The sequence below is a fragment of the Paenibacillus sp. MSJ-34 genome (genome assembly GCF_018918005.1).
Taxonomy (GTDB): Bacteria; Bacillota; Bacilli; order Paenibacillales; family Paenibacillaceae; genus MSJ-34.
This window is the reverse complement of the sequence record NZ_JAHLPR010000039.1, coordinates 1-56,484: the sequence shown is the minus strand read 5'-3', so window position 1 is coordinate 56,484 and position 56,484 is coordinate 1. Positions and strand designations below refer to the sequence as shown.

Annotated in this window: 62 protein-coding genes, 1 tRNA gene and 1 pseudogene (1 of these 64 only partly in view); 54 read left to right on the top strand and 10 right to left on the bottom strand. The window is 51.5% G+C overall.

Going from position 1 to position 56,484, the window contains the following annotated elements; translation table 11 throughout:
- The 9 genes from fmt to spoVM form a co-directional block, all read left to right on the top strand.
- Window positions 1–725, top strand: the 3' portion of a protein-coding gene (fmt, locus tag KQI79_RS19730) for a methionyl-tRNA formyltransferase (RefSeq protein WP_216540016.1). It extends 211 nt beyond the left edge of the window; 725 of the gene's 936 nt are visible here — the last part of the coding sequence; its start codon lies beyond the left edge, outside the window; it ends in the stop codon at window positions 723–725.
- On the top strand, window positions 722–2,104 hold the full coding sequence (gene rsmB, locus KQI79_RS19725) for a 16S rRNA (cytosine(967)-C(5))-methyltransferase RsmB (protein WP_216540015.1): 1,383 nt from the start codon (window positions 722–724) through the stop codon (window positions 2,102–2,104). The genes fmt and rsmB overlap by 4 nt, the downstream gene beginning before the upstream one ends.
- Before the next feature lie 221 nt (window positions 2,105–2,325).
- Window positions 2,326–3,372 (top strand): dual-specificity RNA methyltransferase RlmN, encoded by a 1,047-nt coding sequence (gene rlmN / locus KQI79_RS19720; RefSeq protein ID WP_216540014.1) that lies wholly within the window; start codon window positions 2,326–2,328, stop codon window positions 3,370–3,372.
- A gap of 5 nt (window positions 3,373–3,377) precedes the next feature.
- Window positions 3,378–4,145 carry a Stp1/IreP family PP2C-type Ser/Thr phosphatase gene (locus KQI79_RS19715; protein ID WP_216540013.1) on the top strand — a complete coding sequence of 256 codons (768 nt, stop codon included), beginning with the start codon at window positions 3,378–3,380 and terminating at the stop codon, window positions 4,143–4,145.
- Entirely contained in the window at window positions 4,146–6,245 is a 2,100-nt protein-coding gene (gene pknB / locus KQI79_RS19710; RefSeq protein WP_216540012.1) for a Stk1 family PASTA domain-containing Ser/Thr kinase, read from the top strand. It abuts the gene before it with no gap.
- A gap of 25 nt (window positions 6,246–6,270) precedes the next feature.
- On the top strand, window positions 6,271–7,179 hold the full coding sequence (gene rsgA, locus KQI79_RS19705) for a ribosome small subunit-dependent GTPase A (protein WP_216540031.1): 909 nt from the start codon (window positions 6,271–6,273) through the stop codon (window positions 7,177–7,179).
- A 2-nt stretch (window positions 7,180–7,181) separates the two neighbouring features.
- Entirely contained in the window at window positions 7,182–7,850 is a 669-nt protein-coding gene (gene rpe / locus KQI79_RS19700) for a ribulose-phosphate 3-epimerase (RefSeq protein WP_216540011.1), read from the top strand.
- Window positions 7,851–7,856: 6 nt separating this feature from the next.
- Complete coding sequence (locus KQI79_RS19695; RefSeq protein WP_216540010.1) at window positions 7,857–8,111, top strand: hypothetical protein; 255 nt, start codon at window positions 7,857–7,859, stop codon at window positions 8,109–8,111.
- A gap of 73 nt (window positions 8,112–8,184) precedes the next feature.
- A complete protein-coding gene (spoVM, locus tag KQI79_RS19690; protein ID WP_018751565.1) occupies window positions 8,185–8,265 on the top strand; it encodes a stage V sporulation protein SpoVM in 81 nt (26 codons plus the stop codon).
- Window positions 8,266–8,403: 138 nt separating this feature from the next.
- Here spoVM and rpmB read toward each other — a convergent pair whose 3' ends face one another.
- Window positions 8,404–8,592: a 50S ribosomal protein L28 gene (gene rpmB, locus KQI79_RS19685; RefSeq protein WP_216540009.1), complete on the bottom strand. Its 189-nt coding sequence runs from the start codon at window positions 8,590–8,592 to the stop codon at window positions 8,404–8,406.
- 164 nt (window positions 8,593–8,756) lie between these two features.
- Here rpmB and KQI79_RS19680 point away from each other — a divergent pair, with 164 nt between their 5' ends.
- The 7 genes from KQI79_RS19680 (at window position 8,757) to KQI79_RS19650 (ending at window position 15,365) form a co-directional block, all read left to right on the top strand.
- A complete protein-coding gene (locus KQI79_RS19680; RefSeq protein WP_216540008.1) occupies window positions 8,757–9,116 on the top strand; it encodes an Asp23/Gls24 family envelope stress response protein in 360 nt (119 codons plus the stop codon).
- A 55-nt stretch (window positions 9,117–9,171) separates the two neighbouring features.
- On the top strand, window positions 9,172–10,893 hold the full coding sequence (locus tag KQI79_RS19675; RefSeq protein WP_230191936.1) for a DAK2 domain-containing protein: 1,722 nt from the start codon (window positions 9,172–9,174) through the stop codon (window positions 10,891–10,893).
- Window positions 10,894–10,956: 63 nt separating this feature from the next.
- Window positions 10,957–11,808, top strand: a complete 852-nt coding sequence (locus tag KQI79_RS19670) for a DegV family protein (RefSeq protein ID WP_216540006.1) — start codon at window positions 10,957–10,959, stop codon at window positions 11,806–11,808.
- A gap of 22 nt (window positions 11,809–11,830) precedes the next feature.
- On the top strand, window positions 11,831–13,879 hold the full coding sequence (recG, locus tag KQI79_RS19665) for an ATP-dependent DNA helicase RecG (protein WP_216540005.1): 2,049 nt from the start codon (window positions 11,831–11,833) through the stop codon (window positions 13,877–13,879).
- Between the two features lie 62 nt (window positions 13,880–13,941).
- Entirely contained in the window at window positions 13,942–14,229 is a 288-nt protein-coding gene (locus KQI79_RS19660) for a stage VI sporulation protein F (protein WP_216540004.1), read from the top strand.
- Between the two features lie 170 nt (window positions 14,230–14,399).
- Window positions 14,400–14,981 carry a TetR/AcrR family transcriptional regulator gene (locus KQI79_RS19655; RefSeq protein ID WP_216540003.1) on the top strand — a complete coding sequence of 194 codons (582 nt, stop codon included), beginning with the start codon at window positions 14,400–14,402 and terminating at the stop codon, window positions 14,979–14,981.
- Window positions 14,982–14,993: 12 nt separating this feature from the next.
- Window positions 14,994–15,365: a DUF5367 family protein gene (locus tag KQI79_RS19650; protein ID WP_216540002.1), complete on the top strand. Its 372-nt coding sequence runs from the start codon at window positions 14,994–14,996 to the stop codon at window positions 15,363–15,365.
- A gap of 6 nt (window positions 15,366–15,371) precedes the next feature.
- Here the strand turns inward: KQI79_RS19650 and KQI79_RS19645 are convergent, their stop codons facing one another.
- Window positions 15,372–16,862 carry a UDP-N-acetylmuramoyl-L-alanyl-D-glutamate--2,6-diaminopimelate ligase gene (locus KQI79_RS19645; RefSeq protein ID WP_216540001.1) on the bottom strand — a complete coding sequence of 497 codons (1,491 nt, stop codon included), beginning with the start codon at window positions 16,860–16,862 and terminating at the stop codon, window positions 15,372–15,374.
- A 179-nt stretch (window positions 16,863–17,041) separates the two neighbouring features.
- Here KQI79_RS19645 and KQI79_RS19640 point away from each other — a divergent pair, with 179 nt between their 5' ends.
- Window positions 17,042–18,319 (top strand): Nramp family divalent metal transporter, encoded by a 1,278-nt coding sequence (locus KQI79_RS19640; RefSeq protein ID WP_216540000.1) that lies wholly within the window; start codon window positions 17,042–17,044, stop codon window positions 18,317–18,319.
- A gap of 12 nt (window positions 18,320–18,331) precedes the next feature.
- Here the strand turns inward: KQI79_RS19640 and KQI79_RS19635 are convergent, their stop codons facing one another.
- The 4 genes and pseudogenes from KQI79_RS19635 to KQI79_RS19620 all read right to left on the bottom strand — a co-directional run.
- Entirely contained in the window at window positions 18,332–18,805 is a 474-nt protein-coding gene (locus KQI79_RS19635; protein WP_216539999.1) for a YhjD family protein, read from the bottom strand.
- Entirely contained in the window at window positions 18,802–20,061 is a 1,260-nt protein-coding gene (locus KQI79_RS19630) for a DNA polymerase IV (RefSeq protein ID WP_216539998.1), read from the bottom strand. Before KQI79_RS19630 ends, KQI79_RS19635 begins: the two co-directional genes overlap by 4 nt.
- A 227-nt stretch (window positions 20,062–20,288) precedes the next feature.
- Entirely contained in the window at window positions 20,289–20,648 is a 360-nt protein-coding gene (locus tag KQI79_RS19625; protein ID WP_216539997.1) for a YhjD family protein, read from the bottom strand.
- Window positions 20,649–20,816: 168 nt separating this feature from the next.
- Window positions 20,817–21,083, bottom strand: a pseudogene (locus KQI79_RS19620) (globin domain-containing protein); the annotation flags it as partial.
- Between the two features lie 453 nt (window positions 21,084–21,536).
- Between KQI79_RS19620 and KQI79_RS19615 the strand changes: the two are divergent.
- From KQI79_RS19615 to KQI79_RS19595, 5 genes are all read left to right on the top strand, one after another.
- A complete protein-coding gene (locus tag KQI79_RS19615) occupies window positions 21,537–22,175 on the top strand; it encodes a YitT family protein (protein WP_216539995.1) in 639 nt (212 codons plus the stop codon).
- Window positions 22,176–22,360: 185 nt separating this feature from the next.
- Window positions 22,361–23,491: a PRK06851 family protein gene (locus KQI79_RS19610; RefSeq protein WP_216539994.1), complete on the top strand. Its 1,131-nt coding sequence runs from the start codon at window positions 22,361–22,363 to the stop codon at window positions 23,489–23,491.
- A 151-nt stretch (window positions 23,492–23,642) separates the two neighbouring features.
- Window positions 23,643–24,155 (top strand): acyl-CoA thioesterase, encoded by a 513-nt coding sequence (locus KQI79_RS19605; protein ID WP_216539993.1) that lies wholly within the window; start codon window positions 23,643–23,645, stop codon window positions 24,153–24,155.
- Between the two features lie 282 nt (window positions 24,156–24,437).
- A complete protein-coding gene (locus tag KQI79_RS19600; protein ID WP_216539992.1) occupies window positions 24,438–24,776 on the top strand; it encodes a hypothetical protein in 339 nt (112 codons plus the stop codon).
- Window positions 24,777–25,083: 307 nt separating this feature from the next.
- Window positions 25,084–25,245: a hypothetical protein gene (locus KQI79_RS19595; protein ID WP_216539991.1), complete on the top strand. Its 162-nt coding sequence runs from the start codon at window positions 25,084–25,086 to the stop codon at window positions 25,243–25,245.
- Window positions 25,246–25,381: 136 nt separating this feature from the next.
- Here the strand turns inward: KQI79_RS19595 and KQI79_RS19590 are convergent, their stop codons facing one another.
- A complete protein-coding gene (locus KQI79_RS19590) occupies window positions 25,382–25,543 on the bottom strand; it encodes a hypothetical protein (RefSeq protein ID WP_216539990.1) in 162 nt (53 codons plus the stop codon).
- 194 nt (window positions 25,544–25,737) lie between these two features.
- On the opposite strand from KQI79_RS19590, the gene KQI79_RS19585 reads away from it, so the two are divergent.
- The 4 genes from KQI79_RS19585 (at window position 25,738) to rsmD (ending at window position 29,277) form a co-directional block, all read left to right on the top strand.
- A complete protein-coding gene (locus KQI79_RS19585) occupies window positions 25,738–26,712 on the top strand; it encodes a 3'-5' exoribonuclease YhaM family protein (protein WP_216539989.1) in 975 nt (324 codons plus the stop codon).
- Window positions 26,713–26,909: 197 nt separating this feature from the next.
- A complete protein-coding gene (locus KQI79_RS19580) occupies window positions 26,910–27,803 on the top strand; it encodes a cation diffusion facilitator family transporter (protein ID WP_216539988.1) in 894 nt (297 codons plus the stop codon).
- Between the two features lie 121 nt (window positions 27,804–27,924).
- Complete coding sequence (locus KQI79_RS19575) at window positions 27,925–28,302, top strand: WGxxGxxG family protein (RefSeq protein WP_216539987.1); 378 nt, start codon at window positions 27,925–27,927, stop codon at window positions 28,300–28,302.
- A 411-nt stretch (window positions 28,303–28,713) separates the two neighbouring features.
- Window positions 28,714–29,277: a 16S rRNA (guanine(966)-N(2))-methyltransferase RsmD gene (gene rsmD / locus KQI79_RS19570; RefSeq protein ID WP_216539986.1), complete on the top strand. Its 564-nt coding sequence runs from the start codon at window positions 28,714–28,716 to the stop codon at window positions 29,275–29,277.
- A gap of 44 nt (window positions 29,278–29,321) precedes the next feature.
- Here the strand turns inward: rsmD and KQI79_RS19565 are convergent, their stop codons facing one another.
- Complete coding sequence (locus tag KQI79_RS19565) at window positions 29,322–29,618, bottom strand: hypothetical protein (protein WP_216539985.1); 297 nt, start codon at window positions 29,616–29,618, stop codon at window positions 29,322–29,324.
- Here KQI79_RS19565 and coaD point away from each other — a divergent pair.
- Window positions 29,607–30,119 carry a pantetheine-phosphate adenylyltransferase gene (coaD, locus tag KQI79_RS19560; protein WP_216539984.1) on the top strand — a complete coding sequence of 171 codons (513 nt, stop codon included), beginning with the start codon at window positions 29,607–29,609 and terminating at the stop codon, window positions 30,117–30,119. The genes KQI79_RS19565 and coaD overlap by 12 nt on opposite strands.
- Window positions 30,120–30,481: 362 nt before the next feature.
- Here the strand turns inward: coaD and KQI79_RS19555 are convergent, their stop codons facing one another.
- Window positions 30,482–31,735: a nucleoside recognition domain-containing protein gene (locus KQI79_RS19555; RefSeq protein WP_216539983.1), complete on the bottom strand. Its 1,254-nt coding sequence runs from the start codon at window positions 31,733–31,735 to the stop codon at window positions 30,482–30,484.
- A gap of 148 nt (window positions 31,736–31,883) precedes the next feature.
- Between KQI79_RS19555 and KQI79_RS19550 the strand changes: the two genes are divergently transcribed.
- Window positions 31,884–32,918, top strand: a complete 1,035-nt coding sequence (locus KQI79_RS19550; RefSeq protein ID WP_216539982.1) for a YlbL family protein — start codon at window positions 31,884–31,886, stop codon at window positions 32,916–32,918.
- On the opposite strand, the gene KQI79_RS19545 is transcribed toward KQI79_RS19550, so the two are convergent.
- Window positions 32,915–34,174 (bottom strand): nucleotidyltransferase, encoded by a 1,260-nt coding sequence (locus KQI79_RS19545; RefSeq protein WP_216539981.1) that lies wholly within the window; start codon window positions 34,172–34,174, stop codon window positions 32,915–32,917. The genes KQI79_RS19550 and KQI79_RS19545 overlap by 4 nt on opposite strands.
- Window positions 34,175–34,287: 113 nt before the next feature.
- On the opposite strand from KQI79_RS19545, the gene KQI79_RS19540 reads away from it, so the two are divergent.
- The 26 genes from KQI79_RS19540 to KQI79_RS19415 all read left to right on the top strand — a co-directional run bounded on the left by KQI79_RS19540 (window position 34,288) and on the right by KQI79_RS19415 (window position 56,128).
- Window positions 34,288–34,800 (top strand): YceD family protein, encoded by a 513-nt coding sequence (locus KQI79_RS19540; RefSeq protein WP_216539980.1) that lies wholly within the window; start codon window positions 34,288–34,290, stop codon window positions 34,798–34,800.
- Between the two features lie 42 nt (window positions 34,801–34,842).
- A complete protein-coding gene (gene rpmF / locus KQI79_RS19535) occupies window positions 34,843–35,016 on the top strand; it encodes a 50S ribosomal protein L32 (protein ID WP_036645943.1) in 174 nt (57 codons plus the stop codon).
- 389 nt (window positions 35,017–35,405) lie between these two features.
- Window positions 35,406–36,011: a transcription factor FapR gene (gene fapR, locus KQI79_RS19530; RefSeq protein WP_230193018.1), complete on the top strand. Its 606-nt coding sequence runs from the start codon at window positions 35,406–35,408 to the stop codon at window positions 36,009–36,011.
- Window positions 36,008–37,000: a phosphate acyltransferase PlsX gene (plsX, locus tag KQI79_RS19525; protein ID WP_216539979.1), complete on the top strand. Its 993-nt coding sequence runs from the start codon at window positions 36,008–36,010 to the stop codon at window positions 36,998–37,000. Before fapR ends, plsX begins: the two co-directional genes overlap by 4 nt.
- 13 nt (window positions 37,001–37,013) lie before the next feature.
- Window positions 37,014–38,000, top strand: coding sequence for a beta-ketoacyl-ACP synthase III (locus KQI79_RS19520; protein WP_216540029.1), 987 nt, complete (start codon window positions 37,014–37,016; stop codon window positions 37,998–38,000).
- A gap of 51 nt (window positions 38,001–38,051) precedes the next feature.
- A complete protein-coding gene (gene fabD, locus KQI79_RS19515) occupies window positions 38,052–38,975 on the top strand; it encodes an ACP S-malonyltransferase (RefSeq protein WP_216539978.1) in 924 nt (307 codons plus the stop codon).
- Between the two features lie 50 nt (window positions 38,976–39,025).
- Entirely contained in the window at window positions 39,026–39,784 is a 759-nt protein-coding gene (gene fabG / locus KQI79_RS19510; protein ID WP_216539977.1) for a 3-oxoacyl-[acyl-carrier-protein] reductase, read from the top strand.
- Between the two features lie 96 nt (window positions 39,785–39,880).
- Complete coding sequence (gene acpP, locus KQI79_RS19505) at window positions 39,881–40,114, top strand: acyl carrier protein (protein ID WP_216539976.1); 234 nt, start codon at window positions 39,881–39,883, stop codon at window positions 40,112–40,114.
- Window positions 40,115–40,271: 157 nt separating this feature from the next.
- On the top strand, window positions 40,272–41,510 hold the full coding sequence (gene fabF, locus KQI79_RS19500; RefSeq protein WP_216539975.1) for a beta-ketoacyl-ACP synthase II: 1,239 nt from the start codon (window positions 40,272–40,274) through the stop codon (window positions 41,508–41,510).
- A gap of 13 nt (window positions 41,511–41,523) precedes the next feature.
- Window positions 41,524–42,234, top strand: a complete 711-nt coding sequence (gene rnc, locus KQI79_RS19495) for a ribonuclease III (protein ID WP_216539974.1) — start codon at window positions 41,524–41,526, stop codon at window positions 42,232–42,234.
- A gap of 168 nt (window positions 42,235–42,402) precedes the next feature.
- Window positions 42,403–45,981 carry a chromosome segregation protein SMC gene (gene smc / locus KQI79_RS19490; RefSeq protein ID WP_216539973.1) on the top strand — a complete coding sequence of 1,193 codons (3,579 nt, stop codon included), beginning with the start codon at window positions 42,403–42,405 and terminating at the stop codon, window positions 45,979–45,981.
- A gap of 43 nt (window positions 45,982–46,024) precedes the next feature.
- Window positions 46,025–47,035, top strand: coding sequence for a signal recognition particle-docking protein FtsY (gene ftsY, locus KQI79_RS19485; protein WP_216539972.1), 1,011 nt, complete (start codon window positions 46,025–46,027; stop codon window positions 47,033–47,035).
- A gap of 134 nt (window positions 47,036–47,169) precedes the next feature.
- A complete protein-coding gene (gene trhA / locus KQI79_RS19480) occupies window positions 47,170–47,817 on the top strand; it encodes a PAQR family membrane homeostasis protein TrhA (protein ID WP_216539971.1) in 648 nt (215 codons plus the stop codon).
- A gap of 32 nt (window positions 47,818–47,849) precedes the next feature.
- On the top strand, window positions 47,850–48,722 hold the full coding sequence (locus tag KQI79_RS19475; protein ID WP_216539970.1) for a YitT family protein: 873 nt from the start codon (window positions 47,850–47,852) through the stop codon (window positions 48,720–48,722).
- Between the two features lie 191 nt (window positions 48,723–48,913).
- Window positions 48,914–49,264 carry a putative DNA-binding protein gene (locus tag KQI79_RS19470; protein ID WP_216539969.1) on the top strand — a complete coding sequence of 117 codons (351 nt, stop codon included), beginning with the start codon at window positions 48,914–48,916 and terminating at the stop codon, window positions 49,262–49,264.
- Between the two features lie 21 nt (window positions 49,265–49,285).
- On the top strand, window positions 49,286–50,662 hold the full coding sequence (gene ffh, locus KQI79_RS19465; RefSeq protein ID WP_216539968.1) for a signal recognition particle protein: 1,377 nt from the start codon (window positions 49,286–49,288) through the stop codon (window positions 50,660–50,662).
- 33 nt (window positions 50,663–50,695) lie between these two features.
- A complete protein-coding gene (rpsP, locus tag KQI79_RS19460; RefSeq protein WP_216539967.1) occupies window positions 50,696–50,968 on the top strand; it encodes a 30S ribosomal protein S16 in 273 nt (90 codons plus the stop codon).
- Window positions 50,969–50,991: 23 nt separating this feature from the next.
- Window positions 50,992–51,222 carry a KH domain-containing protein gene (locus tag KQI79_RS19455; RefSeq protein ID WP_216539966.1) on the top strand — a complete coding sequence of 77 codons (231 nt, stop codon included), beginning with the start codon at window positions 50,992–50,994 and terminating at the stop codon, window positions 51,220–51,222.
- 91 nt (window positions 51,223–51,313) lie between these two features.
- Window positions 51,314–51,832 carry a ribosome maturation factor RimM gene (gene rimM / locus KQI79_RS19450; RefSeq protein ID WP_216539965.1) on the top strand — a complete coding sequence of 173 codons (519 nt, stop codon included), beginning with the start codon at window positions 51,314–51,316 and terminating at the stop codon, window positions 51,830–51,832.
- Between the two features lie 2 nt (window positions 51,833–51,834).
- Window positions 51,835–52,605 carry a tRNA (guanosine(37)-N1)-methyltransferase TrmD gene (gene trmD / locus KQI79_RS19445; protein WP_216539964.1) on the top strand — a complete coding sequence of 257 codons (771 nt, stop codon included), beginning with the start codon at window positions 51,835–51,837 and terminating at the stop codon, window positions 52,603–52,605.
- 154 nt (window positions 52,606–52,759) lie between these two features.
- Window positions 52,760–52,836, top strand: a tRNA-Pro gene (locus tag KQI79_RS19440).
- Between the two features lie 136 nt (window positions 52,837–52,972).
- On the top strand, window positions 52,973–53,893 hold the full coding sequence (locus KQI79_RS19435; RefSeq protein ID WP_216539963.1) for a tyrosine-type recombinase/integrase: 921 nt from the start codon (window positions 52,973–52,975) through the stop codon (window positions 53,891–53,893).
- A gap of 12 nt (window positions 53,894–53,905) precedes the next feature.
- Window positions 53,906–54,085, top strand: coding sequence for a hypothetical protein (locus tag KQI79_RS19430; RefSeq protein WP_216539962.1), 180 nt, complete (start codon window positions 53,906–53,908; stop codon window positions 54,083–54,085).
- A complete protein-coding gene (locus KQI79_RS19425) occupies window positions 54,082–54,312 on the top strand; it encodes a hypothetical protein (protein WP_216539961.1) in 231 nt (76 codons plus the stop codon). The genes KQI79_RS19430 and KQI79_RS19425 overlap by 4 nt, the downstream gene beginning before the upstream one ends.
- Window positions 54,313–54,329: 17 nt before the next feature.
- Window positions 54,330–54,767: a hypothetical protein gene (locus KQI79_RS19420; protein ID WP_216539960.1), complete on the top strand. Its 438-nt coding sequence runs from the start codon at window positions 54,330–54,332 to the stop codon at window positions 54,765–54,767.
- A gap of 224 nt (window positions 54,768–54,991) precedes the next feature.
- The gene (locus tag KQI79_RS19415; protein WP_216539959.1) at window positions 54,992–56,128 is read left to right on the top strand and encodes a hypothetical protein; all 1,137 of its coding nucleotides are present in this window, start codon (window positions 54,992–54,994) and stop codon (window positions 56,126–56,128) included.
- Window positions 56,129–56,484: the final 356 nt, after the last annotated feature.

The window sequence follows — 56,484 nt, the reverse complement described above, 5'->3', positions numbered from 1 at the left end:
TTGCGGAAATTGCGGCATTGAGGCCGGATTTGATCGTAACGGCAGCGTACGGACAAATATTGCCGAAGGCTGTGCTAGAACTGCCGCGGCTCGGCTGCATCAACGTGCACGGCTCGCTCCTGCCCAAATACCGGGGCGGCGCCCCGATTCAACGCTGCATTATGAACGGCGAGAAAAAAACCGGCGTGACGATTATGTATATGGCGGAAGGATTGGATACCGGCGACATGATCAGCCGCGTCGAGGTGGAAATTGCCGATGAGGATACGTCGGGTACGTTATTCGAGAAGCTGAGCCTAGCCGGCGCCGACTTGCTGCGCCGGACGTTGCCCCGGCTAATCGCGGGAGAAATCGCCGCCGAGCCGCAGAACGACGCCGAAGCCACCTATGCGCCCAATTTAACGCGCGAGGACGAACGGATCGATTGGAACCGCTCGTCTTGGGAAACGTATAATCAAGTGCGCGGATTGGTACCTTGGTCCGGAGCGTTTACGCATTGGAACGGGGAAGTGTTCAAAGTTTGGGCTTGCCGCAAGCCGGAACGGACAGCGGAAGGCGGCGCCGCGCCGGGAACGGTGTTAACCGTCGGCGAGAACGGCATCGAAGTGAAGACGGGCGACGGCTCGCTATGGCTGACGAAAGTGCAGCCTGCGGGCAAAAAAGCGATGGACGTGTCCGAATTCGCGCGCGGCAGTAAATTGACGAAAGGGACGATACTGACGTGAGTCAATCCCGGCATAAACCGTCGGCGCGCGAGGTGGCCCTCGACGTGCTGACCAAAGTGGAACAAGAGCGGTCTTACAGCAACTTGCTGTTAAACCAAACGCTGCAAAAGCATCAGCTCGCGCGCGAAGAAGCTTCCTTCGCAACGGAATTGGTGTACGGTACGATTCAGCGTTTGAATACGATCGATTATTTTTTGGAGAGATTCGTATCCAGAGGCATGTCGAAATTGCAGCCATGGGTACGAAGCTTGCTTCGGCTCAGCTTCTACCAACTGTATTATTTGGACCGGATTCCGCCTTACGCGGCCGTGGGCGAGGCGGTTAACTTGGCGAAGCGCCGCGGACATCAAGGAATATCGGGCATGGTGAACGGCGTGCTGCGCAATGTGCTCCGTGCGACGGACGAGCTGGAAATACCGGCCTCGCTTGATCCGGTAAAGGGGATTGCGCTTGCTCATTCCCACCCGGAGTGGATGGTTGCCCGCTACATCGAGCAGTACGGCGAAGAGGAAACGAGGGCGATCTGCGCTTCGAACAACGAGCCGCCGCATGTGAGCGTGCGCGTGAACCGCAGGCTAATTTCCCGCGACGAAATGATGAATAAAATGGCGGATGCCGGACATCGAGTCCGCGCTTCCCTGCTGTCGAGCGACGGCATCGTCGTCGAGAGCGGCGGCAATATGGCGTTCACCGATTGGTACCGTGCCGGGCTCATCTCGATTCAAGACGAAAGCTCGATGCTCGTTGCCGCCGCGGTAAATCCGCAGCCTGGCATGAAAGTGCTGGATTGCTGCGCCGCGCCGGGAGGCAAGACGGCGCATATGGCGGAGATGATGGACGATCAAGGCATGATTCTGGCCAACGACGTGCATCCGCACAAGCAAAAGCTGATTGCCGAGCAGGCCGACCGCTTGCAGCTTCGATCGATTCGTACGATGGTAAGCGATGCGGCATTGTTAACGCAAAGGCTGGAAGACGCTTCGTTTGACCGCGTCCTGCTGGACGCCCCCTGCTCCGGTTTGGGCGTCATTAGGCGCAAGCCGGACTTGAAATGGACGAAGGCCAGCGAGGAAATCGCGGAAATTATCGTTTTGCAGCGCCAATTGTTAGCCGAGGCGGGACGGTTGCTCCGTCCGGGCGGCATTCTCGTTTACAGCACCTGTACGATCGAGCAAGGGGAGAACGAAAGGCAAATCAGCCGCTTTTTGAAAGAAAATCCTTCTTTTATACCGGCTGACGAGTCTACGGAGAACGAAGCGTGGCGGAGCGCAATCCGCCGCACCGGACCGCATCCGGCAGGCGCCGGAATGATGCGGATTTTGCCGCATCAATTCCACTCCGACGGCTTCTTTATCGCCAGAATGCAAAAACAAATGTGACCGCAACCGACCCGCCCGCCAACCGCAGCGGGTTCGCCTACTTTAGCGGCGCATTTTTTTATGTTAAAATAAATCGAATAGGATCACACTAGAGATTACTATGCGTGTTCACAAAGTGATCGAAAGAGGACTTTTTGAACAACCTCTTATAGGGTGGAGACCGTTCTTTTCATAGATTAGGGAAACTATACTGTACAGGTTAAAGGTTGTGGAAACTTATCATGAAGCCTTTTATTTACGATTATTCATTGGAAGAATTGCAGGCATGGATGCAGGAGAACGGGGAACCCGGTTTCCGCGCCGGCCAAGTATTCGATTGGCTATACGGCAAACGGGCCGACAATTTCGAAGAGATGAGCAATTTGCCGAAAGAGCTGCGAAGCAAGTTAAGCGATCAATTCGAATTCGTAACGCTGAACGAGATTACGAAATTCGAATCGAAGGACGGCACCGTGAAATTTCTGTTCGGCCTGCATGACGATCATGCGATCGAAACGGTGCTGATGAAGCATAACTACGGCAACAGCGTTTGCGTCACCACCCAGGTGGGCTGCCGTATCGGCTGCCGGTTTTGCGCCTCGACGCTCGGCGGTTTGAAACGCAATTTGACGCCCGGCGAAATCGTCGCGCAAGTCGTTCAAGCGCAAAAAATATTGGACCCGCGCGGCGAAAGAGTGAGCAGCATCGTCATTATGGGAACGGGCGAACCGTTTGAAAATTATGAAGCGACGATGAAATTTTTGCGTATTATGACTCATGAAAAAGGCATGAAAATCGGCCAGCGGCATATAACCGTATCGACGAGCGGGATCGTCCCGAACATTTATAAATTTGCGGACGAGAATACGCAAATCAACTTAGCTATCTCCATCCATGCGCCGAACGATGCGCTCCGGTCGAAGCTCATGCCTGTCAACCGGCGGTTTCCGTTTGCCGACGTCATGGAATCGCTGCGTTACTATATTGCCAAAACCGGGCGGCGCATTACGTTCGAATACGCGTTGATCGGCGGGGTCAACGATCAAGCCGAACATGCGGAAGAACTGGGAGAAGTGATTAAGGACATGCTCTGCCACGTCAATTTGATTCCGGTCAATTACGTTCCGGAGCGGAATTATGTGCGGACGCCGCGCAACGATATTTTTACGTTTCAGCGGGTATTGCAGAGCAAAGGGATCAATGTCACGATCCGCAGGGAACAAGGACATGATATTGCGGCGGCATGCGGGCAGCTGCGAGCGAAGCATTTGGAGTTAGGTGCGAGGTGATTGAAATGAAAGTCGTACATCGAACGGATATCGGACGGCGAGCGGTGAATGAAGACCGTTCCTGGGCGCAGCGGCTTGAGAACGGATATATGCTCGCGATCATCGCCGATGGGATGGGCGGTCATCAGGCCGGGGAAGTTGCTAGCCGCATCGCGGTTGAAACGGTCGCGGAGAGGCTCATGCCGCTGGCCCCCGGATTAACGGGGCCGGCGTGCGCGGAGGCGTTGCGCGAGGCCATATTGCATGCCAACAACGTCATTTATGAAATGGCGTCGCAAGACGAGCGATACCATAATATGGGCACGACGATCGTCGCCGTTCTGTTGAACGGGGAAAACGGATTTGTCGGTCATATTGGGGACAGCCGCGCATACAACATAAATGACACGGTTATTCGCCAACTGACGGACGATCATTCTTTGGTGAACGAATTGTTGAAATCCGGCCAAATCAGCCTCGAAGAATCGCGCCGTCATCCGCGGCGCAACGTTGTCATCAGGGCGCTGGGAACGGATGCCGAAGTTGAGGTCGACATCAATCCGATCCAACTGGAACAAGGGGAAATATTGCTGCTCTGCAGCGACGGCCTTAGCGATTTGATGACGGACGAAGAAATCGCGGCGATCGTCAGTTTGCCGAGCCTATCTCTCGAAGAGAAAGCCGAGCGTCTGCTGCGGGATGCCTTGCAAGCGGGCGGAGAGGATAACATAACCGTTGTGCTGCTGGAACAAACGGATGACGCGGACAACGGTATCGGCAAGGGGGTGGAATAGATGATTGGTCACGAATTGGGGAACCGTTATGAAATTGTAACGCGCATCGGCGGCGGCGGAATGGCGCTCGTGTATAAAGGGCTCGACCTCCTGCTGAACAGGTATGTGGCGATTAAAGTGCTCCGCCAGCAATTCGTCCATGACGAGGAGTTCATCCATCGTTTCCGGCGCGAAGCGCAATCTGCCGCCTCGTTGTCGCATCCTAACGTTGTCAGCATATACGATGTCGGCCAGGAAGGCGATACGCATTATATTGTCATGGAATACGTGGAAGGGCATAATTTAAACGAGATCATTAAGGAAAAAGCGCCGCTGCAAGTCGAGGAAGCGGTGCATATCGCATCCCAAATTTGCGACGCGCTCGATCACGCGCATCATAACGAAATCATTCATCGCGACATTAAACCGCATAACATATTAATCGGCAAGAACGGCCGCGTGAAGGTGACCGATTTCGGCATTGCGCGGGCCGTTACATCGTCGACGATTACGCAAACCGGCTCGGTTGTGGGTTCGGTGCACTATTTTTCGCCGGAGCATGCGAAAGGCGTGGCGACGGGAACGAAGTCGGATCTTTATTCGCTCGGCATCGTGATGTACCAAATGTTGACAGGACAGTTGCCGTTTCTCGGGGAAAGTCCGATCAGCGTAGCGCTCAAACATTTGCAGGACGAGTTCGAAGAGCCGCGCAAAGTGAACAAGTTAATTCCGCAAAGCGTCGAAAATATTATTCTCAAGTCGATGCGTAAAAATCCGCAGGAACGCTACCAGTCGGCGCAGGAAATGCTGCGGGACTTGGAAACATGCTTATCGCCGGAACGCCTGCATGATGCGAAAATAACGTTCGACGACGATGCGGATGCGGATGCCGACGATCAGAAGACGCGCGTCGTTCCGGCAATCCGGCCCGAGCCGAAAACGGCCAAGCCTTCGGCCTCCGCTTCGCGGGAACCGAAGAAAGAGCCTCCCAAGCAGGATCGGGAAGCGGAGGAGCCCAAGAACAATCGCCCTTGGGCCAAGCCCGTCGTTTGGATCGGCTCGACGCTGCTGGTGCTCGGATTGATGTTCGGACTTGTTATGTACGTTTTAAGCCAAGTCGTCGTGCCCGAGGTGACGATGCCGAAGTTGATCAATTTGACGGAAGAAGAAGCGGTCAAGCAGCTTCACGAATTGGGCCTCGAAGTGGAAGATCCGATTATCAGGGAACCGAAGGAAGGGTTCGATAAAGGCATCGTCTTCGACCAGAGCAAACCTGAGAACACGAAAGTGAAGAAGGGCTCGTCCGTCATCATCTCGGTCAGCGAAGGCACGCCTCAGTTTAAAATGCCCGATTTGAGCGGCCAGAAATTCGCGGACGCCGTACGTATGCTCGAAAGCGAAAATATCGACGCAAGCCAAATTAAACAGGAGGAAGGCTATGACGATGAGATGGAAAGCGGCCTGATCTTCAAGCAAAGCCCGGCGGAAGGCGAGATGGTCGATCCGAAGTCGGTGCAAATTACGCTGACGGTCAGCAAAGGCAGCGAAACGTTCAAGATGCCGAGTCTGATCGGAAAAACCGAGAGCGAAGCGATCGCTATCATCGAGAAGAACGATTTGAAATTGGCGAAGGAATCCGGGGGCATAATGCGGGAACCAAGCTATTTCCAGAAAGGGGAAGTATTCAAGCAATGGCCGCATGAACCGGGCGAAGCGGTCTCGAAAGGAACGGAAATTATGATCTACGTCAGTTCCGGCTATCCGCCGGAGGCGATCGTATATGATTTCAATATTCCGGTATCGCCGAAAGAAGTCGGTACGGAAAGCAAGATCCGGTTAACTTATACGGACGCCCGCGGCGAAAATATCGAATGGGGCACGCAAAATATAACCAATCCGCAAATTTTCTCGGTCGAGCTCGTCCTTGCGCCGAACAAGGACGGCGCGGTATCCGTCTTCCGGGATGGAGAATTCCTGGACACCTACCCGGTATCGTATATGGAAGCGAAGACGGGAACGGTGAACGTTCCGCAGCCCGACATTCCTCCCGACACGGATGCGTTCTATGAAGAAGAACAGCATCATGACGGAGAAGCTCCGGAACAGCAATTTACGGACTAGACTACGAACGGGAGGCAGCGACTATATGCCGGAAGGCTTGATCGTTAAAGCGTTAAGCGGATATTATTACGTTCAGCCGCTGGCGGAGGAAGGGCCGCAAGCGGAAACGGTGCAATGCAGGGCGCGGGGAATATTCAAGAAGAAAGGCGTCTCCCCGCTCGTAGGGGACAAGGTTCGATACATGTTGACCGAGAACGGGGAAGGAACGGTGGACGAAATCTTCCCCCGATTCTCGGAATTGATTCGGCCTCCGATCGCGAACGTGGAGACGGGCATTCTTGTATTCTCCGTGCGGGAGCCTGCGCTCAATCTGCAATTGCTGGACAAATTTCTTGTTCATATCGAACATGCCGGGCTCGACCCGGTTATTTGCTTGTCGAAGGAGGACTTGCTCGGAGCCTCGACGGGAGATAAGGCGCTTTTGGCACAGGCAAAGGAAATGTACGAAACGATCGGTTACGAGGTGATCGGGACAAGCGCGGTAAGCGGTTCGGGGAGGGAAAGGCTTCGTAAATTGCTGGCGGGGCGCATCAGCGTATTCGCCGGTCAATCGGGCGTCGGCAAATCGTCTCTGTTGAACAGCATCATTCCCGGGTTGCATCTTGAGACGAACCGGATCAGCGCGAAGCTCGGCCGCGGGAAGCATACGACCCGGCATGTGGAACTCATTCCGCTCGAGGGCGGAGGCTTTGTGGCGGATACGCCGGGTTTCAGCCAGTTGGACTTTCTGGAGCTTGGGGTCGAGGAACTCGGCTCCTGCTTCCGGGAATTCCGCGAATATGCCGATCAATGCAAATTTCGCGGCTGCACCCACTTGCATGAACCGGGCTGCAAAGTCATCGAAGCGAAGGAAAGCGGCCGCATCGCGACAAGCCGCTATGAGCATTATGTGCAATTTCATGCGGAAATGAAAGACAAAAAACGGAGGTATTAATTATGCTAACGATCGCACCATCTATTTTATCAGCCGATTTCGCCAAACTGGCCGCGGAAATTCAAGATGTGGAACGCGGAGGCGCCGATTGGATTCATGTCGATGTCATGGACGGGCAGTTCGTCCCGAACATTACGATTGGGCCGCTCATCGTCGAAGCGATTCGCCCGCATACTGCGCTGCCGCTCGACGTGCATCTTATGATCGAAAAGCCGGAGTTGTACGTACCCGCCTTCGCGAAGGCCGGAGCGGATTGGATTACCGTCCATGCCGAAGCGTGCACCCATCTGCATCGCGTCGTTCACTCCGTTAAGGAGCTTGGCGTCAAGGCAGGCGTCGCGATCAATCCGGCAACGCCGCTGGCCGCGGTGGAGGAGATCCTCGACGATATCGATCTCATTCTCGTTATGACGGTCAATCCGGGATTCGGCGGACAAAAATTCATTTCCGGAACGCTATCCAAAATTAGACGCCTGCGCAGCCTGTTGAACGAGAAGGGCTTGCAACATGTGCATATCGAAGTGGACGGGGGCATTCAAGCGGAAACGGCTCCTGAGGTATATGCCGCAGGAGCGAACGTGCTGGTAGCCGGGAGTGCGATATTCGGCCATCCGGACAGGAAAGCGGCGATCGACGCGATTCGCGCAAGCGTTCGGCGCGAAGGGGACTAGAACGACTTGACCAAGACGTTGTCGTTTATCGTAAGCAGCGTTTTATGCGGAACGCTGCTTGGCTTATACTCGATCCTGCCGTTTCCCGTCAGTATGATCGCGTCGCTGGCCGCCATCTTTTTAGGCATCCGGTTTTTTAAAAATTTCGAATCCGTCAAGATGCGCATCGGTTTCATCGCGTCGGCCGTCGTCATTTATTTTATATTCATTATCGTATTGGCATTTGTGAATTATATTCGGGAACATCCGATTCCCGTATGAGGAATAGGGCATGCGTTCCCCGCATACATATGTTTACATAGCGAAGGTTCGAAGTTAGCGGGGAGGGTGAAGCATGAAATTTTACACGTTCAAATTGCCGAAGTTTTTGGGAGGATTCGTGAAGGCAATCTTAAATACGTTCCATAAAAATTAACAAGCGTATTCAATGAGTTATGGATGTGCCGACCGGGGTCGACAACTGCAGCGGTGACCGCAAACTTTATTGAATTTAAACGTAGAAAAAGCACCTGTCGGCCAGGTGCTTTTTGTCCTGCATATTCATCGTAATGGATTACACGCGCGTTACTTTGCCGGCTTTCAGAGCGCGAGTGCTGACGTAGACACGTTTCGGCTTGCCGTCTACCAAAATCCGAACTTTTTGTACGTTTACGCCCCAAGTGCGTCTATTTTTATTATTCGCGTGAGACACGTGATTTCCGCTTCCCGGTTTTTTGCCTGTTACATAGCATTTGCGAGACATATTGTTACACCTCCTTGTATGAAGACCCTGCATAAAACAATACTTAAATATAATAGCATAGCCAAAAAAGCTTCGTCAACTCAAATAAAAACTTTATTTATTTATCCATTATCTTATAGTACAATGTTGATTAGTCCATAATACTCAAGAAGGAGTGGATAAGGATGGCCATTCAACTCGGTACGGAATATGGGAAGATAAACATATCGGACAATGTCGTGTCGATCCTGGCAGGTTCGGCAGCTTTGGAATGTTATGGGCTCGTAGGCATGGTTTCGCGCAAGCAGTTGAAAGACGGAATTACCGAACTGCTTGGCCGCGAAAATTTAACGCGCGGCGTAGAGGTACGCAGGGAAAACGATCAAGTCCAAATCGATCTGTACATCATTGTCAGTTATGGAACAAAAATATCGGAAGTTGCGCATAACATTCAGGTTAAAGTGAAATATGTGTTGAACGAAGTTCTAGGGCTTCACGTCGATGTCGTCAACGTTTATGTGCAAGGCGTCCGCGTATCAAGTTAGGAAGGGGAATTCACGGTTGAGGAAGCTTTCATTAAATGGAGCAGATTTTACGAACATGGTATTGGCAGGTGCCGAGCGGCTGCATGAGCAAGCGGATCATGTCAATTCATTGAATGTATTTCCGGTTCCGGACGGAGATACGGGAACGAACATGAACTTGACGATGACTGCCGGAGTGGGCGAATTAAAGGCCAAATCTTCGCCTTCGATCGGCAAATGCGCCGAAGTGCTCTCCAAGGGACTGCTTATGGGCGCGCGAGGGAATTCGGGCGTTATTTTGTCGCAGTTGTTTCGAGGTTTCAGCCGGGCTGTGGCCGGTCTGGACGAGGTGGATGCGGCGCAGTTCGCAGGAGCGCTGCAAAGCGGTGTCGATACGGCTTATAAAGCGGTCGTCAAGCCTGTCGAAGGCACGATATTAACGGTAGCGAAGGAAGCGGCGAAGCATGCGGTGTCGCACGCGCGGCGCCATCCGGATGTTATCGAATTGATGAGGGAAGTATGCGGCAAAGCCCAGGAGGCGCTGGCGAGAACGCCCGAACAGCTGCCTGTGCTGAAGCAAGTAGGCGTTGTCGATTCCGGCGGGCAAGGTTTGGTTTATATTTACGAAGGCTTCATGAAGGCGTTGGAGCAAGGCGCCGTACCGTTCGCCGCGGAACATGCCGCTCCGGCCGAACGGTCGGTCAAGCCGGCGGAAGATAGCGCCGTACCGGATATTCGCGTGAGCCGTCAATCGGCACAGTCGAAATTGGCAACGGAAGATATCGAGTTTCTGTACGATATGGAGTTTTTCATCAATTTGAAACTGGGTAATTTTTCCTCGAAACCCTTTGACGAGCAACATTTTAGGAAAGCGCTTGCAAAAAATGGGGATTCGATTATTGTGATTGCCGACGACGAAATCGTCAAAGTGCATGTTCATTCCAAAGCTCCGGGAGATGTGCTGACCCAGGCGTTGCAATTCGGCGAATTGACGAAAATCAACATTTTGAACATGCGCGAGCAGCATCGCGATTTGCTCGCCGACGGCGGCGACGTCGCTCCGATGCCGGAGTTGTATGCCGCAATCTCGTCTGAACCGGCCAGAGTCGAAGTCAGCGCGGAACCGCCGGCGGAAGAAATGGCGCCGTACGGCATCATTGCCGTCGCGTCCGGCAAAGGCATTACCGACATCTTCACCTCGCTAGGCGTCGATATCGTATTGACCGGCGGACAGACGATGAACCCGAGTACGGAAGACTTCGTCAAAGCGATCGATTCGATCGCCGCGCAGCATCTGTTCCTGCTGCCGAACAATTCCAATATTATATTGACCGCGCAGCAAGCGAAAGATTTGACGGATCGCAACGTTACGGTCATCCCTTCGAAGACGATTCCGCAAGGAATTGCCGCGGCGATTGCATTCCAAGAGGATGAAATGCCGGAAGCGAACGAAGAAGCGATGTCGCAGGCGATCGCGAGCGTACAAACCGGACAAGTAACGTACGCCGTGAGAGATACGAACTTTGACGATTTGGAGATTAAGGCCGGCAACTATATCGGCATTCACAACTCGAAAATTGTTGCCGCTACGGAATCTATAACGGAAACTTGCAAGCGTCTGCTGGATCATTTGCTGGAAGGCGGCGCCGAAATCGTTACGGTTTTGACCGGAGAGGATGCGGATGAGGCGGTAACCGAGGAACTCGTACAATGGCTTCATGAAGCGCATCCCGATGTGGAAGTCGAGATGCATGAAGGCGGACAACCCGTGTATCATTTTCTCTTTTCGGTTGAATAAACGAAGGAAGATCGTCTAAGGGATTGCGCTGAACTTATTATATGAATAATGAGGAGGGACCGTATGGGGAAAATTCGAATCGTTACCGACAGTACGTCCGACATCCCGCGCGAGGTGCGGGAGAGGTGGGGCATCACCATGATCCCGCTGAAAGTTCATTTCGGCGAGGAGGAGTATTCGGACGCCGTTACGATCGAGCCCGCACAATTTTACGAAAAACTGCAGCAAGCGAGCAAATTGCCGACGACGTCTCAGCCTTCGCCCGTTGACTTTGTGGAAGTGTATGAGCGGCTTGGCGCTGAACCCGGCACGGAAATTATTTCGTTTCATCTCTCGGCGGCGCTAAGCGGCACATACCAATCGGCCGTCTTAGCCAAATCGATGTTGGAGGACAAGATCGACGTTACGATTATCGATTCAAAGTCCGCATCGTACGGATTTGGCATGTTGGTCGTGACTGCCGCCCGGTTGGCCGCGGAAGGGAAGAGCAAGGAAGAAATTTTGGAAGCGGTCGAAACGCTCCGCCAGCGCAGGAAACTATATTTTCTCGTCGATACGTTGGAATATTTGCAAAAAGGCGGACGTATCGGAAAAGCTTCGGCGATGCTCGGCACGATTCTAAATATTAAGCCGATTCTGTCGATTGACGATGAAGGCGAAGTCCATGCGGTCGAAAAGGTGCGCGGCCATAAAAAAGCGGTAGCGCGCATTATCGAGTTGTTAAAAGGCAATTTAGGGAGCATGAGGGTCAATATTACGATCGGATACGCGACCGATCGAAGCGAAGCCGAGGCGATGGAGGCGCAATTGCGCGAACATTTCGACGTTGCGGAAGTCGATTATACGCTGATCGGCTCCGTGATCGGCACACACGTAGGGCCCGGCGTTATAGCGGTGTTCATGAGTCCCGCCTAAAACGAAGTAATGAGGGAATAAGATGGAACTACATAACATTTCGATTCGAAAAGTACATGGCGTGACAGCTCTGAAGGAACAAGAGCTTCACGCCTTCGGCATCTGTACGGTCGACGATCTGCTTGAATATTTCCCGTACCGTTACGAAGACTACCGCCTGCGGAATCTATCCGAGGTTAAGGATGGGGAGAAAATTACCGTGCTCGGAAAAATCGTAGGCGTGCCGGTGCTGCAGCGATACGGGCGAAATAAATCGCGTTTGAGCTGCAAAGTGATGATTGAGCAATGGATGGTGACGGCGACTTGGTTTAACCGCCATTTCCTGCGCGATCAGCTTACGGTCGGCAGGGAAATCGTCATGACAGGGAAATGGGAGCAGAAAAGGATGCAGTTAACCGTGGGCGAATCCGAATTTCCGGATCGCGGCGGAGGCCGCTCGGGCACGCTGCAGCCTGTCTATTCCGTCGGCGGCAAAATAACGCAGGCATGGATGCGCAAGACGATGACGCAAGCGTTGACGCAGTTCGGAGCGATGATCGAGGAAGTGCTTCCGCAGCCGCTCGTTGCTAAATACGGTTTTATGCCCCGGAAACAGGCGATTGCGCATATCCATCAGCCGCAGGATGCGGCGGAAGGCGGGCTGGCCCGCAAACGGATGGTATACGAGGAATTGTTTCTGTTTCAGCTGAAACTGCAAGCGTTCCGCGCTCTAACGCGCAACCGGATGGACGGAGCCGCGCAAGCGGTGGATAACGCAACGGTTCGTCAATTTACGCGCAGTTTGCCGTATGAATTGACGGACGCGCAGAAGCGGGCGGTTCTCGAAATTTTGAACGATATGCGCGCCCCATATTGCATGAACCGTCTGCTTCAAGGCGATGTAGGCTCGGGCAAAACTGCGGTGGCGGCGATCGCTTTGTATGCGACGGTAAAGGCCGGGTATCAAGGAGCGCTTATGGTGCCGACGGAAATATTGGCCGAGCAGCATAGCAGATCGCTGCAGCAAATGTTCGCGCCTCATGGCATCGAAGTCGGCCTGCTTACGGGCAGCTTGACGGAACGCAAACGGCGCGAATTGCTCGGCGCGCTGCAAATGGGCATCATCGATATCGTTGTCGGTACGCACGCGCTCATTCAGGAGGACGTGTTTTTCCGCCAATTGGGATTGGTCGTTACGGACGAGCAGCACCGGTTCGGCGTCAATCAGCGCAGCATATTGCGGAGGAAAGGGATGAATCCGGACGTGCTGACGATGACGGCGACGCCGATTCCGCGTACGCTCGCCATTACGGCGTTCGGGGATATGGACGTATCGACGCTGTCGGAGCGGCCGAAGGGACGCAAACCGATCATTACTTATTGGGTCAAGCACGATATGCTGGACCGGGTGCTCGGCTTTATTCGCAAGGAAGTCGATCAAGGCCGGCAAGCTTATATGATATGTCCGCTGATTGAGGAATCGGACAAGCTCGACGTGCAGAACGCCATCGATCTGCACGTGCAAATGCAGCAGGCGCTGCCGCAATACCGGATCGGCTTGCTGCACGGCCGGATGGCGGCGCAGGAGAAGGAGGAAGTGATGCGCATGTTCAGCGAAGGCAGCGTACATGTGCTTATCTCCACCACGGTCGTTGAAGTTGGAGTCGACGTGCCGAATGCGACGCTTATGATCGTCATGGATGCCGACCGGTTCGGCTTGTCGCAGCTTCATCAGCTGCGCGGACGTGTCGGCCGGGGCGAGCATCAATCGTATTGCGTGCTGATCGCCGATCCGAAATCGGAGGTAGGCCAGGAACGCATGCAGGTGATGACGGAGACGGACGACGGGTTCGAAGTGTCGCGCCGGGATTTGGAACTGCGCGGGCCGGGCGATTTTTTCGGTACGAAACAAAGCGGGTTGCCGGAATTTCGGCTTGCCGATATGGTGAGCGATTTTGCCGTACTGGAACAGGCCAGGGACGATGCGGCGGCGCTTGTGGCGGAAGAACGCTTCTGGACGGCTGCGGAATATGCGCCGCTGCGCCGTTTCTTGCAGCGCGAACAAATTTTCCAGGGCGATCTGTTGGATTGATCAATTAGCCAAGCTATGCGGCATATACTTGGAAAATAGGTCTTTTCCAGGAGGTGCTCGCGTTGAGCTATCATAAATACGGCATCGATCCGGCCTTGGTCGAGCGCGTGAAGCTGAAAATGAAAAATCCCGTCGTCAAAGACAGGATGAAGCAGTTAATGAACGGAGTGACGAAATACGATCTTCAGGATCGCGTCAAAGTCCGCAGGCTGCTGAAGACGGCTTGCGGCATTTTGCATGAAAGATTGACCAGTGTGCAGGAAGAACAAATCGTATCGTTCGTTATCGATCAAAAAATCGATCCGAATAATACGTTTCATCTGTTAAAGCTATGGGGCATGTTCAGGTAATGCGCCGGGGCATCGAACAAGCGTCTTCTTCGAGAGAGGCGCTTGTTTGCGTATTGGCGTTTTTTTGGGCGATTCCTTTCGGAAAAGACGTTGACTTGGAAACGGCAGATCGTTACAATGAACTTAAGTTAGTTAGTTGGATAACTTACATATGCGAGGGAGATGAACCTATGGCGAAACCGAATGTCGTTTCGAAAGCGGATTTGCTTGCTTCAGCCAAGCGTTGCATTGCAGAAGACGGAATCGGCAAGCTCACGCTCAAGGCGGTTGCCGAGGGAGCGGGCGTTACGCAAGGCACGGTATTTTATCACTTTCGTACGAAAGATCAGCTATTGTTCGAAATTGTCAAAGATTTATGCGAATCTTCATGGAACGATTTGAATAACCGGACCGTTTCGCTCGAGCGCAGGGAGGGGATCGGGCAAGCGCTGCAATCCGCCCGAAGCCGCTGCCAATACCGATCTTTTTACCATCAATTGTTTTATTCGCTTGTAGTCGCCGGTTTTCAGCAAGCCGATATTCGCAAACAACTCGGGACATTGCTTCGGATGGAAAACGACCGCCTCAGCCAATTGCTGGACGGCGCGGGACAGAGAACGGAAGAACTGCCGTCCGGGACGGCCGCGATTCTTATCAATGCGCTGATTGACGGTTTAGCGCTGCAAGCTCTGTTGAACGAGGATTTTCCCGTCGACGAGGCGTACGATGCGGTCGAGCGGCTTTGCAACTTATGGTTTGACGCAAGCGAATAGGGAGGGATTGCAATGATTTTTTTTGCGATATTCGGTTTTTTGTTATGGCTGGCCGCTACGCTCGTTTTCAGGTTCGGCGGTTCGGTCTTGCTCGATCCCGGCAATATGACGTTGATTGTTGTCCTTTTTGCCGTCGTTCTGGCGATGCGGCCCGTCTTAATCGGGTTGTTCAAGTTGCGAAACGTTTCCCGCGGCGAACGTATGCATGCTGCCGTCTCGGTGGCTGTCCCCGGCATGCTGCTGGACATGTTCAGTATTGCTTGGTACCAAACGGTCTTTCCCGGGTTGACCGCGGAACAACTTCCGCTTCTGTGCGCATGGCTTTTCTGGGCGTACGCGATCATGATCCTCTCCGGCTTGCAACGGGGAAAAGGTCGGACGTAGCGTCTCCTATCTGCTTCGGCTTCTCTCCCGAATGAATTCCGCGGCCACTTCGGAGTCGTCGAATGGCAGCTTGTCCGTTTTAACGATTTGGACCGTCTCATGCCCTTTGCCGGCAATAATGACGCAATCCTGCGTCCCTGCCGCATGGATCGCGTGGCGAATCGCTTCCCTGCGGTCTGTAATGCGCAAACAGCGGTCGGCGAAAGGATTCGCGCCCAGCCCTCGCGCCATCTCGTCAATAATGCGATCCGGATCTTCGGAACGGGGATTGTCGGACGTTAGAATCGCGAGGTCGGACCATTGCGCGGCGATTTGCGACATCATGGGACGCTTCTCCCGATCGCGGTCGCCTTCGCAGCCGAAGACGCAAATCAGCTTGCCGCTCGTCAGTTCGCGCGCCGTTCTCAAAGCCTTTTCCAGCCCGTCGGGATTATGCGCGTAATCGACAATAACCGAAAAGTCTTGTCCGCTGCGTATCGGTTGGAACCGGCCCTTCACCCCCATAAACGACGCAAGGCCTGAGCGAATATGCTCGACGGGCACGCCTTCGATGAGGCAAACGGCAATCGCGGCCAGCGCGTTGTAAATATTAAACCAGCCGACAATGTTTAAACGGATCGGAAACGCGCCCCGAAACGTATTCGCCGTAAACGTCGTCCCGTCCGGCATCGTTCGTATGTCGCTCGCCCATACGTCGGCGGGATGGCGGATTCCGTATGTGACGAGGGTCGCGGAAGTTTGTTCGGCGATATATTGTGCCGCGGGGTCGTCCGTATTTAATACGGCCGTCTTCGGCGGCGCCCCGAATTTATTGCCGAGTTGAGCGAACAAGAGCGCTTTCGTATGAAGATATCGATCCATCGTTCGGTGGTAATCCAAATGATCATGCGTTAAATTGGTGAATACCGCCGTTTTGAAATCGCAGCCTCTCACTCTGCCCATATCGATCGCTTGAGACGAAACTTCCACAACGGCGTATTCGGCCCCATGCTTTTTCATATCGTGCAAATAGCGCTGCAACTCCAACGATTCGGGCGTCGTATTTACCGTTTTCTCCTGATGCTCGCCAATACGCATGTACATTGTACCGATTAAGCCGGTTTTTTGGCCGTAACGGTTCAGGATCGTTTCGATCATATGGGTTGTCGTGGTCTTGCCGTTTGTGCCGGTCACGCCGATCAGCTTCAAACGATGGGAAGGATGCCCGTAAAATGCGTCGGCCATAACGGCGAGAGCCCGCCGGGTGTCGCGCACTTGTACGATCGTTATCGGATCGGACAATCCGGCCATTTCCCGGTCGGTCATCAAGGCAACGGCTCCATTCGCTATCGCTTCGGCCGCGAATCGATGGCCGTCGACCGTCAAGCCGGGAATGCAGACGAACAGATCTCCCTGCTTCACCTGTCGGGAATCGACGACGATGCGGTTAATCTCAATATGCGGGTCGCCGGAAATTCGTGTCGTGACGAGTCCGATCAATAACGAAGATAACTTCATGCCAATCCCCTGACTTTGCGAATTTTTCACTTTATTTTTTGACAATCGGAGCCATTTTATCCGAATCGTTTTGCAAGAGACTTTGGGTTTGCGCTTTTCACAGTCGATTGATAAGGGACCCCTGATTCGGGCAAGCTAAATTAAGTTTTCTTCCTATCCATCTTAATTATGGAGGACGGATGACATTGAAGAACCGAACCCCGACCCAAAAAACCTCCCGGAAAGCACAGGCGGCGCTGCAAGGGAAGCTGTCAGGCGTAAAAAAAATTTTCCCGTTCCTGGGCCCGGCATTCATAGCGGCTGTTGCCTATATTGATCCCGGCAACTTTGCAACAAACATTACAGCGGGGTCGAAATACGGATATCTTTTGCTGTGGGTCATTGTCGTCTCCAATTTAATGGCGGTACTCATTCAATCCCTGTCGGCTAAGCTGGGCATCGCAACAAGGAAAAATTTGCCCGAGGTAGCACGAGAACGAATACCTAAATTCGTTTCCGTTCTTTTATGGATTCAAAGCGAACTTGTCATTATTGCAACGGATTTGGCGGAATTTATAGGGGCTGCGTTAGGATTATATTTATTATTTCATATTCAGATGGTTCCGGCTGCCGCGATTACAGCTGTCGGATCATTTGCCATATTGGAGTTTCAGCGGCGGGGATACCGTACTTTTGAGGCCGTCATCGGCTCCATGGTTTTTATTGTCGTATTGGCGTTTGCGGTCCAAATCTTTTTGGTGAAACCCGATTTTGCCGCTGTGACCAAAAGTATATTTACGCCAAGGTTTCAAGGGACGGATAGCATTCTGCTCGCTGCCGGCATATTGGGCGCGACGGTGATGCCGCATGCCATTTACCTGCATTCTTCGCTTACCCAAAATCGGGTCGTCGGAAAGAACGAGAAAGAAAAAAAGCAAATTTTCAAATTTGAGCTTATCGATATTATTATAGCAATGGTCGTCGCGGGGGCGATCAATATGAGCATGCTGGTCGTGTCGGCGGCATTGTTTCATAAATACGGCTTGTTTATAGAAGATTTAAGTATTGCTTTCGACGAATTTCATAAGTATGTCGGACCGACTGCTTCGATTTCATTCGCTCTCGGTTTGCTTATAGCGGGATTATCAAGTTCCGCCGTCGGTACATTGTCGGGCGATATCGTCATGCAAGGGTTTATTAACAAACGAATCCATTTATATATCCGAAGAGCGATTACGATGATTCCGCCGCTGCTAATCATTATTTCAGGCGTCAATCCGACGAATGCGCTAGTGATAAGCCAAGTCGTGCTTTCATTTGGAATTGCTTTTGCGCTGGTACCGCTCATTATGTTTACAAGCAATAGGAATATTATGGGGGGATTAGTGAATCGCCGCTTGACAACGATATTGGCTTGGATCATCGCTTTTTTAGTCGTCCTATTGAACATATTTCTTTTATTTGAAACATTGTTTTAATGGCAGTAACGATTATTCGTTTGCACTCATTCGGCCGGCCAATTCTTTCACATATTTGGACAATCGAATGCTGATTTCCGAACGCATAACATCCCGAACCATTCCAAAGCGTTCCTCGTATCCTCTGCAAATAAAACGGTGATATATTACCATATCCGCTTGCTCGTCATTCATGATTTTAATATTACGCCTTGACAATTCGCGGCGCAGTCTGTACAAATCCGCACTTATTCGGTTCATTAATACCCGGCCTGCGGTCAAATAAAGCTGCTTTAGAAGATTGGAACGGTTCTCTATGTCTTCGATGCTCTTTTGTACCATGCTTAACATGTACGGAAGCAGGATACAGTCCCGGATCATGATCAACTCGTCCTCCGTAGGCCGTTTCCGGGAGTTCTTTGCGTCGTGGCGATGTTCGTATTGTTCTTGATGCTCGGTAAGCAGCATTTTGGACTTCCACCGTTCGTTGCCGTCCAGTTTGCTCATTTGTAATGGCCTCCAATCTGTTCCGCCCGCTCGCGGGCTACTCCGGACTGTAGTAACGACGATGCCCTCATAATAGCGGCGCTGCCATACTTATCCTTAATCTCATCCGTTACTCTTTCCAGGCGGTATGCCTTGATTCGGTCGTCGAAAAAAGTAAGCTGAATAACGTTATCGTCTGTCAACTCGGTCAATGCAACATAGAGGTGGCTAACGGGCATGCCGCTCCAATGTTTACGGAAAATTCCGAGAGCCGCCGATGCGACTTCATGTGAAAGGGAGGTAGGATGAGGAATCGTTACCTGTCTATGAAACGAGGCCGAACGTTGGCCATCCGTTTCCGCCGCTCCGACGGACACGACCCGCCCGATATAACCCAGCCTTCTGCTGCGGCGGCAAACCTCCACCACCAATTCCAGCAGCACAACCTCAATATCTTCCATCTTCCGATAAAGGCTGCTTCTGAGCGCCTTGCCGTGGCTAACCGATTTTAATTGATTGCGAATGCTTGCCACGACAGGGCTGGGGTCTATTCCACGCGCCGTCTGCCAATAATATTCCGCCTGTATATCGCTTTGTTTACCCATCTCCCGCCGCATGCGCCTTTTAAAATCATTCAGTTCCAGACGTGCAATGTCGCCGATCGTGCAAAGACCCATGCGCGTAAAATGCCGAGTCATTCGGGAAGCGACCATAAACATTCGATGCACCGGCAACGGCCATAATACGGATTCCAAATTGTCGAAGCCAAGTTTAAAGATGCCTTTGGACGTCTTTTTGGCAAAATTGTCGGTAGCCATTTTGGCCAACACTTTCGTTGGTCCAATTCCGCAACGCGTCCAAACTCCCGTCGATAGCAGGACATGCGTTTGGATCTCGCGGGCAATCTCCTCCGGCGCCCCGAAATAACCGATAGAACCTGTAATATCAAGAAACTGTTCGTCAATGGAATAAGGTTCGACCTGGTCCGTAAAGGACTCGAAGATCTCGGTAAGAAGCAAGGATATGGTGATATAAGTTTGCATTCGGGGCCGTATGACGACCAAATCGGAACATTTCGCAAGCGCCTCGCCCACTCTTTCGGCCGTTGTTACGCCGCGTGATTTGGCCACCGGGCAAGCGGCCAGAATGATTCCGGATTTTCTGGAAGGGTCGCCTACGGCTACCGGCTTGTTTTTTAAGTCCGGCCGGCCCGCCTTTTCAATCGAGGCATAGAATGATTGTCCGTCAATTAACATAATGGTTCGCTCTTGATGCATGGCAATTCACTCCTATAATCGATTCGGAGAAGTGCTAACAAAGTCGGTACACGCCGCCCAATACGAACGTGTATTCTTATTATATACAGAATGTACGTTCGTAATGCAATGGGAATAATTAGAATGTAAAAATCGCCAAGATACTCCTAAATCTACAGCAAATAAGTTATCGATAAAGCAGCAAAAAGAAGAAGGCAGGGGAAGCGAGCGAGGTTTTGTCAAAAATTTCAATTCTGAAGATACCGGGTAAGCCCCCTTTCGATGTCGGACTTCACGACACTCCACAGCATGGACAATTTGCGGTGGTATCCGCGGCAAAGATAAAGGGCTTCGATGCCATTTGCCGTTCGATTCTCCTCATATACGCGAATGCCGCGCGTCTTCAGCCTGTTTCTGATTCGTACCAAATCTTTGTGGGTTTGATCTTGCACCTGGCGCAGATGGTTAATATAGACTTCGGGCATCTTTAAACGGACGGTTCCAAGAACGTTAATATCCCGCTCCAGTACATCGAGCAAGATCGGGAGCAGCACGTATTGTTTGACGAGCAGGAAATCTTCTTCCGTTTGCTGGGGAACGGTTTTCATGCGAACACTTCCTTAACGGTTGTATAATTTATTCCAATAATCAAACATATGTTCCTGTTATGATTATATTCAGAATAGCGAATACGGATTCTCATTTCAAGCGGAATTTTCGCGATTTGCAAAAAATAAACCAACACCCCGTCCGCGAGCGCGGGGGCAGGGTGTTGGGAGCGCACGGTGCTTATGCGCAATTTGCTCGACCGTCGGCATGATCGCATGCAGCCGATCGATGTGGGCCGCGGCGGCATATACCGCATTCGCCAGCGCCGCCTGCTGTTTGCCTTGCCGTTGGTTGGCGTGATTGAATATATTTAAAAGTTCGGGGTAGTTCGCAAATAAGAGCTTGTAAAATGTTTCCGTAATAGCCCGGCCGTTCGTCTCCAACACCGGTACAGTCGATTTAATGATATCGTTCGTTGATTCAACATCGTTCATCCCTCTTTTTCCATCGTATAATGTGTTGCATCCCTTGGCATATCGCCATGAGTCCCAGTATAGTACCGGTAAAGGGAGTGAATTGTGATCTAAGTCACAGAAAAAACGGCCGAAAGGTGAACGTTTCCGATACAAAAACCGCCTTTATTAGACAAAATATTCTGAAAATTCTTTCTTCTTAAACGATGCATGTTGTGGTATAATAAATGTATCATTTCAAAAAAAGAAAGGATCAGGATACCATGTGTCCCCGAAGGACGAATTCCCAAAGGACAGTCTGGAAACGTTATGATCTCTCCTACACTTAGCTTCGTCATTGGTTGATATGTCGGCTTGCCAACAACCAATTACGAAAGAAGAGTGTGATGATGCGAAGGATGAAGTCCTCGAAGTTTCTTCACGTGGTTGGTTGTACGTTTGAAACGAAACCAACGACGATAAGAGGGAACTTATATGAGGAGAAAAGAAGAACGGATTCAACAGGGTAAACAAATTGCTGTCATTTTAATCGGTACGTTTATTTTGGCTTTTAGTTACTATCACATCAATTTTCAGAATAATTTGGCGGAAGGAAGCTTTGTCGGTTTGGCATTGCTGGGCAAGTACGCGTTTGACTGGTCGCCTGCGATTACGATGCTGATGCTCGATATTCCGATCATTGTCGCTGCGATGTTTGTGAAAGGGCGCAATTTTTTGCTCAATACGGTAATTGCCGCAGCCTCGCTGTCCATATTTTACGATTTGTTCGAGCGCTTCTCGCCTTTGGTCATGGACTTTCGCCATAATATGCTCATCGCGGCGATATTGTCGGGCGTAACGACCGGATTCGGAGCCGGGATCGTGCTTCGCTTCGGCGGAGCGACGGGCGGCGACGACATCTTGGCTTTATTTCTGAGCAAGTGGACCGGAATTTCAATCGGAACGATGTTCATATTGTTTGACGTGATCGTATTATTGCTGTCGCTTGTTTATTTGCCGATCGCCGAAACGTTGTATACGATTCTTGCGGTCAGCATCGCAGGGAAAATGATTACATGGACCGTTCACTACGGCGTGAAAGGAAAGATTGCATTGCCGGTTAGGAACGGGTAAGAAAGCAGGGAGATAAGGCGTTGGACATTTTTTTGACAAAAGAATTAGAATAAGAAAGCGCACGGATCGGCAACGATTTGATGCGCTTTTTTTTGTTTCCGCCCGCTTCCGCTGGGCAAACACACCTATTTGACGCTCGCATATGATACAATGGATAGTTGCAGACAGAAAGGAGAGGTTCGAATATGTTCGGCACAACGAGACATTTTTTTGCGGAAGGGAATACGGCGCGGGGTTTGCACAGCTTGTACGAATCGGCTTTTCGGGGGCTGCGGCATGTCATTGTGCTGCAAGGAGAACCGGGAACGGGGAAATCTTCGCTCATTCGCCGTATCGCAGAGGATATGTCGGGTCGAGGGCAACGCTTGGAACTGTTCCATAGCCCGCGGGATCCGGAAACGCTGGACGGGTTGATCGCGGCCGATTTGCGGATCGGCGTCGTCGACGGCTCTGCCTTTGCCGATGCGAAGACGGCGCTGCCGGGGACGGCCGTGCAAACTTTCGATTTCGGAGAAGCCGTAGACGCGGGGCGATTGGCCGACCGCCGGGAGGAAATTGCAAATTTGCTGGAGCGAATCGGTACGGAGCATCGTGAGGCGTACGAATGCTTTCAGCGCGCTTTGCGCATCCATGACGAATGGGAACAGATTTATATCGGGAACATGTCGTTCGAGAAGGCGGATCGGGTCGTAGAGGAGCTTATGGCCGAATTATTCGGCGATAGCGGCCAAGGGACGAACGAAGCAGGCGGCATAAGGCATTTATTCCTTGGAGCGGCGACGCCCCAGGGAGCTGTCGATTATGTGCCCAACATTACGGAGGGGGCGAGCAAGCGAATTTTTATCAAGGGACGTCCGGGTTCCGGCAAGTCGACAATGCTGAAAAAGCTGGCCGCCGAAGCCGAGAAACGCCGCTTTCACGTGGAAATGTTCCATTGCGGCTTCGACCCGAACAGTATCGATATGGTGATCGTCCCGGAGCTCGGGACGGCGATTTTCGACAGTACGGCTCCTCATGAGCACAATCCGAGCAGGGAAGGCGACGAAATCCTCGATATGTACGAGCGGACGATGGAACCGGGAACCGACGAACGGTATAGGGAGCAGTTGGCGCGGGTGAAGTCGGACTATTCGGCTGCCATGAAGCAGGCGACGGCCTGCTTGGCTGCCGCCTATTCGCTGCGTCTTCGGCTGCGGGCCGTTTACGCGACCGCAACCGATTATACGGTGGTAGACTGTATAGGCGGGCAAGTGCTTAAGGAAATGGAACGGTTGGCGGGCACGGCTTATAACGAAAGCGCGGGCGTATCCGGTTAGGCTGTAAGCATCTCTTGCGGCACCCTGAGAGGTGCCGTATTTTTATGGAGATATGATGGCAAACTAGGAACAAATATCAAAAACGAAATGGTTTGATGAGTCTCCCGTTTGAAGAAAAGAAACCGCGACGAAAGAGGCGTAACAAGCAAGCATGGACGGCGTTTATATCAAAGAGACGAGATGTTTTAAGACATCAAGAGTGTTTCCCTTGGACGTCAACAATCATGAAACGATGTTCGGGGGCAAATTAATGTCCTATATCGACGACATCGCTTCCATATCCGCTTCCAAACTGTGTCGTGTCACTGCGGTAACGGCTTCTACCGATTCGGTCGATTTTCTCTATCCGATTCGTCCCACCGATTCCGTTTCTTTGGAATCGTTCGTCACCTGGACGGGAAGAACTTCGATGGAAGTGTTCGTGAAAGTCATTACGGAAGATTTACGAACCGGAGAGCGGAAAATAGCGGCCACCTCTTTTTTGACGTTCGTGGGGCTCGACGAGCATAACAAAGCCGTGCCGGTGCCGAAGGTCATTCCCGAAACGGAAGAGGAGCATAAAATGCACGAAACCGCGCCGCAACGGGCGGAAATGCGGAAAATCAGAAGAGAAGAAAGCAAAAAATTCGCCGACTATCTGCTCACGAAATATCCATGGGAATAACAAGGGACGTCAGAACAAAGAATGGAGTACGAACATGTCCGCTAAGCGGGCATGTTTTTTTTTGTTCATTTGCCTGCAAGACAGAGTCAGTCCTAATGTAAATATTTACCTTTTAATTTAATTAAACTTTAATGTTCATTTAATGCTGCTTTCAGACTCGGTCTGTACAGTACAAACTAACACAAAAAAAGGAGGGATTAACATGTGATCCCATAAGAGAACTCGAAGCTTTGTTCAAAGAGATACCTAAAATGAAAACGTCTATATATGGAGGGATAGGAAATGAAATGGAATAAAAAAAATGTATTGGTTCTTTTGGCGCTTGCAGTGATGTTGGTGGCGGCAGGATGTTCGGGCAGTGCGGATCCCGGGTCCGTAGACGATACGAATTCGGGCGTGGAACAAGGCGATACGACAACGGACGGCATGACTGACGTTCCGGAAGGCGGCACGGAGGATACGGGGGGCATGACCGATACAGGTGACATGGGAGAGGCTCCAACGGATTCCAATGTGGAGGACCCGGCGGCGGATAGCGGAGATGCGCCGGCGAATGACGAGGATGCGGCAACGGATGCTCCTGCGGAATCGTCCGACGATATGCCGGCGGATGGGCAATGATAAGAGGTTGTTCAAAAAGTCCACTTTTGATCACGAAGAGTATATTGGGAGCGGAATCGACATCGAATCTTGCGTTCACCCTCGAAGTCCGGTGCTCATGTAGGTTTTGCCTACACTCCGCTCCTCCTTCTTCGGGTTCTCGCAACCTTCTCGGTGCTGAAAAGTCGACTTTTAGAACACGCACTATAAGAATGGCAATAACATAATTTAATCTAATTTTAATATAGGCGTAATTTTGTTTTAATGTTGCGCCGGTATACTGTAACTATGTAATCGTGAAAAAGAGTAATCTAGGGGAAGGATAGTTATGAAACCGGATAAAATAACCGTATCACTCTTGTCGTGCGCCGTGTTGCTCGCAGCGATCCATCATTCCGCCAAAGCCCGGACGAATGAACATTCGGACGCTTGCGGCGAACCGCCGGCTTCCGAGACAACCTTATCGCAAGCTGGTAAGAAAACGGAATAAATCCGGTGTTTTCAGACCGTCCCCTTTCCAATATATATTCCTTTCGGCGATTAACCGAGCCGGTTAGCGTCATGAAGAGCCCAAGAGAATCCTTGGGCTCTTCGCTGTCTTTGCTTACTTAGGAGCCACGTCTGCGCTAAAGTTTTAAAATATCGATAAAATTTAATGCCGCAATAGCGATGGAAATGTGGAACAGCATCTCAAACCATGATTTCCTCGTAATCGTTTGATAGGCGACATAGACCGAACGAATGACGATAACGATGAGAGCAAGCTGGAACAAAAGATGGAATACCATACGTTTCCCTCCTTTTGCGGGCGTTGATAGAGCGCCCTTTTAATATAATTCCTTAAAGTATTGTATTCTTCAACGATAAAAAGGACAGGGCATCGATCATAAATTGTTGCAATAAAGGCTGTCAATCGCATGATATAATGGATAGGAGCATGGATGCCGGTCGATTTAATTTTTTGAAATGGGAGAGGAATACAATGAGTTTAATTAAAACGTTTGCCGACGGGGACGAAATAACGGGATTTTATTTGCTGAAAAGCGCTGCGGTCAAGCAGACGAACGGCACGCCGCCGAAGGATTATTTCGATCTGATCCTGGCCGATCGAAGCGGGGAAATTTCCGCTAAATTCTGGGATGCGGCGCCGGCCGACAAGGAGACCTATTTCGCGCCGATGTTGGTGAAGGTAAAAGGTATTGTTCATACATACAGGGAAAAGCTGCAATTCAAAGTCGTCCGGATGAGGCCGGCCACCGATGAAGACGGCTATTCGCTGACGGAATTTATCCGGTCGGCCCCGGTCCCGCCTGTCGATTTGGTGGGCGTTATGAAAAGAACCGCGGCAAGCCTTACGGATGAAGACATGAGAACGATTGTCCAGTACGTTATCGCCAAAGTCGAAGATAAGCTGATGCATTATCCGGCCGGAAAAGGGATGCATCACGCTTTTTATGCGGGACTCGCGTACCATATTGTCAGAATGCTTGAGTTAGGGGAATTCGTAGCGAAGCAACGCCCGTTTCTTAACCGGGATTTGCTGCTGGCGGGCATCCTCATTCACGATATCGCGAAAACGGAAGAGATGGACGCCGAACTTGGGATCGTGAAGGATTACAGCTTCACGGGCAAATTGCTCGGGCATATTTCATTGGCCGCCAATTGGACTGTGGAAGCGGCAATTGCAAGCGGCATCGATACGAATTCCGAAACGGTCGTTCTCTTGCAGCATCTCATTTTATCGCATCACAATTTGGGGGAATGGGGGAGTCCGGTGCAGCCGCAGATTCCCGAAGCGGTAGCGCTGCATTACATCGATCAGTTGGACGCGAAGTTGCAGGCGGTGGAAGATGCGGTGGATACTTTGCCGGACACGGAACAATGGACCGCACCGCTGCGAATTATTGAGAATAAGCAGATTTATCGTGCAAAAATAAAGCAAAATGCGCCTGTTTGAATAGGTTGTTCAAAAAGTCATCTTTTGATCACGTAGCGTTTTTGTGCGATGAAAAATGTTTTCCTTATGCCAAACAAAGTTGGCTGCTTATAATAAATAAGTTTTGAGGCAACAATGTTTCTCTAGACCCACACAAACTTCATCGGATAATATAGAATTCAAGCATGATGATAGAGTTTGATGGAAAAGGATTGATTATGTTGCAGCCAACGAAAGTAGCCGGTTTATCTATTGTGAGCAATACGTTTGTCGTTTTGCTGAAACTTATTGTGGGAATCATTACCGGATCGGTCGCCGTCGTTTCCGAAGCGATTCACTCCTCGCTCGATTTGATGGCGTCCGTGATCGCATTTTTCTCGGTTCGAATTTCTTCCCGGCCGCCCGATAAGGAGCATCCGTACGGTCACGGCAAATTCGAGAACATTTCAGGCACGATTGAAACATTGCTTATTTTTGTTGCGGGAATATGGATTATATACGAATCCGTTCACAAGCTCCTTCACCCCGAACCGATCCGGCTGCCGATGTTGGGCGTGTCCGTTATGCTGATCGGAGCGGCTGTGAATTTCGTAGTCGGACGATACGTGAAAAAAACGGGCGAAAAAATTCAGTCCGTTGCGATGCGTTCCAACGCGTTGCATCTGTTGACCGATGTTTATTCGTCGTTAGGGGTCGCTGTGAGCTTGCTGCTGGTCAGTTTGACCGGCTGGCATATTCTCGATCCCCTGATCGGTATCGCGATAGCGCTGTATATTATGAAGGAAGCCGTATCGCTCGGAAAGGAGTCGTTCCTGCCTTTATTGGACACCCGATTGTCCAAAGAAGAGGAGGGCCGCATCCGGCATATTATCGATTCTTACAGCAACGAGTTTATCGAGTATCACGATCTGAGAACGAGAAGGTCCGGGCCCGAAGAATATATCGATTTCCACTTGGTCGTTCCGTCCGATATTAATGTTGAAACGGCGCATCATCTATGCGACCGCATCGAGAAGGATATTCAAGAGGTGCTCCATCGGCCTAAAGTATTTATTCATATCGAACCGGAGCATGAAAGGAAATACACGAAACCCCTCAAGCAATCGCAGTAACGATTTATGAGTATTCGCCTGGTATGGGAAATAAATACATGAATCATGGTGAATAAATAATGTATTTGTACAAATCCTAACTTACAAATACCACCTAAACATACCAAGGAGGATATATATCATGAAAAAAGCATTGTTTTGTTTCGCGGCCGCTATGTTGCTGACGGTTAGCGTTGCTTTTTCGGCTAGCGCACAAACCGTTGCAACGACGGGTACGACGACGACAGGCGTCGGCACCACTACGACCAATTACGGCACGACCACAAACGGAGTAGGCGGTTACCGTACTTACGATTCCGGCTTCGATAACGCTGGAGTGACGAGAACGGGCAACAACGTAGGGCAAAGAATGACTAATTACAACGGCGTAACGACAGGAACGACCAATTACCGCGCCTATAATACGGGAACGAACGGCGGCAACTGGGGATGGCTGGGGCTGCTCGGTTTGATCGGTTTGGCCGGCATGATGGGCAGAAACAGAAATCCACAATCGTAAACTCATAAGCAAGAAAGATCGCTTCACCGGCCTTAAGAGGCTTGGGGGAGCGATCTTTTTTGTGCCGCAAAAAAAGCCCCGGCGGCGGGACTTTGAGCTTACGGCCGTAAAATAATTCGGGCGCCCCTTTCGGAGCGCCCATCATGGGAGAGGAGAAACCGGACGAAGAACTTATGGGGAAACGTAAGTCTTCTCCGCGGTTGTCTACGACATTCGATGATGTCGATAATTTAAGTATTGCCCATCTTGTCGGAATTATACATTCGGGGAAATATTGTAATAATAACGACATGAAAAGGAAAAGATCAGCTTGCCGGCCGATTGCGCCAGTCTTGGCATCGGACGGCTCAAGTGGTACGATAACATAAGCGATCATAATGTTGGGAAATGCAGCAAAGCGGGGGAACTTCATTGAGAGTAATTTCAGGCAAGGCGAAAGGCCGTCCGTTAAAAGCGGTGCCCGGCATGGGCACGAGGCCGACGACGGATAAAGTGAAGGAAGCGATATTTAGCATGATCGGTCCTTATTTTGAAGGAGGGGCCGCGCTCGATTTATTCGCGGGGACGGGAGGACTCGGGATCGAAGCTTTAAGCCGGGGGATGGAGCGCGCCGTCTTTATTGATAAAGATCCGAAAAGCGTCGAGGCGATCCGGCACAACTTGCGCGCCGCGAATTTGGCCGAGCAGGCGGAAGTATACCGCAATGACGCCGTACGGGCGCTTAAGGCGCTCGAGAAGCGCAATGCCGCATTCGATCTTATTTTCCTCGATCCTCCTTACCGTATGAAGGATATGGACGAATTAATGATATCGATGGCGCAAAAAAAATTGGTTCGCGAAGGAGCGACCGTTCTTGTCGAATTCGATGCGGAGCATCATTATCCCGAGACGTTCGACGCGTTCCGTTGCGTCAAGCTTTCAACTTACGGGGACACGAAGGTGGCCGTATATTGCTATCTCGCTTCCCAAGACTAGGCGCTTGCTTCCGAAGCGAGTTTTGTTCGCAGCAAACCAAAGAATCAACGCTCACAAAACAAAGCGTATGCTTCCGAAGCAAGTTTTGTTCGCAGCAAATCAAAGAAGTAACGCTCACAAAACAAAGCGTATGCTTCCGAAGCAAGTTTTGTTCGCAGCAAATCAAAGAAGTAACGCTCACAAAACAAAGCGTATGCTTCCGAAGCAAGTTTTGTTCGCAGCAAATCAAAGAAGTAACGCTCACAAAACAAAGCGTATGCTTCCGAAGCAAGTTTTGTTCGCAGCAAATCAAAGAAGTAACGCTCACAAAACTCTAAGGGGGAGCCAACATGACCGAACAAACAAAACGGACGCCGAGAGTAGCCGTCTACCCGGGCAGCTTCGATCCGGTAACCCAAGGACATATGGATATTATTCAACGCGCGGCGAAGCATTTCGATAAACTGATCGTCGCTATACTTAACAATACGAGCAAAAACCCGCTTTTTACGGTGGAGGAGCGGAAACATCTGCTGATGGAGGTTACGGCGCATTTGCCTAACGTTGAAGTGGACAGCTTCCGCGATTTGCTGGTGAACTATATGCGAACAAAACAAGCGCATGTCATTGTGCGGGGAATCCGCTCGGTAACCGATTTTGAATATGAGCTTCAGATGGCGTCGACCAATCATAAATTAGATGGAGATATCGAAACGATATTTATGATGACCAACCCGAAATATTCTTACTTAAGCTCGAGCATCGTGAAGGAAGTCGCGCAATTTGGCGGCCCCGTCAACGATCTGGTTCCTCCGGTGGTGGAGCGGGCGCTGCGCGGGAAGTACGCCGGCAAGGAGCACTAGCGTTGCATCGTAAAAGGATGCGGATTCGAGTTTATGGAAGTTGTTATGCGCGATTGGGCCGCAACTGGCCGTGTCGAATACCAGTTCCTGCAAAACATGCATGTATTCCCCCAACCAAACAGGAAATGAGGGAAAAAGCCGGCGATTCGCGCTGTGTGCGCTAACGAAACGCAAACACGCTAATAGCCTGTAAATCACCTTGATGCTCGTGTAACGAAACTAAAACACGCTAATGAAGGGGAAAAGGCGGCAAAATCGCCGATTTTCAATGAATAGCGATATGTGCTTTCGTTAGAATGGGATTGCCTTCGAATAGCGAAGTATCCCCTTGGGACTCCGTCCCCAAACCACCCATGCTCCGTTTACGGTTTGCGGGGACGAAACGCGGCGATGGCGGCCGAAAGAACGATCATCAAGCTTAACAGCAAAATAAGCCATAGCAGCAGCGCGTAAGGCTGGACGGTCGTTAATGCGCGAAACAGCGATTCGACAAGCGGAGCGGACGCCTCCCGGGAAGCATCCCCATTCTGCGGCGCGTACAATGTGGCGAGCGCCCGAACGTTGCCTCCTACAAGACGTTGCAGCGGCTGCCATAACGCGAAGGTAAGGACGAACGCGACCGCGGCGTGCAGCAGCCGCGCGCCGAGAAAAGAAGCGTAGCTTAAATCCGTCGCGCGCGTAATGCTGCGAACTTGCAAGTGCGCGCTAATGCCGCTCCAAGCGAGAATGGCGCCGAGAAAGGCCATTTGCCACATTTGCGACGCGAACGGAGCGGTGCTGACGGCATGGGCGCCGAGATTGATTTCAAAAAAGCCGTTGATCGCATAACGGCTCATTTCCTGAGGCACGGCGAGACGTACGACTTGAATGACGACGGAAAATATCATCATATACCCGCCGACCATCAGCAAGGTTTGAACGGCGGAGCCGACCGCTTCTCCGAGCAGTTTGCCGAAGCTGCGCCCGTCTTGGCGGTGCGCGTCCCGCATCGCCGCGATCATGCGCCGGACGCGGGCGAACATCCCGCCTGTCACAGAGGCGTAACGAGCCGGGGCGGCTCGCTCCGGCGCCGGTTCAGGCGCCGGCGGGGCGAACCAGCGCAGCAGCAAACCGGTAATGACGATCGACGACCAATGAACGATCGCGATCATGAGACCGAGTTCCGCCTGATGCAGAAAGCCGACGCCGACAACGACAATCATAAAAACCGGATTGCTGACATGGGACAATGCGAGCAGCCTTTGCGCCTCCTGCCGGCTGAGCGCTTTCTGCTGCCTCAGCTTGACGGCGGCGACCGCGCCGGCGGGATAACCCGCGGTCCAGCCGAGCGACATCGCCCAGCCTCCGACACCGGGGATGCGAAACAATACCCGCAGCAGCGGGTCGATTAAAACGCCCAAGGCATGAACCCAGCCGAAGGCGATCAAAATTTCCGACAACACGAGAAATGGCAGCAAGGCGGGAAAAACAAGTTTCCACCAAATGGATAACCCTTGAAGCGAAGCTTGAAACGCTTGGTCGGGGTACAGGACGATACAAACGACAAGCAATACAGCGCTAAAACCCATAATGACCGTGACGATCGGACTGTCGTGCCGATTGATTGCGCCGAACATATTCTTCACCTCTTCGCATAGACATACGCAATAGTACATGTCTACGCGGACAGGCGTACGTTTAGACCTGCCGAAGAAGACGGGGTTCGAAAAGTCGAACGGCGGATTTTTTGCATAGCCTCTTAAGGAAGGAGCGACCGAAAGACCGATGGGGAAACAATATGCGAATAGAAGCGGCATAAAGCTGCTTCTCTATATTTTCGGCATCGTCGTAGCAGCTTATATTCTCGTCTTTATGCCGACGCCTTATGTTATCTACGAGCCGGGCAGCGCCGAGGAAATTCGGCCGATGGTATCCATCCCGTCCGCGGACACGACGGAGAACGGCGCATTTATGCTGACGACCGTATTGCGGAAAAACGCGAATATCGTCTCGATCGTGGCGTCGACCTTCGACGCGAACGCGCAAATTTCCAAAAATAATTTGGCCGGCCGCTCGGAAAAAGAATACGCGACAGAGCAATTGATCAACATGAGCGATTCGCAATCGAACGCGATGATGGCGGCCTATACGCATGCGAACGTGCCGTTTCAGGTCGTTACCGATAAGCTGGTCGTTATATACAACATCCCCGAGTTGGAAACGCATAACGATTTTCAGTCCGGGGACGAAATTTTGAGCGTAAACGGCGTGAAGATCGAAAAGTACGAAGATATGGCTTACGCGCTGCAAAACAACCGTGTCGGAGATACGATCCGGTCTACCGTACTGCGCAAAGGCAAAGAAACGGTCGTCTCAGCCCAGTTGATCGAAATCAAAGATCCCGAAGGGAAGTCGCGGGCGGCGCTTGGGCTTCGGCTCGGCATCGTGCAAAAAGTGAAAGCGGACGATCCGTCCAAGCAAATTACGTTTTCGGCCGGCGATATCGGGGGGCCTTCTGCGGGACTGATGTTTACATTGGAAATTTATAATCAATTGACTGCGGGAGATTTGAGCAAAGGCTACCGGATCGCCGGCACGGGAACGGTGACGCCGAGCGGATCGGTAGGCATTATCGGCGGGGTTCAGCATAAAATCGTCGCGGCGGACCGCCAGCGGGCCGATATCTTTTTCGTGCCGCAAGACAATTACGCCGAAGCGAAGCGGAAATGGGAGCAGATCAAATCGTCGATGCAACTCGTTCCCGTCAAAACGGTGGATGAGGCGCTGGACTATTTGACGCAGCTCCCGGACAAAGATTAGCGGCGGAGCGGAGGTTCGTAATAGTCGCGGAACAATGCGCGCGGCGAAGAGGCGGCGGTTGCGGCGGCGTACACGGAGGAGGCGCGCAAATCGAGCGCGAACAAAGGATCGGCTCCGGTCCTGTTCGCATATTGCGCCGCATTCGTCACGACCGGCACTTTCGCCGTCTTTTTCATGCGCTTTAACAGCTCTTGTCCTTGGCGGGAAAAGCCGAGGACGCGCAAATAGCCGGCGCCTTGCCGCAACTTGTCGGGCGTCAGAAGCCGTTTCGGATGCTGCAGCAAAATATGGGTCAAGGTGCGCTGCAGCTTCGTATGCGTATACCTTTTCGTTTTGAGCGCGGCCAGCAGCGCAGCGACGCTGACGGAAGGCAATAGGGGCAGCGCCTGCTTGATGCGGTGCTCCAAGCCTTCGTTCACCTCATGCAGCCCGGCCAATTCCGCGGCGGATCGCGCCAGCAAGCTGTGGAACAACGGGCCTGCGAACGCTTCCCAGCCGATGCCCCCGCGTCCGGCCGCGATTTCCCGCCGCAGTATGCGGTAGGCCTCTTCCGGCATGTACGGCCGTACCGGCTCCGGATCGCCGCCGGCCATTCGTTTGCGGATCGCGGTCGCGCTGGCAATATGCGCGTCGGTAAAGCGCTCTTCGCCGTATCCCGCCTTCACGCGGGCTACCGTATACGGTTCGATCGCGCTCCGAAGCCGTTCCAGCGCGATCAAATAATGAAGCCCTAGCGTATTGTTGGGCTGGGCGAGCAGCGCGGACAGATCGGCGGCGTCGACAACGCCGGAAGCGCTTGCGGCCGCATACGCGGCGACCGCCGCGGCGAAGGCGGTCGGGTAGCTGGCGCCGCGCTTCAGCTCCGCCCGGACGAGCTCGCGCAAGCCCGGCGGCTCGTCGCGGAGCAGCTTGGCGAGAGCGCGCAACTGCGTCAGCTCGCCGCACTCGCTGCCGAAGCATAGCGCGTCGACGACGCCGGTCGCATCGAGCGCGCGGACGGCGCCGTAGGCGAACCATTCCGCCGGCTGCACGGCATAGGCGACCGGCAGCTCGAGCACGAGATCGACGCCCATGGCGAGCGCCATCTCCGCGCGCGCCCATTTGTCGACGATCGCCGGTTCGCCGCGCTGCAGAAAGTGGCCGCTCATGATCGCGACTACGGCGCCCGCGCCGGTTTGTTCTTTCGATTGATGGAAATGATAAACATGTCCGTTATGCAGCGGATTGTATTCGACAATGATTCCGACCGTTCTCAACACCCACAAATCCTTTCGTTTCGGTTCATATCTTACTATATCACGGCGATAATAAGGTTGACAAAAGCGCAACTGAATCGCTATAATAATCTTTGTTTGTTTGGAGTGATGATATGCATTTTCATTTTCGCGAAATCGGCAAAGGAAAGACCGCCGAATTTCATCAAACGATCGATGTCAATCACATTATCGAAGGCCGGAACGACATTACGTCGATCAGCCCGCTGCGGGTCGACCTGCAGGCGAGCCCCGCGCCGGAGTCTGTGGTCGACGTTCGCGGGGAATTGCACGTTCGGATGGATCTGAACTGTTCCCGCTGTTTGGCTCCGCTCACCGAAACATACGTCATTCCGTTCCACGAACAGTTTAAACAAATGGAGAATCCAGCCGAGGCCGACGAAGACGAAGAATTGATCTTCGTATCCGAAGATCAGGTCGATATCAAGCCGTATGTGGAAGAAACATTGTACATGAATCTTCCTTACGTTCCGTTGTGCGGCGAGGATTGCAAAGGTTTATGCCCGACTTGCGGGCAAAATTTGAACGAACAAGCCTGTAGCTGTTCAAACGAGCGAATCGACCCGCGGCTTGCGGGACTGAAAGATTTTTTCAAATCTCAAAAGTGACGATTGCGAAAACATCCGGAATTATAGTAAGGAGGTGGGAACATGGCAGTACCTCAAAGAAGAACGTCCAAAACGCGTCGCGACAAACGTCGCACTCACTTTAAATTGGCGGTGCCTGGAATGGTAAAATGCGAGCAATGCGGCGAATTGAAGCTTGCTCACCACGTCTGCAAAGTTTGCGGAACATACAAATCTAGAGAAATCATTAGCCAATAATGCGCTTAAGTAGTACTTCATCTATGGTGGAGTGCTATTTTTTTGCCGTAATGAAGGCGTTGGGGCGCGGGATGGCTGCGGCAATGATGCGAATATTGTAAGGAATACAACATACTCAAGGGCGCAAAGCCGGAATTGGCCGCATAGGATCCATTGCAAGCGTTGAAGAGCGGGCGCTCACTTCGATGAACTCTCGTTGGGAGTTTTTTTGTTTGTTTTTTGAGCGATTATTTAATATACTTAGCACTAGTACCAGGTTCTAGATACCGGTGAACAAGGAACGGGTCAATAACGGCCGGTCGCGCCGATGGATAGAGATGGACGAAGCGGTTGAAACGAACGACTTGAAATACATATTGCGATTCAAGATTTTGAATACGGCTGGAAAGGTGGTGCGGGACATCGAACGTTTACCCAAAAGACAACGGCAGCAATTATTAGTCAAAATCATAGAAGACAATCCGTTCGTAACCGACCAGGAGCTCACCCGGCAGTTGAAAGTAAGCATTCAGACGGTACGGCTCGACCGGATGGAGCTGGGCATACCGGAGCTGAGGGAACGGCTGAAATTGATGGCCGAGCGCTCGTACGATTCCGTACGCTCGCTGCCGCTGCACGAAATCATCGGAGATATTATCGATCTGCAGCTTGACCGCAGCGGCATTTCCATCTTTGAAATAAGGGAGGAGCATGTATTCTCCCGTACGCATATCGCGCGCGGCCATCATGTATTCGCGCAGGCGAATTCGCTCGCCGTCGCCGTCATTAACGAGGAAATCGCCTTGACCGCTTCCGCGGATATCCGGTTTATACGTCCGGTTCATCTCGGCGAAAAATGCATCGCCAAGGCGTATGTGCGCTCCATATCCGGTCAAAGAGGGAAAGCGAAAGTCGAAGTATTTACGTATGTGGGGGAAGAGATGGTTTTTCAAGGAAATTTTGTTATCTATCGTTCCGGCAACGAAGCGGGCAGCGAAGGAGTGAACCAGGAATGAGGATTGCCATTGACGCGATGGGCGGCGATCACGCGCCGGTCAGCAATGTGGAAGGCGCGATCGCGGCCGCGCAGTTATGGACAGACACGGAGATCATTCTGGTCGGGGACGAAGCCGAGTTGGAACGGCTCTTGGCGGAAAGAACGAAACCCGCGAACGTTCGGGTGCATCACAGCTCGGAAGTCATCCTCGCCGACGACGAGCCGGTTAAGGCGGTGCGGCGCAAGAAGGACGCTTCCATGGTCGTTGCCGGCCGGCTTGTCAAGGAGAAACAGGCGGAGGCGATGATATCGGCCGGCAATACCGGCGCGCTCATGGCAACGGGATTGCTCGTGGTCGGCCGGATGAAAGGAATCGAGCGCCCCGCGCTCGCGCCGATCATTCCGACGATGAACGATCAAGGCGTGCTGGCGCTCGATCTGGGCGCGAATATGGATGCGAAGCCGGAGCATTTGCTGCAATACGCCATCATGGGGAGCATTTACCGGGAAAAAGTATATGGCGTGAAAAAACCGCGCGTCGGCTTGCTCAACGTAGGAACGGAAGCGATGAAAGGCAACGAACTGACGAAAGAAACGTATCCTTTACTGGAACAGGCGCCGATCCGCTTTATCGGCAACGTCGAATCCCGCGACGTATTGAACGGGAACTGCGACGTGCTCGTATGCGACGGATTCGTCGGCAATATTTTACTGAAATCGCTCGAGGGGACGGCGGGGGCGCTATTTTCCGTATTGAAACAGGAATTTACCCGTTCCTGGCTGACAAAGCTGGCCGCCTCGATTTTAATGCCGGGCTTGAAACGGCTCCGCAGCAAAATGGATTATAAGGAACACGGCGGCGCACCGCTTCTAGGTCTTGATGGGATCGTCATTAAAGCGCACGGCTCTTCCGACGCCACCGCCGTTCAAAATGCGGTTCGCCAGGCGAGAGCCGCCATACGGAACAATTTCATCGAAACGATCTCATCGGAAATTAGCGGGAAGTGAGTTGTTGAACATTATGACATTACGTTCGGTTGGAATATTGGGAACAGGAAAATATGTGCCGGATCGCGTGCTGAAGAATGCGGATTTGGAAAAGATGGTGGACACGAACGACGAATGGATCGTGTCCCGCACCGGCATGAAGGAACGCCGGATCGCCGCGCCGGATCAGGCAACCTCGGATTTGGCTTTTCATGCGGCGCAAGCGGCGCTGCGCTCGGCGGGCATTACGGCCGAACAGCTTGATCTGATTATCGTGGCGACGATTACGCCCGATATGGCTTTTCCTTCGACCGCTTGCATTTTGCAGGATCGTTTGGGGGCGAAGAAAGCGGCCGCCTTCGATTTGTCGGCGGCGTGCTCCGGCTTCATATACGGTCTGGCGACGGCGAACAATTTTATCGCCACAGGCATGTATGAATACGTGCTCGTTATCGGCGCGGACTGCTTGTCCCGCATAACGGACTATACGGATCGCAATACATGCGTATTATTCGGCGACGGCGCGGGCGCTGCCGTGCTTGGCGCGGTGCCGGAAGGCCGCGGTTTCCGGTCGTTCGAACTCGGCGCGGACGGCTCCGGCGGGGAATTGCTCAATTTGAAGGGCGGCGGCTCGCGGATGCCTGCTTCGATCGAATCGGTGGAAGGACGGAATCATTATATTTATATGGCAGGCAGCGAAGTGTTCAAATTTGCCGTGCGCATTATGGGGAATGCGGCGGAAGAAGCGTTGAAGAAAGCGGGAATGACGAAAGAAGATATCAATCTGCTTATTCCGCATCAAGCGAACAATCGCATTATTCAAGCGTCCTTGTCCCGGCTTAATCTTCCGGAAGAGAAATGCATGATTAATTTGCCGAAATACGCCAATACGTCGGCGGCATCCATTCCGCTGGCGCTCGCGGAAGCGGCGGAGGAAGGCCGGATGCGGGAAGGAGACTGCGTCGTGCTTGTCGGCTTCGGCGGAGGCTTGACCTGGGGCGCTTCGGTAATAATTTGGTAGGTACTATACACGGCATTAGTATAATAGACAGTAATGAAAGGGGAGTTCACAATGGGGAAAATCGCCTTTGTATTTCCCGGACAAGGGGCTCAGGCGGTTGGCATGGGCAAGGACGTCTATGCCGCCGTCCCGGCTTCCCGCCGCATATTCGACCTTGCGGACGAAACGCTCGGTTTCCCGCTTACGGAAATCGCCTTCGGCGGACCTGACGAACAATTAAAACAAACGGTCAATACCCAGCCGGCGTTATTGACGACGAGCGTGGCATTCTATGAAGCGTTCAAGGAAAAGGGCGTGCGCCCCGATTTCGTTGCGGGGCACAGCTTGGGCGAATACAGCGCCCTGGTCGCGGCCGGAGCGATTTCGTTCGAACAAGCGGTTGCGACCGTGCGCGCCCGCGGCCAATTTATGGAGGAGGCGGTGCCGGGCGGACAAGGCGCGATGGCGGCCGCACTCGGCGCGGAGCGGGAAGCGCTCCGATCGCTATGCGAAGCGATATCGGCGGAGACGGGCCTCGTCGAGCTTGCAAACGTCAACTGCCCGGGACAAATCGTCGTATCGGGCAGCAAAGAAGGCGTGGAAGCGGTCGTTCAGCGCGGCAAAGAAGCGGGGGCGAAGCGCGTCATTCCGCTGGAGGTGAGCGGACCGTTCCATTCTTCGCTCATGAAGCCCGCTGCCGAGCGGCTTGCGCAAACGCTGCAGAACGTTGCGTTGCAGAACGCGGCGATTCCTGTCGTCGCGAACGTTACCGCCCGGCCGGTTGCCGAAGCGGACCAAATCCGCGAATTGCTTGTCCGGCAAGTATATTCCCCTGTCCTTTGGGAAGACAGTATACAGTGGTTGCTTGAACAAGGGACGGATACGTTTGTCGAAATCGGATCGGGCACGGTGCTTGCCGGTCTGATCAAAAAAATCGACAAATCGGCGCGCATCGTATCGATCAACAGCCTGGATGCGCTGCAAGCTTTCGCATGATCGTTTCAGCATGATAGAATGAGAAGACATTTTGGCAGGGAGGGAATTCGATGTCGAACTTATCCGGCGCGCTGCATGGCAAGTCGGCGCTCGTTACCGGCGCTTCGCGCGGAATCGGGCGGGAAATCGCATTGACGCTCGCTGAAGCGGGGGCGGACGTCGCCGTGAATTACAGCGGCAGCGAGGCGGCCGCAGCGGCCGTCGTCGAGCAAATTGAGGCGATGGGCCGCAAGGCGTTCGCGGTGAAGGCGAACGTCGGCAAAAGCGCCGAAGCCGAGGCGATGGTCAAACAAGTGCTTGACCAATTCGGGAAATTGGATATATTAGTGAATAATGCAGGCATTACAAGAGATAATTTAATTATGCGTATGAAGGAAGAAGAGTTCGATCAAGTGATCGAAACGAATTTGAAGGGCGTATTCAATTGCGTGAAAGCAGTAACCCGCCCGATGATGAAGCAACGTTCCGGCCGAATCGTCAACATCTCGTCGGTCGTCGGCGTACTGGGAAATCCCGGGCAAGCGAACTACGTCGCGGCGAAAGCGGGCGTCATCGGACTGACGAAGGCGTCCGCGCGCGAGCTCGCTTCGCGCGGAATTACCGTCAATTGCGTCGCTCCGGGTTTTATCGAAACCGATATGACCGATCAACTGCCGGAAGAAATACGGAGCGGACTTTTATCGCAAATTCCGTTGTCGCGTCTCGGCCAGCCGAAAGATATCGCCAAAGCCGTCCTTTTTCTCGTATCCGACGACGCCGCGTATATGACGGGACAGACGATTCACGTTGACGGCGGCATGTATATGTAATTCGAATCGGCGAACTCGTTGAACATATTTTTGCAGCCGGATTGTATGGTAATTTAATTCGAATTCTCGTATAATACCAAAGAGGAGGTGAACCGGATGTCCGATGTATTGGAACGCGTAAAGCGCATTGTTGTCGATCGTTTAGGCGTTGACGAGGCTGAAGTTACACTGGAAGCATCTTTCAAAGATGATCTTGGCGCTGATTCTCTCGATGTCGTTGAATTGGTGATGGAATTGGAAGATGAGTTTGATATGGAAATCTCTGATGAAGATGCGGAGAAAATCACAACTGTAGGTGAAGTTGTAAATTACATACAATCTCATACCTAATTTTCCGAAAGCAGGCATTGCTTTGGAAACAGGCATACAGTTAGTAAAAGTCCCGTTGCAAAAAACGGGACTTCTCCTTTCATCATTCGTTCCATTCGGGATTCATGAATGCAATCATTATTCTTGCGAATTGCAATCTATATAGAGGTGATTTTGTTTGAGGCAAAGAGTTGTTGTGACCGGAATGGGAATAATGACATCGCTCGGCGCAGACTTGGACACGCTATGGAATAATCTGATGGCGGGAAAATCGGGGGTTTCCTCGATCGATTCGTTCGATGTCGGCGAATATCCGACGCAAATTGCGGCATCCATTAAAGATTTCAATCCGGATGAATATATCGATAAGAAAGAAGCGCGTCGCATGGACCGCTTCGTGCAATTTGCCGTAGCGGCAAGCAAGAAGGCGTTGGAAGACGCCAAATTGAATATTGCGGAGGATGCGGACCCGGAACGCGTCGGCGTCATGATCGGTTCGGGGATCGGGGGTCTCGGAACATGGGAAGACCAGCATAATATTTTGCTGCAAAAAGGCCCGAAACGGGTTAGCCCGTTTTTTATTCCGATGATGATCGCCAATATGGCGTCCGGACAAGTGTCGATGCTATTCGGCGCCAAAGGCCCGAACAGTACCGCCGTTACCGCCTGCGCGACCGGGACGCATTCGATCGGCGATTCGTACAAGCTGATTCAACGCGGCGACGCGGACATTATGATATGCGGCGGCGCGGAAGCGACGATTCGGCCGACGGGAATGGCCGGCTTTTGCGCGATGCGCGCCATGTCTACGCGCAATGAGGAGCCGGAGAAGGCGAGCCGCCCGTTCGACATCGACCGCGACGGCTTCGTGATGGGAGAGGGCGCGGGCATTCTTGTGCTCGAATCGCTGGAGCACGCGCTCAAGCGCGGAGCGGCGATATACGGCGAAGTGATCGGCTACGGCATGAGCGGCGACGCGCATCATATGACCGATCCGGATCCGGACGGCGCGGCGCGCTGCATGAGCAAGGCGATGAAGGACGCGGGCATCGATCCGTCGGAAGTCGATTATATTAACGCGCACGGCACGAGCACGCCGATCGGCGATAAGTCCGAGACGCAAGCGATCAAGATCGCGCTCGGCGACCATGCTTATCATGTAGCCGTCAGTTCGACCAAATCGATGACAGGCCATTTGCTCGGCGCGGCCGGCGGCGTGGAAGCCGTCATATGCGGTTTGGCGATCAAGCACGGAATGATTCCGCCGACGATCAACATCGACAATCAAGATCCGGAGTGCGACTTGGATTACGTGCCGAACGTGCCTCGTCAAGCGGACTTGAAGGTGGTTATGTCGAATTCGTTCGGTTTTGGCGGCCATAATGCAACGATTGTATTGAAGAAATACGACTCATAAGGGGACAGTTTTTTTGAGCGCGGATTTGAAGCGGTTACAGCAGAAATTGAATATTTCATTTAAAAACCGCCAACTGCTGAAGCAAGCGTTCACGCATGCTTCCTATGTCAACGAGCACCGGTTCAGCGGCGGTCAGGACAACGAACGCCTTGAATTTCTCGGCGACGCGGTTTTGGAGCTGGCGGTGTCCGAATTTTTGTTCGGCCTTTATCCGAATCGTCCGGAAGGGGAACTGACGAAGCTTCGTGCGGCGATCGTATGCGAGCCTTCGCTCGTCAAATTTGCGGAAGCGCTGGAATTCGGGCAGTACGTTCTGCTCGGCAAGGGGGAGGAATTGACGGGCGGGCGAAGCCGGCCGGCCCTGCTCGCCGATGTGTTCGAATCTTTCATCGGAGCGCTTTATTTGGACCAAGGGTTCGATGTCGTCCGTACATTTCTTAGAGCGCATGTGTTCGAGCAAATTACGCAAGACGGCAAACTGCAAATTAACGATTATAAAACAAGACTGCAGGAGCTGGCCCAACATCAGAGCTTGGGCGGATTGGAATACCGGATCGTCGAGGAACGGGGTCCCGCGCATGAGCGCGAATTCGTCTCCGAAGTATATATGGGGGAAGATTGCTTGGGACGCGGCAGCGGAAGGTCGAAGAAAGAAGCGGAACAGCAGGCGGCCGCCCGCGCGCTTCACCGATTGGGCGCCGGTTCGGAACCGAAATCGAAATAAGGCAATAGACATAACCGGAAGCGGACGGTTGGCCGACTTCCGGTTTTTCTATGGGAATAATGCGCGGTAGATACGTTGCCGAAGGCGCGGCAGCGGGGCGCAAAAGCCTGGCAAAAGCGAGTTCAGTATTTGCGGCGGTTGTGTTAAAATAGGCTTTGAGGTGAGACGATGTTTTTGAAGCGGATTGAATTGTCCGGCTTTAAATCTTTTGCGGATCGGACGGAGCTGGAGTTTGTGCAAGGCATTACGGCTGTCGTCGGGCCGAACGGAAGCGGCAAGAGCAATATTTCGGACGGAATCCGCTGGGTTCTGGGCGAACAAAGCGCGAGATCGCTTCGCGGCGGCAAAATGGAAGATGTTATTTTCGCGGGCAGCGACGCGCGCAAAGCCGTTAATTTCGGCGAAGTGTCGCTTACGCTCGATAACGGCGACCAGGCTTTGCCGCTCGATTTCAGCGAGGTGACGGTAACGCGCCGCGTTCATCGCAGCGGGGAAAGCGAATATTTTATTAACAAACAGTCTTGCCGCTTAAAGGATATAACGGAATTGTTTATGGATACGGGAATCGGTAAGGAAGCTTATTCGATTATCGGGCAAGGGCGCATCGAGGAAATTTTAAGCACCCGCTCGGAAGATCGCCGAGGCATCTTTGAAGAAGCGTCGGGAATTGTAAAATATAAATCCCGCAAAAAGGACGCGAACAAGAAGCTGGATGAAACCGAACAAAATTTGCTGCGCATTCACGATCTGGTCAGCGAACTGGAGGATCAAATCGAGCCTTTGCGCGAACAATCGGAGAAGGCGGTTCGATATAAATCGCTGCGCGAGCAATTGAAAACGAAAGAAATTTCCATGTACGTTCATCAAATCGAACAAATTCATCGTTCATGGACGGAAGCGAGCGACAAGCTTTCGCAGCTGCAGCAATCCCAGTTGGAGCTGTCTACCGTCGTAAGCCGGCATGACGCGCATTTGGAGACGCACCGGATCGAGATGCGGAAGCTGGAAGCGGAATTGGAACAATTGCAGGAAAAACTGCTGCATTACAGCGAAGAGTTCGAGAAATGCGAAGGCTATGGCGAAGTATTGAAAGAGCGCAGCAAAAACTTGGCGCAGAACGACCGGCAGTTGAAGGAAACGCTCGAATCGAACGAGAGCCGCCTTCGGGACAAACGGGCGGAGACGGACGGTTACCGGAGCCAATTGAACGAAGTCGAAAGCCAGCTCGCTCGGTTGACGGCTCATTTGCGCGAGGAAGAATCCCGGTTGCTCGGAGTGGCCGGCGGGACGAGCAATGCGCCGGAGGAAACGCTGAAGGGCGAATTGCTCGATTTGATGAACCGAATGGCCGGACTTCGCAATGAAATTCGTTATGCGGATCAGCAGAAGGAAGGGCTGGCGCGGCGTACGGACAGGCTGAAGGAAGAGCAGGCGAAATGGCGCGAGCAGAAGGCGCTTTGCGACAAGCGGGAAGCCGAATTGGCCGCGCAAATGCAGGAAGCTGCCGCCGCCATCGAGGCGGTTCGCAACCGGTATATGGAAGAAAGCGATAACTATAAGAAGCTGCAAGGGCTGCTCGATGAAACGCAACTGACGGCGCGCAAATGGGAGCAGAAGCTCGATTCGCTCGTCTCGCGGCGCGATACGATGAAAGAGCTGCAGAACGATTTCGACGGTTTTATTCTTGGCGTGAAGGAAGTGCTGAAAGCGTCCCGCAAGAAGGACGGTTCCGGATTGCGCGGAGTGCACGGCGCCGTCGCCGAGCTGATCCGGGTGCCGGAACGGCTGGAAACGGCGGTGGAAACGGCGCTCGGCGCTTCGATGCAGCATATTGTCATGGAGAACGAAGCGGTGTCGCGCGAGGCGATCGCCTTCTTGAAGAAGCGCCAGCTCGGACGGGCGACGTTTCTGCCGCTTGACGTCATTCGCGGACGCTCCATCTCGGAGAGCGATAAACGGGCGATCGAAGGGGCCGAAGGCTTTGTCGGCATTGCCGCCGACTTGATCGGCTACGAGCCCGCTTACGCGAATATCGTCGGCAGCTTGCTCGGGTCCGTCGTCATCGCGCAAACGTTGGAACAGGCGAACAAGATCGCGGCCAAGTGCCAATACCGTTTCCGCGTCGTCACGTTGGACGGGGACGTTGTGAACGCCGGCGGATCGATGACAGGCGGGAGCGTGCATAAGAAGAGCACAAGCTTGCTCGGCAGACAGCGGCAAATCGATCAGATCGACGGGGAAATCAAGCAAACGCAGGAGCAATTGGACAAGCTGCTTCATAGTATACGCGATTTGAAACAGCGGCTTGCCGCAGCGGCGAAGCAAATCGAGACCTTGCGCGAGCAGGGCGAACAAAACCGGTTGCAAGAGCAGCAGATCGCGGCGGAACGCAAACAAGCGGAACTGGATGCGCGGCGGCTGTCGGAGCAATTCGAGATGTTCGAGCATGACCGGATTAGCTGCGAGCAGGAACTCGAAGCATTGAACGCCGCGCGCGAGGCGGCGGAAAGCCAGCTCGAGGCATTGCAGGCGGAGGAGGACCGGATCCAGCTCGCGATCCAGGCGGCGGAAACGGCGCGGAAGGAAAGCGAATCGGCCAAGGAGGAACTGCAATCGCAGCTAACCGATCTCAAGGTGCGGCAAGGGAAGCTGGATCAAGAAAAGTTCTCGCTGCAAGCGCAGCTGCGGCGAACGGAAGAGGAACTTGCCGCATTCGAGCAAGAGCTTGCCCGCAACCGCCAAGCGTTAACGCAATTGGAAGCCGATACGGCGACGGTCCGTTCCGAAAGCGTCAAGCAGCTCGAGGATTTAAATCAATATAAAATTTGGAAAGAACAATGCTCCGAACAAATCGACTTTAAGCGCGCCGAACGCGCGGAATGGGTACGCAAGCTGGAACGCGAGGAGAATGAGACGAAGGAGCAGCGCAGCGCGTTGCGGTCGGTGGAAGATCAGCTTCGGCATACGGAAATTCAGGTGAACCGCCTCGACGTGGAGCTTGACAATTTGCTCAAAAAATTGGCCGAGGAGTACGAACTGAGCTACGAACTGGCCAAAAGCCGCTATCCGGTGCCGGAAGATATCCTCGGTACGCAGAACGACGTTCGCGACTTGAAACGGAGCATCTCCGCCTTGGGCGACGTCAATTTGGGCGCGATCGAAGAGTATGAGCGGGTTCATGAGCGCTACCAGTTCCTGAGCGAGCAGAAGGATGATTTGATCGAGGCGAAAACGGCCCTCTATCAAGTGATACGCGAAATGGACGAAGAAATGGCGAAGCGGTTCAAGGAAACGTTCGACGCTATCCGCCGCGAGTTCGTCGTCGTATTCGTGAAATTGTTCGGCGGCGGCCGGGCCGACTTGGTTATGGTGGAGCCGGAGCGGATTCTCGAAACGGGGATCGATATCGTCGCCCAACCGCCGGGCAAAAAACTGCAAAACTTGCAATTGCTCTCCGGAGGAGAGCGCGCTTTGACGGCGATGGCGCTGCTGTTCGCGATATTGCGGGTGAAGCCTGTGCCGTTCTGCGTGCTCGACGAGGTCGAAGCCGCGCTGGACGAAGCGAATGTGACGCGCTTTGCGCAATATTTGCGCGAGTTTTCCGAGCAAACCCAATTTATCGTCGTTACCCACCGGAAAGGGACGATGGAAGAAGCGGACGTTCTCTACGGCGTGACGATGGAGGAGGGCGGCGTATCCAAGCTCGTCTCCGTCAAACTGGAAGACGAAGAAGCGGTTATCGCATAGCTGTAATTCATTATTGCCGTTTGCGGAAGGATGAAAAGAAAATATGAGTTTTTTTAAAAAATTAAAAGAAAGCATCGCAGCCAAGACCGAGGCGGTGACGAACGTATTCAAGGAAGGCTTGTCCAAGACGAGCTCGGCCTTGGTCGGCAAAGTGCAAGACTTGATTACGCGCCGCAAAAAAATCGACGAGGAATTTTACGAGGAACTGGAAGAAATTTTGATCGGAGCCGATGTGGGCGTGAATACGGTCATGAACTTGATCGAGGACTTGCGCGCCGAGGTGAAAAAACGCAAAATCGAAGAAGCGGCCGAGTTGCAGCCGATCTTGTCCGAGAAGCTGGTTGAATTGCTGCGCGGCGATGCCAATAACGGATTGGCGATGAACGATGCCGGCATTACCGTCATCTTGTTCGTTGGCGTCAACGGAGTCGGCAAAACGACGACGATCGGCAAATTGGCGCATCGTTTCAAGCAGCAGGGCAAAAAAGTGCTGCTTGCCGCGGGCGACACCTTCCGCGCGGGGGCGATCGAGCAGCTTGAAGTGTGGGGCCAGCGCGTCGGGGTTGAAGTGATTAAGCAGCAAGCGGGCTCCGATCCTGCGGCCGTCATGTACGACGCCGTACATGCGGCGAAGCAGCGCGGCGTCGACGTGCTGCTATGCGATACGGCGGGACGGCTGCAAAATAAATCCAACCTGATGGAAGAGCTGAATAAAATTTATCGTGTCATCGGACGCGAAATCCCGGACGCGCCGCATGAAGTATTGATGGTGCTCGACGCGACGACAGGCCAAAACGCGCTGAGCCAAGCGAGATTGTTCGGCGAGAAAAGCGGCGTGACCGGCCTGGTGCTAACGAAGCTCGACGGCACCGCCAAAGGCGGCATCGTCGTAGCCATCCGGCAGGAACTGAACTTGCCGGTGAAATTCGTCGGACTTGGGGAAAAGATGGACGATTTGCAGGAGTTCGACTCCGAGCAGTTTGTGCATGCTTTGTTCGCAGGCCTGATACAGGATGCGGAAACTCGTGACAACGAAGCGGAAAGAAAGGAATAGACGAGAGCCGGGGCGGGAACGTCCCGGTTTTCTGCGTTCACCAAGCCTTCATTTCCCCTTGGGCGCAAAAAAGCATATAATAAAGGTACGTAATGAAACAATCGATTATATCGAGGATTGAAGGTGTTATTCCTATGGCAAACACGCATGTTTACACGAGAAAGGAAGAAATCGCGAACGCCGTTACGCATGGCATCGGCATGCTGCTCAGCGTTGCCGCTCTTGTGCTGCTGGTCGTATACTCCTGCATGTACGGGAACGTATGGCATATCGTCAGCTTTACCATTTACGGGGTGACGATGCTGCTGTTGTATACTTCTTCCACGTTGTTGCACAGCTTTCCCGAAGGGAAAGTGAAAGATTTGTTCGAAATATTCGACCACGCTTCGATCTATTTGTTTATTGCCGGCACGTATACCCCCTTTTTATTCGTCGTTTTGCGCGGCACGCTCGGCTGGACTTTGTTCGGCATCATTTGGGGCATTGCGCTGTTCGGGGTCGTGTTCAAGGCGTTTTTCGTCAAACGTTTTCTGTTCATGTCCACGATTTTTTATATTGCGATGGGCTGGCTGATCGTGCTCGCCTGGAATCCGCTCGTCGCCGCGCTGCCGCAGGGCGGTGTGAACATGCTTGTCGCCGGAGGCGTTCTGTATACGCTCGGTACGATTTTCTACGTCTGGCGCGGGTTTCCGCATCATCATGCCGTTTGGCATTTATTCGTTCTGGCAGGCTCGATCGTTCATTTTTTTGCGGTGTTTCTCTACGTACTGCCGATTCAATAACGGTTTGAACAACGTTTTGAGGAGGAGATTCTATGCCGGCCATGCCACATGAGTACAGCGCACGATCAAGTCGGGCATCCGGCCGCCAAATGGAGGCGCGGCGCTGGGATTTACGGAAACTAATCCATTTGCTCATCGGCAGTATGCTCGTGGCCGCGGGCCTCGAATTGTTTTTAGTGCCGAATCAAGTGATCGCCGGCGGCTTTGTAGGCATATCCATTATGCTGACCCATTTTACGGAATTGAAATTAAGCTTGTTTCTGTTTCTGTTCAATTTTCCGTTTATGCTGCTGCGCCGCCGCGTCGGCCGTCCCTTGCTGATTGCTTCGCTGCTGTCGCTCGTGTTTGTTTGCCTAGGAGCCTACCTTCTGAATCCGTTGCCCGCGCTCTTATCGAACCCGTTCTTGGCCGCGGTATGCGGCGGAGCGTCGTTCGGTCTCGGGATGGGCATGATCATCCGCTTCGGAGGCGATTCCGTGGATCAGGCGGAAGCGGCCGTCCGTTACTTGCACCGGGGAAGGAAGCTTATTACGGCAGATGAAATTGTGTTGTGGAGCAACCTGCTGATTCTGCTCGGCGCGGGATTCGTCTTCGGCTGGGAACAGGCGTTGTTCTCGCTTGTCGCTTACTATCTCGCTTACCGTATGGTCGATGTCGGTTTGTACGGGTTGCCGCTTACGAAAACGATGTGGATCGTCAGCGGGAAAAGGGAAGAGGTCGAGCGGGCGCTGCGCGCCGCCGCAATCGAAGTGCGCCAAATTCCGAACGCTTCCGAAGGGGACAAGCGGTCGCTGCTCATATGTACAATTAAACGCTCCGAGGAAGCGCGGCTTACATCCCTCTTGGCGAAAGCGGATCCCGAGTGCATGGTGACGGCGGCTCCCAACGAAGTCAACAGGAAATAGCCGCCCGGACGAAGACGGTGATGAATGCCGAAAATAAATGTTAAGGTAAATCACTTGACATTGGTTTCGGATTTCGGTATGATAATTGTCGGCGCATGTGTCAAGTATTTGACCTTGACTGCAAGCGCCGGGTTCGCTCATCCGAGAGTAAAGCGTCAGATATGAGGTTTTCAGGAAGGGAGTGGCCCTGAATGAGCGAAGGGAATGTGCTCGACAAAACGAACCGCATCAATATGCTGTTCGATTTTTACGAGCCGCTGCTGACTGAGAAGCAGCAAACGTTCTTAAAGTATTATTTTCACGACGATTTCTCGCTCGGGGAAATCGCGGCGGAGTTTGACATTAGCCGTCAAGCGGTTTACGAGCATATTAAAAGGGCCGAACAAATGTTGGAGGCCTACGAGGACAAACTCCAACTGCTGCGCAAGCATAAACAGCGGCTCGATTATTTGGAGCAATTACAGGCGATGTTGAAATATATGCCGGAAGAACGGAAAGAAGAGACGAAGCGTATGATGGACGGTTTGCGAAACGTCGATTAATACGAGTGGAGGTGAATCGCCATGGCATTTGAAGGTTTGACCAGCCGCCTGCAGAACGTGTTCAGCAAATTGCGCGGCAGGGGCAAAGTTTCGGAAGAAGATGTCGGCGAAGCGATGCGCCAAGTGCGGCTCGCTTTGTTGGAAGCGGACGTTAACTTTAAAGTCGTCAAAGAGTTCATTGCGAAGGTGAAGGAACGCGCGGTCGGTCAAGAAGTAATGAAAAGCTTCACGCCCGGAATGGTCATTATCGACATCGTTAACAAAGAGTTGACGGAGCTGATGGGCGGCACGAACGCGAAATTGGCGAAATCGAATAAACCGCCGACGGTCATTATGATGGCCGGTCTGCAAGGCGCCGGGAAAACGACGACAAGCGGCAAGCTCGCGAAATTGCTGCAGAAGCAAAACCACCGTCCGCTGCTCGTAGCCGGCGACATTTACCGCCCGGCGGCGATCAAGCAATTGCAGGTGCTCGGCGAGCAAATTAAAGTGCCGGTGTTCTCGCTTGGCGACAAGACGAGCCCGGTCGAAATTGCAAAGCAAGGTTTGCAGCATGCGAAGGATAACGGCCACGATTACGTCATTATCGATACGGCGGGCCGGCTGCATATCGACGAAGAGTTGATGGAAGAGTTGAAGCAAATCCACGCGAATGTGAAGCCGGACGAAGTGCTGCTCGTCGTCGACGCGATGACGGGGCAGGATGCGGTGAACGTTGCGGAAAGCTTCAATCAGCAGCTCGAGCTGACCGGCGTCGTCTTGACGAAGCTGGACGGCGATACGCGCGGGGGCGCGGCTTTATCCGTCAAAGCGGTTACGGGCTGTCCGATTAAATTCGCGGCGCTCGGCGAGAAGATCGACGCGCTGGAGCCGTTTCATCCGGACCGGATGGCATCGCGCATCTTGGGCATGGGCGATATGCTCTCGCTGATCGAGAAAGCGCAAGCCAATATCGACGAAGAGAAAGCGAAGGAAATGGAACGGAAAATGCGCAACGCGGAGTTTACGTTCGACGATTTCCTCGAGCAGATGGAACAAGTGAAGAAACTTGGGCCGATCGATCAAATTCTCGATATGATTCCCGGCATGGGCAAAGTGAAGCAATTGAAAGATTTGAAAGTCGACGAGAAGCAAATGGGCCGCATCGAAGCGATTGTCCGTTCCATGACGAAGGAAGAGAAGCGGCAACCGGACATCATCAACCATAGCCGGCGGAAACGGATCGCGGCGGGCAGCGGGACGTCGCTAACCGACGTGAACCGTTTGATTAAGCAGTTCGACGATATGCGCCGCATGATGAAGCAATTTTCCGGCATGATGGGCGGCGGCAAGAACAATAAAATGATGAAAAATTTGAAAAAGCAAGCCGGTAAAGGGATGAAATTCCCTTTCCGTTAATCGATGGTTTATCTCATAGGGGAGGTGATTTTCGTGGCAGTACGCATTCGTTTAAAACGCATTGGCGCTCATAAAGCTCCATTTTATCGTGTCGTCGTTTCCGATTCCCGTTCTCCGCGCGACGGACGGTTTATCGAAGAGATCGGTTACTACAATCCGGTTGCAGAGCCGGCCGTAGTGAACATCGATGAAGAGAAAGCATTGAAATGGCTGCAAACGGGCGCTCAAGCTTCCGATACTGTTCGTAACTTGCTTAGCAAAGCTGGCGTTATGAAAAAATTCCATGAGCTTAAGCAACAGAAATAAGCTGTTGATGCGGAGGAATTCGTATGGAGGATTTAGTAAAAGTTATTGCAAAAGCTTTAGTAGATCATCCGGAAGATGTTCATGTGAATGTCGTTGAGAAAGATCATGTCATTGTGTACGAATTAACGGTCAATCCCGACGATATCGGGAAAGTGATCGGCAAGCAAGGACGGATCGCCAAAGCGCTTCGCACCGTGGTTACATCGGCAGCTGTGAAAATCAATAAACGGGTAACCGTTGATATTTTGTCTTAGGAAGCGGGGTTAGGATGAATGTCCTAGCCCTTTTTCATATCATAGATAAGTCTGATGGCGTCGTTACGATGTCAAATTCTGAGGAGGCAATATGTCGCATACATTGTTTACCGTTGGGAAAATCGTCAATACTCACGGCATTCGCGGCGAATTGAAGATCGTACCGCAAACGGACTTCCCGGAAGTGCGCTTTCAAAAAGGCAGCAAGCTGCTGTTTCAACATCCGGAGACGAAGGCGACGGTTCCGGTCGTCGTCGAGGGCGCGCGTTTGCATAAAAATATGTACATGGTCAAATTTGAAGGATTCCATAATATTAACGAGGTCGAAAAATATAAAGGCTGGCTGCTGAAAGTATCCGAGGAGCATTTGGTGGAATTGCCGGAAGACGAGTATTATTACTACGAAATTATCGGCTGCCGCGTCGTTACCGACGAAGGGGATGAGCTCGGCGTCATTAGCGAAATTTTAAGCCCGGGCGCGAACGATGTATGGGTGGTTGAGCGCCCGCAAGGCAAGCCGGTGTTGCTGCCGGTCATCGACGAGGTTTTGCTCGACGTCGACGTTGAGCAAAAAGTGGTGAAAGTCCATTTGCTGGAGGGTTTACTATAACGATGAAAATCGATGTGCTGACGCTATTTCCGGAAATGTTCGCGGGCGTATTCGGGACGAGCATTCTCGGCAAGGCGCATGACAAAGAAATCGTACAACTGAATACGGTCAATTTTCGCGATTATGCGAATAACAAGCACAGCACCGTGGACGACTATCCGTATGGCGGAGGAGGAGGAATGGTGCTCAAACCGGAGCCGATTTTCGCCGCCGTCGAGGATTTGTTGGGCGCGCAAGCGGATCAACCGTCCGGCGCCGTTCCGGCAGCGCGTCCGCGCGTCATTCTCATGTGCCCGCAAGGAGAATCGTTTACGCAAGCGAAAGCGGAAGAACTTGCGCGGGAACGCCATTTGATCTTTATATGCGGCCATTACGAAGGATACGACGAACGTATACGCGAGCATCTGGTCACGGATGAGCTGTCCATCGGCGACTACGTGCTCACCGGCGGGGAATTGCCGGCGATGGTCGTCATAGACAGCGTCGTTCGCTTGCTGCCGGGCGTACTTGGCAACGAAACGTCCGCGGTTACCGATTCGTTCAGCACGGGGCTGCTTGAATATCCGCATTATACGCGCCCGGCCGATTTCCGCGGTTGGACGGTGCCCGATGTGCTGCTCTCGGGCCATCACGCCAATGTGGCCGAGTGGCGCCGGCGGGAATCGCTTCGCCGCACATGGCAGCGCCGCCCCGATCTGCTCGAACGCATGGAGCTGACGCCGCAAGAGCAGGCGTGGCTGCGGGAAATCCGGGAAGGCGGCGAGCGGCGATGACGCCGCTTCTTTGGCATTGCCATTGCGATTGACGAAGAGGCATGCTGTCATCGTACGCCTCGCCCCGGTGCTCTTTTACAGTAAAACGTTGCCTATTCAGGAAAAAACTTTTTTGACAATCTCCCGAAATGTACTATAATATTGAATATAGTGTCGGGGTATGGCGCAGTCTGGTAGCGCGCACCCTTGGGGTGGGTGAGGTCGCAGGTTCAAATCCTGTTACTCCGACCAGATTATATTAATCAAGGCTTCTCGCCACTTTTTAACGAAGCAAAAAGAAAGTGGTTAGGCTGAGAAACGAATTTTAATCAAAAGACTACTTTCCAACGGATTTATAAATCCAATGGAAGGTGGTCTTTTTTTGTTTATGTATTTACAGTTTGCAATTAAAGATTTTTTGGAGGATCGACAGTTAAAAAACCTATCTGTTACAACATTGGACAGGTATACGAGGACACTTACGGATTTTAATAATTTTTGTTCTGAGGAAGAAATTGTAAACGTTGAAGAGGTAACAGCCAACACCGTCAAAAAGTATTTGATCTATTGCCAAGATAAAAAAGGCAACAATCAAACAACGAAAAACTCGAAACTACGGGTGCTAAAATCGTTTTTTAATTATCTGGTCGAATCAGAGTACATTACTGACAAACAAAATGTGTCACGGAAAATTAACTACGGGAAGGAAGATATTTTAATCCCAGTCTTTCAAGATCATCATATAAGCCAAATGCTTGCTTACTATCGCAAGCTTATTGACAGATCTAAAACGTACTATGCTGTCAGAGATTACACAATGATCTTGTTTTTTCTCGGAACAGGCGCTCGTTGCGGGGAAGTATCCAATCTAAAATGGTCTGATATTGATTTTGACAATAAGGCGGCTATATTTTTTGGTAAAGGAAGGAAACAACAAAGTATACCGCTTGTTGACAAATTGATCAAGGAATTGGCTGACTGGAGATTATTTGCTGAGAGGCATATTGATCAAAAACCGGAATATGTATTCGGTACAGACGAAAATAAACAATTAAGCGCAAACGGTATTAAATTAATCTTTAAAAGATTGCAGAAAAAAATGAACTTTCGTGACTGTAGATTGTCGAGTCACACATTCAGGCATACTTTAGCTTTCCGATTTTTACGTAATGGCGGCGATATCGTATCGTTGCAACGTCTTTTGAGACACTCAACTTTAGATATGACCAAAAGATATCTAAATGCATGGGGTCACATGTTGCACGAAACCAATGATAAATTTAACCCGCTTAACAACATGGACATATAAGGCGGTGCTATCATGCTTAACTATTACATAGCACGTTTTCACAAATGCGGCGACAGCCTAGACAAAGAGTTTTTATTTTGGATTCGCACCGTTGCAAGTCCAACGCCTTTAGGCACTGATAACGAACGAATTAAAGAGGTCTTAACGCTTGTTGATGCTTATCGCATGGTTAAAGGCGGTGAAACCAGTTGAATCAAACTAATGACATATTAGATGTCCAAGTATCAATGGGACGCTTAATATGGATTATGGACGACGAAACTTACAATCAACTTTTTATCCTTACAAAAAGACATTTAAACCTTGTCAAAGAGCATCTTGACATAAACACCGCTTATGAGCGTAAAGCACAAATCAAAGACGAAATCGAAGCTATACGTCAACAACGAGATTTAATCATACAGCAATACCAAAACTAATTTAGGAGGATTAAAAAATGAAGGAATTTTTTGGTCGCATTGAAAAAGAAGTCGGTCACGAATCGCTGGAGCTAGCATTGCTTAAACAATACGTCAAAACGGAGGAGGATATAAGTCATTTTAACAAAATTGCTATCCCATTATGTGATCTTCCTGACTATGGACGCCAGCCATTAATTAATGCGATTGTTTATTACATCGAAGACAAAGTTTTACAAGACCAAACGCTTGACGGATGGCAACAATTATACAATGCAGCGTTTGAGTCGAAACAAGGATTGCTTGACCTGATTCGCGAGGATGGTATTGATAGCTATGATACCTATCAATTTGTCGATAAATGCTTTACAGATCAAATGGTACAGCATTTTGGGCAAGCGTTTAGCGGAGATTTAGATAGTTTGGATTATGAGTTAGTGCAATATTACAATAAATTGTATCCAGATGCTTGCTAAAAAAAGCAGGGGTAACCAATCCCCTGCTTATTTTATTTTAATTTATTTTATACTTGACTTTAAAACTTGTCCTCTACTAAAATCACCAGTGGAGCATTATTAGGATAGATTTACCAAGGCTATCCTCTATTAAAATAATCGCCTTCAGGCGTAAAGAAAAGGACGATGAGAATGCAAACGATCCTTAAAACAAAAAGAAAAATTAAAATATTAGGAGTGAGTAAATGCAAGAAACGACGACGAATACAAAGGTTATCCCCTTAGACTATGCTTATAGAACGATCAGGGGTTACCTATGGCAAAACAATTACCAGCAAAAACTACCACGTATAATAGTAGTTGAGCAACTATTCAAATTTGATGACGAGAAGAAAACTAAGTTTAAAGATATAAAAGCAATTCAGCAGGAGCCTAGTATCTATGACGATCAATACATACTTCCCTTCTTTCAAAATTACCTAACTAACCACCAAATAGAGGCAGTTACCAATCGCAGAACAACAAAGTTTCATAAAATCCTATACGAGATTGCCGCATACTTAACAAAGGGCAAAAATCCAGAACACGACATAATAACGCCATACAGGGTAAAGCGTGATGAATACAGATTGGTTTTTCCTGAAAAAATACTTAAAGTTAAAGAAGCAACAATCGAAACTCTTGAAGCTTATGATATTGACAATCTTTTTAAACATAACTCACAGTTACAAAGCGACTTAAAGAATGCATATATCATTCCTGATAAAAAAGGAAAAAAGAACGGGATTAGTTGGGAATCGATCAACGAATTAAAAATCAAATACGAAGATATGACCAAGCGTGAAAAAGAAATGTGCGATACGATTAACAGTCTGGAATTAATACTTGCATCTAATATAAATCTAAGCAAATGGACGCAAAAGAAAATCAATGAAATCATTGTAAATCTAAAATTACAAGTTAATGCTAGTTATTTTTCCAGCACTCGTTCTCCTAAACAAGTCGGTAAAAGTGTTAGCACATTAACCAATAAATTCGAATGCAATGAAAACTTTTGGGCAAATCAGATCGTCGAATATCTTGATTATACGAATCCTAGACACATATCAGGACTAATTACTAATTTTTTTGATTTACACCAGAAGCATAAAACAAATGTAGGCAACCCATTATATGCAATCTTACACGACTTCATTTTACATATGGACAAAATCAAGCTTTCCGACACGCACAGGCAAATTGTCAATACATATATGTTTTATTCCAGCAACAAAAAAGAGGTATCAGAAAAATTAAAAATGGATACAGAAAAAATGAACAAAATGTTACATAGAACGATTACTCATATAATTGCAGAATACTTTAAAAATGTCGGAAACTAAAAAATAGTCAGTATATTTAAAGAAGGGTCACCTGCCAACCTTTCAAACAATTCTAGATTTTTAGAAGCCATTTTACCAATTTTTATTCTTCTATTTTTTCATCCATTTTTGCTGATTCCTCTTTTGAGGAGCGGAGCGCATTTTAACTGATGCGCTCTTTTATTTTTGCTGTTTTATTCAATAAATTTTTTGAAAGGAAGGTATTAATGTCAGACCAAACATTTACTCAAGACCAAGTGTTATTGCTAACGCATAATGTCCGGAGATTGATGGTGTAAGTTATCCTGCTATTGACGGTTAATCTGACCGCATCCGGATATACGAGAGGGGGAATTATGATAATTCTCCCTGAATGA

Coding starts and splice junctions, on each gene's coding strand:
- trhA (WP_216539971.1), top strand. CDS start 47,170: ATGGCAAACACGCATGTTTACACGAGAAAGGAAGAAATCGCGAACGCC.
- fabD (WP_216539978.1), top strand. CDS start 38,052: ATGGGGAAAATCGCCTTTGTATTTCCCGGACAAGGGGCTCAGGCGGTT.
- smc (WP_216539973.1), top strand. CDS start 42,403: ATGTTTTTGAAGCGGATTGAATTGTCCGGCTTTAAATCTTTTGCGGAT.
- KQI79_RS19420 (WP_216539960.1), top strand. CDS start 54,330: ATGAAGGAATTTTTTGGTCGCATTGAAAAAGAAGTCGGTCACGAATCG.
- KQI79_RS19645 (WP_216540001.1), bottom strand. CDS start 16,862: ATGAAGTTATCTTCGTTATTGATCGGACTCGTCACGACACGAATTTCC.
- acpP (WP_216539976.1), top strand. CDS start 39,881: ATGTCCGATGTATTGGAACGCGTAAAGCGCATTGTTGTCGATCGTTTA.
- KQI79_RS19550 (WP_216539982.1), top strand. CDS start 31,884: ATGGGGAAACAATATGCGAATAGAAGCGGCATAAAGCTGCTTCTCTAT.
- KQI79_RS19475 (WP_216539970.1), top strand. CDS start 47,850: ATGCCGGCCATGCCACATGAGTACAGCGCACGATCAAGTCGGGCATCC.
- KQI79_RS19540 (WP_216539980.1), top strand. CDS start 34,288: ATGCATTTTCATTTTCGCGAAATCGGCAAAGGAAAGACCGCCGAATTT.
- KQI79_RS19470 (WP_216539969.1), top strand. CDS start 48,914: ATGAGCGAAGGGAATGTGCTCGACAAAACGAACCGCATCAATATGCTG.
- KQI79_RS19435 (WP_216539963.1), top strand. CDS start 52,973: ATGTATTTACAGTTTGCAATTAAAGATTTTTTGGAGGATCGACAGTTA.
- KQI79_RS19615 (WP_216539995.1), top strand. CDS start 21,537: ATGAGGAGAAAAGAAGAACGGATTCAACAGGGTAAACAAATTGCTGTC.
- trmD (WP_216539964.1), top strand. CDS start 51,835: ATGAAAATCGATGTGCTGACGCTATTTCCGGAAATGTTCGCGGGCGTA.
- KQI79_RS19635 (WP_216539999.1), bottom strand. CDS start 18,805: ATGAGCAAACTGGACGGCAACGAACGGTGGAAGTCCAAAATGCTGCTT.
- KQI79_RS19605 (WP_216539993.1), top strand. CDS start 23,643: ATGGACGGCGTTTATATCAAAGAGACGAGATGTTTTAAGACATCAAGA.
- fabG (WP_216539977.1), top strand. CDS start 39,026: ATGTCGAACTTATCCGGCGCGCTGCATGGCAAGTCGGCGCTCGTTACC.
- KQI79_RS19455 (WP_216539966.1), top strand. CDS start 50,992: ATGGAGGATTTAGTAAAAGTTATTGCAAAAGCTTTAGTAGATCATCCG.
- recG (WP_216540005.1), top strand. CDS start 11,831: ATGGAACTACATAACATTTCGATTCGAAAAGTACATGGCGTGACAGCT.
- KQI79_RS19600 (WP_216539992.1), top strand. CDS start 24,438: ATGAAATGGAATAAAAAAAATGTATTGGTTCTTTTGGCGCTTGCAGTG.
- coaD (WP_216539984.1), top strand. CDS start 29,607: ATGACCGAACAAACAAAACGGACGCCGAGAGTAGCCGTCTACCCGGGC.
- KQI79_RS19650 (WP_216540002.1), top strand. CDS start 14,994: ATGATTTTTTTTGCGATATTCGGTTTTTTGTTATGGCTGGCCGCTACG.
- KQI79_RS19580 (WP_216539988.1), top strand. CDS start 26,910: ATGTTGCAGCCAACGAAAGTAGCCGGTTTATCTATTGTGAGCAATACG.
- KQI79_RS19715 (WP_216540013.1), top strand. CDS start 3,378: ATGAAAGTCGTACATCGAACGGATATCGGACGGCGAGCGGTGAATGAA.
- KQI79_RS19655 (WP_216540003.1), top strand. CDS start 14,400: ATGGCGAAACCGAATGTCGTTTCGAAAGCGGATTTGCTTGCTTCAGCC.
- KQI79_RS19555 (WP_216539983.1), bottom strand. CDS start 31,735: ATGTTCGGCGCAATCAATCGGCACGACAGTCCGATCGTCACGGTCATT.
- KQI79_RS19680 (WP_216540008.1), top strand. CDS start 8,757: ATGGCCATTCAACTCGGTACGGAATATGGGAAGATAAACATATCGGAC.
- KQI79_RS19590 (WP_216539990.1), bottom strand. CDS start 25,543: ATGGTATTCCATCTTTTGTTCCAGCTTGCTCTCATCGTTATCGTCATT.
- ftsY (WP_216539972.1), top strand. CDS start 46,025: ATGAGTTTTTTTAAAAAATTAAAAGAAAGCATCGCAGCCAAGACCGAG.
- rpmB (WP_216540009.1), bottom strand. CDS start 8,592: ATGTCTCGCAAATGCTATGTAACAGGCAAAAAACCGGGAAGCGGAAAT.
- pknB (WP_216540012.1), top strand. CDS start 4,146: ATGATTGGTCACGAATTGGGGAACCGTTATGAAATTGTAACGCGCATC.
- rlmN (WP_216540014.1), top strand. CDS start 2,326: ATGAAGCCTTTTATTTACGATTATTCATTGGAAGAATTGCAGGCATGG.
- rpmF (WP_036645943.1), top strand. CDS start 34,843: ATGGCAGTACCTCAAAGAAGAACGTCCAAAACGCGTCGCGACAAACGT.
- KQI79_RS19430 (WP_216539962.1), top strand. CDS start 53,906: ATGCTTAACTATTACATAGCACGTTTTCACAAATGCGGCGACAGCCTA.
- KQI79_RS19625 (WP_216539997.1), bottom strand. CDS start 20,648: ATGAAAACCGTTCCCCAGCAAACGGAAGAAGATTTCCTGCTCGTCAAA.
- KQI79_RS19415 (WP_216539959.1), top strand. CDS start 54,992: ATGCAAGAAACGACGACGAATACAAAGGTTATCCCCTTAGACTATGCT.
- rsgA (WP_216540031.1), top strand. CDS start 6,271: ATGCCGGAAGGCTTGATCGTTAAAGCGTTAAGCGGATATTATTACGTT.
- plsX (WP_216539979.1), top strand. CDS start 36,008: ATGAGGATTGCCATTGACGCGATGGGCGGCGATCACGCGCCGGTCAGC.
- KQI79_RS19675 (WP_230191936.1), top strand. CDS start 9,172: ATGGTATTGGCAGGTGCCGAGCGGCTGCATGAGCAAGCGGATCATGTC.
- KQI79_RS19585 (WP_216539989.1), top strand. CDS start 25,738: ATGAGTTTAATTAAAACGTTTGCCGACGGGGACGAAATAACGGGATTT.
- rimM (WP_216539965.1), top strand. CDS start 51,314: ATGTCGCATACATTGTTTACCGTTGGGAAAATCGTCAATACTCACGGC.
- ffh (WP_216539968.1), top strand. CDS start 49,286: ATGGCATTTGAAGGTTTGACCAGCCGCCTGCAGAACGTGTTCAGCAAA.
- KQI79_RS19640 (WP_216540000.1), top strand. CDS start 17,042: ATGACATTGAAGAACCGAACCCCGACCCAAAAAACCTCCCGGAAAGCA.
- KQI79_RS19630 (WP_216539998.1), bottom strand. CDS start 20,061: ATGCATCAAGAGCGAACCATTATGTTAATTGACGGACAATCATTCTAT.
- KQI79_RS19595 (WP_216539991.1), top strand. CDS start 25,084: ATGAAACCGGATAAAATAACCGTATCACTCTTGTCGTGCGCCGTGTTG.
- KQI79_RS19670 (WP_216540006.1), top strand. CDS start 10,957: ATGGGGAAAATTCGAATCGTTACCGACAGTACGTCCGACATCCCGCGC.
- KQI79_RS19610 (WP_216539994.1), top strand. CDS start 22,361: ATGTTCGGCACAACGAGACATTTTTTTGCGGAAGGGAATACGGCGCGG.
- KQI79_RS19520 (WP_216540029.1), top strand. CDS start 37,014: ATGACATTACGTTCGGTTGGAATATTGGGAACAGGAAAATATGTGCCG.
- KQI79_RS19575 (WP_216539987.1), top strand. CDS start 27,925: ATGAAAAAAGCATTGTTTTGTTTCGCGGCCGCTATGTTGCTGACGGTT.
- spoVM (WP_018751565.1), top strand. CDS start 8,185: ATGAAATTTTACACGTTCAAATTGCCGAAGTTTTTGGGAGGATTCGTG.
- rpe (WP_216540011.1), top strand. CDS start 7,182: ATGCTAACGATCGCACCATCTATTTTATCAGCCGATTTCGCCAAACTG.